The 57,671-nt window shown below is 44.5% G+C and carries 34 protein-coding genes (2 of these 34 running past the window's edge); 31 read left to right on the top strand and 3 right to left on the bottom strand.

What is annotated here, in order from left to right:
* Both AC1DO4_RS07415 and AC1DO4_RS07410 read left to right on the top strand, forming a co-directional pair.
* On the top strand, nt 1-38 hold the final stretch of the coding sequence (locus tag AC1DO4_RS07415; RefSeq protein WP_477414379.1) for an alpha-N-acetylglucosaminidase. Its footprint begins 2,173 nt before the window's first position; only the last 38 of its 2,211 coding nucleotides appear in the window; its start codon lies off the left edge, out of view; the stop codon is at nt 36-38.
* Between the two features lie 6 nt (nt 39-44).
* Nucleotides 45-1,220: an acyltransferase family protein gene (locus AC1DO4_RS07410; protein WP_477414377.1), complete on the top strand. Its 1,176-nt coding sequence runs from the start codon at nt 45-47 to the stop codon at nt 1,218-1,220.
* A 111-nt stretch (nt 1,221-1,331) separates the two neighbouring features.
* On the opposite strand, the gene AC1DO4_RS07405 is transcribed toward AC1DO4_RS07410, so the two are convergent.
* Both AC1DO4_RS07405 and AC1DO4_RS07400 read right to left on the bottom strand, forming a co-directional pair.
* On the bottom strand, nt 1,332-1,751 hold the full coding sequence (locus AC1DO4_RS07405; RefSeq protein ID WP_477414375.1) for a BLUF domain-containing protein: 420 nt from the start codon (nt 1,749-1,751) through the stop codon (nt 1,332-1,334).
* A 114-nt stretch (nt 1,752-1,865) separates the two neighbouring features.
* Nucleotides 1,866-2,897 (bottom strand): LacI family DNA-binding transcriptional regulator, encoded by a 1,032-nt coding sequence (locus AC1DO4_RS07400; RefSeq protein WP_477414373.1) that lies wholly within the window; start codon nt 2,895-2,897, stop codon nt 1,866-1,868.
* A 296-nt stretch (nt 2,898-3,193) separates the two neighbouring features.
* Here AC1DO4_RS07400 and AC1DO4_RS07395 point away from each other — a divergent pair, with 296 nt between their 5' ends.
* The 15 genes from AC1DO4_RS07395 (at nt 3,194) to AC1DO4_RS07325 (ending at nt 32,522) form a co-directional block, all read left to right on the top strand.
* Complete coding sequence (locus AC1DO4_RS07395) at nt 3,194-4,849, top strand: glycoside hydrolase family 28 protein (protein WP_477414371.1); 1,656 nt, start codon at nt 3,194-3,196, stop codon at nt 4,847-4,849.
* A gap of 161 nt (nt 4,850-5,010) precedes the next feature.
* Nucleotides 5,011-6,912, top strand: coding sequence for a glycoside hydrolase family 88 protein (locus AC1DO4_RS07390; RefSeq protein WP_477414369.1), 1,902 nt, complete (start codon nt 5,011-5,013; stop codon nt 6,910-6,912).
* 26 nt (nt 6,913-6,938) lie between these two features.
* Complete coding sequence (locus tag AC1DO4_RS07385; protein ID WP_477414367.1) at nt 6,939-8,408, top strand: tagaturonate reductase; 1,470 nt, start codon at nt 6,939-6,941, stop codon at nt 8,406-8,408.
* Between the two features lie 32 nt (nt 8,409-8,440).
* Entirely contained in the window at nt 8,441-10,093 is a 1,653-nt protein-coding gene (locus tag AC1DO4_RS07380; RefSeq protein ID WP_477414365.1) for a UxaA family hydrolase, read from the top strand.
* A gap of 154 nt (nt 10,094-10,247) precedes the next feature.
* A complete protein-coding gene (locus AC1DO4_RS07375) occupies nt 10,248-11,261 on the top strand; it encodes a zinc-binding alcohol dehydrogenase family protein (protein WP_477414363.1) in 1,014 nt (337 codons plus the stop codon).
* A 2-nt stretch (nt 11,262-11,263) separates the two neighbouring features.
* The gene (locus AC1DO4_RS07370) at nt 11,264-12,823 is read left to right on the top strand and encodes an MGH1-like glycoside hydrolase domain-containing protein (RefSeq protein ID WP_477414361.1); all 1,560 of its coding nucleotides are present in this window, start codon (nt 11,264-11,266) and stop codon (nt 12,821-12,823) included.
* Nucleotides 12,824-13,040: 217 nt separating this feature from the next.
* A complete protein-coding gene (locus tag AC1DO4_RS07365; RefSeq protein ID WP_477414359.1) occupies nt 13,041-15,806 on the top strand; it encodes an alpha-d-galacturonidase in 2,766 nt (921 codons plus the stop codon).
* An 8-nt stretch (nt 15,807-15,814) separates the two neighbouring features.
* Nucleotides 15,815-18,649, top strand: a complete 2,835-nt coding sequence (locus AC1DO4_RS07360) for a glycoside hydrolase family 95 protein (RefSeq protein ID WP_477414357.1) — start codon at nt 15,815-15,817, stop codon at nt 18,647-18,649.
* A 5-nt stretch (nt 18,650-18,654) separates the two neighbouring features.
* On the top strand, nt 18,655-22,236 hold the full coding sequence (locus AC1DO4_RS07355; protein WP_477414355.1) for a malectin domain-containing carbohydrate-binding protein: 3,582 nt from the start codon (nt 18,655-18,657) through the stop codon (nt 22,234-22,236).
* Nucleotides 22,237-22,260: 24 nt separating this feature from the next.
* Nucleotides 22,261-25,026 (top strand): family 78 glycoside hydrolase catalytic domain, encoded by a 2,766-nt coding sequence (locus AC1DO4_RS07350; protein WP_477414353.1) that lies wholly within the window; start codon nt 22,261-22,263, stop codon nt 25,024-25,026.
* A gap of 381 nt (nt 25,027-25,407) precedes the next feature.
* The gene (locus AC1DO4_RS07345; protein ID WP_477414351.1) at nt 25,408-26,526 is read left to right on the top strand and encodes a glycoside hydrolase family protein; all 1,119 of its coding nucleotides are present in this window, start codon (nt 25,408-25,410) and stop codon (nt 26,524-26,526) included.
* A gap of 110 nt (nt 26,527-26,636) precedes the next feature.
* The gene (gene galB / locus AC1DO4_RS07340; RefSeq protein ID WP_477414349.1) at nt 26,637-29,051 is read left to right on the top strand and encodes a beta-galactosidase GalB; all 2,415 of its coding nucleotides are present in this window, start codon (nt 26,637-26,639) and stop codon (nt 29,049-29,051) included.
* 238 nt (nt 29,052-29,289) lie between these two features.
* On the top strand, nt 29,290-29,670 hold the full coding sequence (locus tag AC1DO4_RS07335) for an endonuclease domain-containing protein (RefSeq protein ID WP_477414347.1): 381 nt from the start codon (nt 29,290-29,292) through the stop codon (nt 29,668-29,670).
* A gap of 333 nt (nt 29,671-30,003) precedes the next feature.
* Nucleotides 30,004-31,623, top strand: a complete 1,620-nt coding sequence (locus AC1DO4_RS07330; protein WP_477414345.1) for a sodium:solute symporter family protein — start codon at nt 30,004-30,006, stop codon at nt 31,621-31,623.
* Entirely contained in the window at nt 31,590-32,522 is a 933-nt protein-coding gene (locus tag AC1DO4_RS07325; protein WP_477414343.1) for a dihydrodipicolinate synthase family protein, read from the top strand. The genes AC1DO4_RS07330 and AC1DO4_RS07325 overlap by 34 nt, the downstream gene beginning before the upstream one ends.
* Here the strand turns inward: AC1DO4_RS07325 and AC1DO4_RS07320 are convergent.
* Nucleotides 32,519-33,406 carry an AraC family transcriptional regulator gene (locus AC1DO4_RS07320; RefSeq protein WP_477414341.1) on the bottom strand — a complete coding sequence of 296 codons (888 nt, stop codon included), beginning with the start codon at nt 33,404-33,406 and terminating at the stop codon, nt 32,519-32,521. The genes AC1DO4_RS07325 and AC1DO4_RS07320 overlap by 4 nt on opposite strands.
* A gap of 454 nt (nt 33,407-33,860) precedes the next feature.
* Here AC1DO4_RS07320 and AC1DO4_RS07315 point away from each other — a divergent pair, with 454 nt between their 5' ends.
* From AC1DO4_RS07315 to AC1DO4_RS07250, 14 genes are all read left to right on the top strand, one after another.
* A complete protein-coding gene (locus AC1DO4_RS07315) occupies nt 33,861-34,541 on the top strand; it encodes a DUF3826 domain-containing protein (RefSeq protein WP_477414339.1) in 681 nt (226 codons plus the stop codon).
* 93 nt (nt 34,542-34,634) lie between these two features.
* A complete protein-coding gene (locus tag AC1DO4_RS07310; protein ID WP_477414337.1) occupies nt 34,635-37,835 on the top strand; it encodes a SusC/RagA family TonB-linked outer membrane protein in 3,201 nt (1,066 codons plus the stop codon).
* A 12-nt stretch (nt 37,836-37,847) separates the two neighbouring features.
* Nucleotides 37,848-39,674, top strand: a complete 1,827-nt coding sequence (locus AC1DO4_RS07305) for a RagB/SusD family nutrient uptake outer membrane protein (protein ID WP_477414335.1) — start codon at nt 37,848-37,850, stop codon at nt 39,672-39,674.
* 63 nt (nt 39,675-39,737) lie between these two features.
* Nucleotides 39,738-41,399, top strand: coding sequence for a pectate lyase family protein (locus AC1DO4_RS07300; RefSeq protein WP_477414333.1), 1,662 nt, complete (start codon nt 39,738-39,740; stop codon nt 41,397-41,399).
* Between the two features lie 14 nt (nt 41,400-41,413).
* Nucleotides 41,414-44,563, top strand: coding sequence for a DUF6298 domain-containing protein (locus AC1DO4_RS07295; RefSeq protein ID WP_477414331.1), 3,150 nt, complete (start codon nt 41,414-41,416; stop codon nt 44,561-44,563).
* 2 nt (nt 44,564-44,565) lie between these two features.
* Nucleotides 44,566-45,951, top strand: a complete 1,386-nt coding sequence (locus AC1DO4_RS07290) for a glycoside hydrolase family 140 protein (RefSeq protein ID WP_477414328.1) — start codon at nt 44,566-44,568, stop codon at nt 45,949-45,951.
* A gap of 14 nt (nt 45,952-45,965) precedes the next feature.
* Nucleotides 45,966-46,910, top strand: a complete 945-nt coding sequence (locus AC1DO4_RS07285; RefSeq protein WP_477414326.1) for a glycoside hydrolase family 43 protein — start codon at nt 45,966-45,968, stop codon at nt 46,908-46,910.
* 1 nt (nt 46,911) lies between these two features.
* A complete protein-coding gene (locus AC1DO4_RS07280; protein WP_477414324.1) occupies nt 46,912-48,747 on the top strand; it encodes a sialidase family protein in 1,836 nt (611 codons plus the stop codon).
* 29 nt (nt 48,748-48,776) lie between these two features.
* The gene (locus AC1DO4_RS07275; RefSeq protein ID WP_477414322.1) at nt 48,777-50,207 is read left to right on the top strand and encodes a sialate O-acetylesterase; all 1,431 of its coding nucleotides are present in this window, start codon (nt 48,777-48,779) and stop codon (nt 50,205-50,207) included.
* A 5-nt stretch (nt 50,208-50,212) separates the two neighbouring features.
* Complete coding sequence (locus AC1DO4_RS07270; RefSeq protein ID WP_477414320.1) at nt 50,213-53,017, top strand: glycoside hydrolase family 2 protein; 2,805 nt, start codon at nt 50,213-50,215, stop codon at nt 53,015-53,017.
* The gene (locus AC1DO4_RS07265; RefSeq protein WP_477414318.1) at nt 53,014-55,758 is read left to right on the top strand and encodes an alpha-L-rhamnosidase; all 2,745 of its coding nucleotides are present in this window, start codon (nt 53,014-53,016) and stop codon (nt 55,756-55,758) included. The genes AC1DO4_RS07270 and AC1DO4_RS07265 overlap by 4 nt, the downstream gene beginning before the upstream one ends.
* A gap of 25 nt (nt 55,759-55,783) precedes the next feature.
* Nucleotides 55,784-56,497 (top strand): DUF3826 domain-containing protein, encoded by a 714-nt coding sequence (locus tag AC1DO4_RS07260; protein WP_477414316.1) that lies wholly within the window; start codon nt 55,784-55,786, stop codon nt 56,495-56,497.
* An 11-nt stretch (nt 56,498-56,508) separates the two neighbouring features.
* The gene (locus AC1DO4_RS07255; RefSeq protein ID WP_477414314.1) at nt 56,509-57,645 is read left to right on the top strand and encodes a sialidase family protein; all 1,137 of its coding nucleotides are present in this window, start codon (nt 56,509-56,511) and stop codon (nt 57,643-57,645) included.
* A 12-nt stretch (nt 57,646-57,657) separates the two neighbouring features.
* A protein-coding gene (locus AC1DO4_RS07250; RefSeq protein WP_477414312.1) for an acetylxylan esterase crosses the window boundary here: on the top strand, nt 57,658-57,671 show its beginning. 1,387 nt of this gene lie beyond the right edge of the window; only the first 14 of its 1,401 coding nucleotides appear in the window; the start codon lies at nt 57,658-57,660; its stop codon lies off the right edge, out of view.

Here is a 57,671-nt window from a genome sequence, read left to right as displayed (position 1 = left end):
AAAAGTATAGGAAAGTAATGGGCGAAGATTTAAAATAAGGTATAATGAATAAGGATGTTGAGCCCGGTAAAATAGTTGGCAAATCAAAACCCGTGCGATTGATGTCGCTTGATGCTCTACGTGGCTTTGATATGTTTTGGATAATGAGTGGTGAAGGCGTAATTCATACGCTGGCAAAAGCAACCGGCTGGCCTTTGTTGCTATGGATGTCGGGCCAGTTACACCATACAACATGGAATGGAATAACTTTTTACGACATGATCTTCCCTTTGTTTTTATTCATAGCGGGAATTTCTATGCCATATTCTATGAATAACAAAACCGCGCAATATGGGGTCACAGATGCATACCTGTTACCTTACAAGGCTAAAAAAGAGATCTACAAATCCATGATCAGGCGTACTTTGATCTTGATTTTTTTAGGCGTGGTGGTTAATGGCTTGTTCAAATTCAACGGGTTTGAAAACACGCGCTTTGCAAGTGTTTTAGGCAGAATAGGTTTGTCATGGTTCTTTGCAGGTCTCATCTATTTAAATTTTAACTGTAAAGGGCAGATTATTTGGTTTTGCGCCTTACTTATAGGTTATTGGGCAGCTATGACACTCATTCCTGTTCCCGGTTACGGAGCCGGCGTTTTGACTATGGATGGAAGCCTCGAATCGTATGTTGATCGTTTGTTGTTACCCGGCAGGCTTCATGATAAGGTTCACGACCCTGAAGGGATTTTATCAACCATTCCGGCTATTGGAACCGCGCTCATGGGTATATTAACCGGAACATTTTTAAAGTACGAATCATTAAACTGGCCGATGTGGAAAAAGGGGGTATGCCTTTTCTTCGCAGGTTTAATCTTTATCGCATTCGGTTTATTATGGGACCTGGTTTTTCCAATCAATAAAAGGCTTTGGACAAGTTCTTTCGTCTTGTTTGTAGGGGGCTGGAGCCTGGTTCTTTTTTCAATTTTCTATTTGATTATTGATGTAGCAGGTTATCGTAAATGGGCTTTTCCGTTTGTACTTATAGGATTAAACTCTATACTTATTTACCTCGCGTCAGAAGGCATAGTCGATTTTCAGCACAGCGCCAATTATTTTTTTGGCGGGTTAATTCATCATTTATCTCTTAACTGGCAGGCGTTTGCCCAGGCATTATCTATAGTGATTGTCCAAATGGCTTTACTCTACCTATTGTTCAGGTACAAGGTGTTTTTGAAAGTTTGATTTATCGGGAAACGTTCAATCATCTTTTTATCGCATTAATAAAAGGCGCCGACACACATGCTGTCGGAACAACTGAATTCTTTATTGAGAATATGAAGAAATTGGCGCTAATTAAAGAAACATTCTCTCAGTTCGAACAAACGTTTTTAATAGATTTATAGCTATATGGTTATTTTTGTTTAAGAGAGGGGCTTTTTTTGAAGGATTGTAATATCCATTAAATTGATTAAGGCTGACTGAATCAATTGATCTGAAGCCCATAGCCCAATCAGGGAAGTTTCTTTCTTTTAATTCACCACTTGCAATGTGAGTTATTCCTTTATGCCTTTGATCTTCGTTTATTTTATTAAAAGTCTTTTGTATATCATTTTCTTCTCCTTCTAATAATTGAATAAAATTTCCTTCACCATATAAAAGGAGGCCGGTTATATTATCTCGAATATTATTCACATTGCTAACCGTCAGGATGTCCTTTAATTCGCTTTCGTTAAACCAGTTAACCCCGGCGCTTAAGTATATTATGTAATGCATTTTTTTCTAATTTGGATGCCGCTTTATTTTACCCGGCATTAGGATATTGAAAACTACGCATTACTTGCTTATAAACTGCGTCTTTGCTATATTAAAAGGCCTTACGCTTTAACTTTAGTACAACTTTTGTGATGACGACCTGGCAATCAGTTCGGTATCAACCCGTTCAGTGATGAACTCTTCAACAGGCCATTTGCTTTCGATGGTTTTTATGAGCATTTCAGTAGCCATTTGCCCTATCTGAAACGCCGGTTGACGTACAACGGTTAATGGAGGATCAAATAACTCAACTACATCAGAGTTGGTGAAACCTGCCAGCGCGATATCTCCCGGTATTTTGATCCCCAGCTTTTTTAATATAGATACGCAGCTGATGGTAAGCCGGTCGGCGCCTATGAAAATAGCTTCGGGGCGGTCGTCCATAGCTAACAGGGCTTTTACGGCAAGTTCAATTTCATCATAAATCATCCCGCCATGCTCGCAATGTTTTAAATACCCCGGCTTAAATTCAAGGCTGTGTTTATCAAGCGCGGCTTTAAAGCCATCAAATCTTTCGTGGGTTATTGATAAGTTATTTGAGCTGGTGAGGTGGGCTATTTTTTTAAAGCCGGAATTTATTAACAGTTCGGTAGCATCAAATGATCCTTTAAAGTTGTTTGCAATTACCTTATGGGTATTAATATCGGCCGCAACCCTATCAAAAAATACAATAGGAAACCCTTTCTCGTGTAAATATTTGTATTGTGAGGTATCGGTTGTTTGGGCTGACAGGGAAACCAGTAATCCATCTACATGCCTTGAAAGCAAGTGCTGCACGTTAACCGTTTCCCGGTCAAACGATTCGTGCGTTTGTGTAATAATAACATGGTAACCAAGATTATAGGCAATTGACTCGATGCCATTGATGGCCTGCGAGAAATAATCATTGGCTACCTCGCACACCACAACACCTATTGAATGGCTTTTTTGGTCTTTAAGGCTTAACGCTATAGGGTTTGGGCGGTAATTTACCTTTTCTGCGTACTCCTGGACAAGCTTTTTAGTTTCGGCGCCAATTTCATAACTGCCTTTTAACGCCCTTGATACAGTAGATGTTGATACACCCAAAGCTTTTGCTATGTCCTTAATGGTATAAGATTCAAACATAATTTGGTTTCCTGATCCTGCAAATTACGGTAAGATCAAACGTTTTCAAATATTAAGAAATTATTTTACGGCTAAGTTATTGTAAAAACCGGGATTTTATCGTGTTTACCCGCAACTGTTAAACTCCGCAAACGTTACTGGGAACGATTGCGTGGTTTTAGTTGGTTAAATCCTTTTTTTTGTAGTTAAGAGCCGTTAATCTTGTTTAGGAATTTTAAATGAACGCTGTCAAATAGATGGCCCTGGATAAATTCGTCACCAATTATAAGGCGTTAAAAATCTTACCTATACAAAGCATGTCGTTAATAAAAGTATCATTTAGTATTGCAGCCCTGTTTGCAGCAGGTTTACTGACTGCATTTGCACAGGGACCGCCGTATTCGTGGCAACATTTGCCACATGTAAATATGCCGGTATTTAAAAAGGATACCATTAATATTTTAAAATACGGCGCAAAGCCCGATGGCATCACGCTAAACACAGCAAATATTAATAAAGCAATTGCGGCCTGCAGTGCAAAAGGAGGTGGGGTAGTACTTATTCCGCAGGGTTTATGGCTTACCGGCCCCCTGGTATTGCAAAGTAACGTAAACTTACATGTTAGCAGGGCTGCATTGCTACAGTTTACCGGCGATAAAAGCCAGTATAAATTAATTGAAGGTAATTATGAAGGGCACGCCGCTGTGCGTAACGAGTCGCCTATATCGGGTGCCAACCTGCAGAATATAGCCATTACGGGCGATGGTATTATCGACGGGCATGGCGAGGTTTGGCGTGCCATCGGCAAAGACAGGCTTACCGAAAACGAGTGGAAAAAGCTGGTGGCCAGCGGCGGTGTTGTAAGTGAAAACGGCAAATCATGGTATCCATCAAAAAGCTTTATGAATGGTGTTAAAACACCCGGTGCCGGCGTACTTGGACAGGGTAAAACAATTAAAGATAATGAATCGCTGAAGGATTTCTTCCGACCGAATATGCTGGTGCTTACTAATTGTAAAAATGTATTGCTGCAGGGGGTTACAGTTCAAAATTCACCGGCATGGGATATTCATACTTTGTTGTGCGAACACCTTACCGTGCAAAATGTACGTGTGAGAAATGCGTGGAACGCGCAGAACGGTGACGGGATTGATGTGGAATCATGTAAAAATGTGCTGATAGAAGGCAGCACATTTGACGCCGGCGACGATGGCATTTGTATCAAATCCGGCCGTGATGAAGAGGGCCGTAAGAGGGGCAAACCAACGGAAAATGTTATTGTAAGAAACAATGTTGTTTATCGCGCGCATGGCGGTTTTGTAATTGGCAGTGAAATGTCGGGCGGCGCCCGCAATATTTTCGTTTCCGATTGTACGTTTATTGGTACCGATATTGGCCTCAGGTTTAAAACCACCCGTGGCCGGGGTGGGGTGGTCGAAAATATTTTTATCAAAAATATCAGCATGAAAGATATACTTCATGAGGCTATACTTTTTGATATGTATTACGGTGGAAAATCACCCGGAGAATCAGATGAGGTTAACGACCAGGCAAATTTTCCGGTTACAGCCGCTACACCCGCGTTCCGCAATTTTTATGTGAACAATGTGGCCTGCAACGGTGCCGAAAAAGCCATTATGATACGGGGATTGCCCGAAATGAGCATTAAAGGCATCCATATTGAAAACAGCATATTCAAAACAAGCGATGGTATTGATATTATTGAAGCGCAAAACATCAGCCTTAAAAAAGTGCACATCGACAGTAAAAACACCAGCCCGCTTATTAATATTAAAAATGGCAGCAGCATAGTACTTAGCGGCATAACGTATAACCGGGCGCAATTACTGCTTAAAATAGCAGGCAAAAAATCGGCGCAGGTACAGTTGTTAAATACTGATGCCTCAAAGGCTAAAAATAAAGCTGAGTTTGGCCCTGGTGCTCAAAGTAGTTCACTTATAACAGCAAAATAATGAGGGAGTTATACCTGCTGATGTTGATGCCAGGCGTGGGCAAAGCGGCTTATACTATGGTCGCACCAGCTGAGTGCTGTTGATTTTAAAAAATATACTGAAAAAAATATCCTGGCCGGTAATGATAACTGGGATGTTTCAACCATAAAATAACCTTAAAAATGAAGAAGATATTTTTGTTGTTTACCATTATCCTGCAAGGGTTATTGCTTCGGGCACAGGAGCAGCCCTGGTCTCAGCGCATGGCTGCCACAGTTATGCATATCTGGAAAGATTCGTTGCCCGGCGGTAATTGGTCGTATGACCAGGGCATAGTTTTGCAGGGCATGCAAAGCGTTTGGCAGCAAAGTGCCAACGGCGAATATTTTAGCTATATACAACGCGCTGCCGATAGGTATATTACCGCTGATGGCACTATCCGCACGTATAAAGCGGATGATTTTACCCTCGATAATATTTTAATGGGCCGCAGCCTCATTATGCTTTACCGGGTTTTAAATAACCCAAAGTATTACAAGGCGGCCACTCTGTTGCGTAAACAGATAGACAAGCAACCCCGCGTACCCGAAGGCGGTTTCTGGCATAAAAAACGGTACCCAAACCAGATGTGGCTGGATGGCCTGTACATGGCCGAACCTTTTTATGCAGAATATGCTGCGGAGTTTCACCAGGAAAATGATTTTGATGATATAACCAGCCAGTTTATCCTGATGGAGAAAAATGCCCGCGATTCTAAAACGGGGCTGCTGTACCATGCCTGGGATCAAAGCAAAAAAGAACGCTGGGCTAATCCGCAAACGGGCTTATCTACATGTTTATGGGCCAGGGCCGACGGCTGGTATATTATGGGCCTGGTTGATGTGCTCGACCGGTTGCCGTTAAATCATCCAAAACGTGTGCAGTTGCTGGCTATTTTAAATCGTTTAGCTGTTGCGATAACTAATTACCAGGATAAACAAACAGGGGTATGGTACCAGGTGCTGGACAAAGGCGCTCAAAAGGGTAATTATTTAGAAGCATCCGCCTCCTGCATGTTTGTTTACGCTTTAGCCAAAAGTGTACGGGAAGGCTATTTGCCCGCAAAATACCTTCAACCTGCACAAAAAGCATATAAAGGTATTATAAAACAGTTTATTGAAACCGATGCAGCCGGGCAGGTTAATATAAAGGGAACTTGCGGCGCTGTTGGTGTGGGCGGGGAACCGTACCGTGATGGCAGCTATGATTATTATACCGGTGTAAAAACCGTCACCAATGAAACTAAGGGTGTTGGCGTTTTTATGCTGGCCAGTGTTGAAATGGAAAAGTTAAAAACCTTGGCTGCAGGCAAAGGCAAAATAGCTTTGCTGGATAGTTATTTTAATGACGAGCACCGGCAGGATATTAACGGCAAAACTGCACCGTTTCATTATAAATGGGAGGAGTGGGATAACAATGGCATTTCGTTTTTTGGGCAGGTGTTTAATAACTATGGTTTCCGTACACAAACTTTAAATGAGGAGCCCACTGCTGCAAACCTAAAAAATGCAGCTGTTTATATCATTGTTGATCCGGATATCCCCAAGGAAAACCCACAGGCAAAATATATACTTGAACCGCACATTAAAGCCATAAGCGATTGGGTTAAAAATGGCGGCGTTTTACTGGTACTAAATAATGATACGGGTAACGCCGAGTTTACCCATCTTAATAAGCTGATGGCAAAGTTTGGTATCAGTTTTAATAAAAACAGCATTAACCATGTAGCCGGTCGTGAGTTTGAGCAGGGTGCTATAAACATACCGGCCGATAATAAGGTATTTAAAACAGCCAAAAAGGTATACATTAAGGAGCTTAGCACATTAAACATAAGTGCCCCTGCGGTAGCTCAACTGATTAATAAAAATGATGTAATAGTTGCCACCGCTAAATATGGCAAAGGAGCCGTGTTTGCCGTAGGCGACCCCTGGTTTTACAACGAATATGTAGATGGCCGGAAGCTGCCTCCGCAATTTAAAAACATTAATGCCGCAAACGACCTGGTACGTTGGGTGGCCGATCAGATTTTATCAAAACGTAAATAATCATATATACCCCAATCAAACAAAACATGATCTTATCAAAGTATAACCTTAAAAGAATAAACGTTGCAGGAACCCAATTGCCCGGTGAACAACTATTTGAGCTGCCCGAAAAGGTATTGCAATTTGGCACAGGAGTGCTTTTAAGGGGCCTTCCCGATTATTTTATTGACAAAGCCAACCGTAGCGGAATTTTTAACGGCAGGGTAGTTGTTATAAAATCAACAGATACAGGTACGGTTGATGATTTTGATAAGCAGGATAATTTGTATACCATTTACTCAAAAGGGATTGTAAATGGTAAGGAGGTGAGCGAGCAGTTAATTTCTTCGGCAATAAGCAGGGTGCTTTCTGCCGCAAATGCCTGGGATGACATTTTGGAGGTTGCCAGAAACCCAAAGTTGAAAGTGATTATATCTAACACCACCGAAGTGGGTATTAAGTTGGTAAAGGAAGATGTGCGTAAACACCCGCCGGCTTCATTCCCCGGCAAATTATTAGCTGTTTTATATGAACGTTACATGGCCTTTAACGGCAGTGCGGATAGTGGCCTGGTAATTATCCCAACCGAACTTATTGTTGATAACGGTAAAAAACTGGAAGCCATTGTATTGGAGTTGGCTCATTTGAATAAACTGGAACCTGCCTTCATGGATTGGCTGGAAAATAGCAATAGTTTCTGTAATTCATTAGTGGACAGGATTGTACCTGGTCGCCCGGATGCTGCATCGAATGACGAATTGGATACCAGGAATGGCTATACGGATAACCTTTCAATTATGGCCGAAACCTATAGTTTATGGGCTATTGAGGGAGACGATAAAATAAAGGACGTATTATCATTTGCACAGGCGGATGAGGGTGTGGTAATAACACCTGATATTGAATTGTTCAGGGAATTAAAGTTAAGGTTGCTAAACGGTACACACACATTGTGCTGTGCTTTTGCTTATTTATCGGGATTTAAAACGGTTAAAGAGGCAATGGATGATGAGCAGTTTACAAAGTTTATTACGCAGCTGGTGTTTGAAGAGATCAGGCCTGCCATCCCGTATAAAATTGATGATGTTGTAGCTGCTGATTTTGCAAACAAGGTGCTGGATAGGTTTCGCAATCCGTATATCAGGCATGAGTGGTTAAGTATCTCGGTGCAATACGCTACTAAAATCAAAATGCGTGTTATTCCGTTATTATTAAACTATTATAAATTAAACAATACAGTACCTGCATGCATGGCAATGGGCTTTGCTGCCTTTATCCGTTTTATGCGCGTTAAAGCAGGGGATGAGGGGCAATATACCGGTACCATCAACAACGGGGAATATAAAGTTACAGATAGCCAGGCTGCATATTTTGCAAAGGTTTGGGAAAATCAGGATAGCGATGCTGTAATTCAAAACATATTAAAAAATAAAGACTTGTGGGATGCCGACCTGGACATTTTACCAGGTTTTACTGCAGCTGTGATTGCGCAATTTAACCAGGTGAATAAAGGATAAACAGATTGCTGCACTATTAAAAAATTAAAACGATGAAACAACGAATTATAAAAGTACATCCTGCCGATAATGTACTGGTAGCACTTGCCGATTTACAGCCAGGCGAAGAGGTTGAGTATAAGGGGAATAGTTATAAAGTACTTGAATTTATACCCGCCAAGCATAAGTTTGCAATTGCCGATATTCCCCAGGGTGGCGAGATCATTATGTACGGGGTTTTAGTAGGCAAAGCGCAAAGCCTTATCCCGGTTGGCGGTTTGTTATCTACCGGCAATGTAGTACATGCAGCCAACAGCTTTTTAACCGGCAGCAGCCATACCGACTGGCATAAACCCGATGTAAGTAAATGGCAAAGCCAGACATTTAACGGCTATCACCGGGAGGATGGTAGCGTGGGTACAGCCAATTATTGGCTGGTGGTTCCGATGGTGTTTTGCGAGAACCGCAATATTGAGGTGTTGCAGGAAGCGCTGGTAAAGCCTTTGGGCTACGGGCGTAAAAAAACTTATGAAATAAAAGCACAGCAACTGATAGGCATGATTAAGGCCGGCGGAGAGATCAATGAGGTGTTGTATACCGAAATTGACGGCGATACAGCCCAGGTAACCGGTAATAAAATATTTCCTAATGTTGATGGTATTAAGTTCTTATCGCATACCGGCGGCTGCGGAGGCACCCGGCAAGACTCAACTACCTTGTGCGGCTTACTGGCAGGTTATATTACCCATCCTAATGTTGCAGGCGCCACGGTATTAAGCCTGGGATGCCAGAATGCCGAGGTACGGATACTACAGGAAGAGATTAATAAGCGCTCACCCAATTTCAATAAGCCTTTATACATATTAGATCAGCAAAAAACCGGGAAGGAAGCCGACCTGATGGAACTGGCCATAAGGCAAACCCTGGCTGGCTTAATGCAGGCCAATACGTACGTTCGTAAACCGGCACCATTAAGTAAGCTTGTTATAGGGCTGGAATGCGGGGGCTCTGATGGTTTTTCGGGGATCTCGGCAAACCCCGCTATCGGTTACACGTCAGATCTGCTGGTGGCGCTTGGTGGTTCGGTTATCTTGTCCGAGTTTCCGGAGCTTTGCGGTGTTGAACAGAATCTGATTGATCGTTGTTTGGATAAAAATAAAGCCGAGCGTTTTGCCAGTCTGGTAAGTAGCTATAGCCAGCGTGCCGAAGAAGCAGGCTCTGGTTTTTATATGAATCCATCGCCGGGCAATATAAAAGATGGTTTAATAACCGATGCCATCAAATCTGCCGGAGCTGCAAAAAAAGGCGGTACATCACCGGTGGCAGATGTGCTTGATTATCCTGAAAAAGTTACCAAACCAGGTTTGAATTTGCTGTGTACACCCGGTAACGATGTGGAATCAACCACGGCCGAGGTTGGTTCGGGAGCTAATATAGTTTTGTTTACAACCGGCCTGGGTACGCCAACGGGCAACCCGATAGCGCCGGTTGTTAAGATCGCCACAAACACCACCTTGTTTAACCGGATGAGCGATATCATCGACATTAATACAGGTACCATAGTAGAAGGCGATGAAACAATTGAACAGGCAGGCGAAAGGATCCTGGACTACGTAATTAAAGTAGCAGGCGGCGAAATTGAAGTAAGCGCTGTAAGGCATGGCCAGGATGACTTTATCCCATGGAAAAGAGGCGTATCCTTATAGACATTTACAATTATTAACAATATTAAGAATCAAGAACCAAGAATCAAGACAGCCCAAAAGCGTCAAAACATAAAAGTTTTCCAAGCCTTTATCTTACTATTGCTTTCTCTTGATTCTTGACTCTAACATCTTGATTCTTATCTAAAATAACATAATGAAGGTACTTACCTGTATTACCCCCGGCGAGCTGGAGTATGGCACCGCTGATGTTCCGGCGCTTAAACCCGGCTATGCCATGCTCAAAATAAAACGTATTGGCATTTGCGGCACGGATCTGCACGCGTTTGAGGGTACACAGCCATTTTTTAGCTATCCCCGCATATTAGGGCATGAACTGGCAGCCGAGCTGCTTGATGCCGGCGATGCGGATGGGTTTGAAAAAGGAGAGGCTGTAACATTTATACCATATTTTAATTGCGGCTACTGCATTGCCTGCAGATCGGCTAAGCCCAATTGCTGTGTTAACATACAGGTTTGCGGGGTGCACACGGATGGGGGCATGGCCGAATACCTGCAGGTGCCCTCACATTTACTGGTGCACGGCGAGGGACTTAGTTTTGATGAACTGGCATTGGTCGAGCCATTGGCCATAGGCGCGCATGGCGTAAGGCGGGCGGGTGTACAGCCAGGAGAATTTGTGCTGGTTATTGGCGCGGGGCCAATTGGTTTGGGTATTATGGAGTTTGCACGCATAGCAGGGGGAGTGGTGATAGCAGCCGATGTGAACGAGCAGCGTTTGGCTTTTTGCAGGGATAACCTGAAGATTGCCCATACAATTAACGTAAAGGACGAAGATATCCTGGAGCGGTTGAAAGAAATTACCAACGGCGATATGCCTACCGTAGTAATTGATGCAACCGGTAATCAAAACGCTATAAATGGCGCTTTTCAATACATGGCACACGGCGCAAGGTATGTGCTGGTAGGTTTGCAACGGGGCGATATTGTTGTTAGTCACCCGGAGTTTCATAAACGCGAAGCCACCCTGATGAGCAGCCGCAATGCCACCCGTCAGGATTTTGAGCATGTGATCCTATCCATGAAAAACGGGTTGGTTAATCCCCAAACTTATATTACCCACAGGGTAACATTTGATGAAGTGAAAGACCAGTTTGAAAGCTGGCTAAACCCTGCTAATGGGGTAATTAAAGCTATGGTTGAAGTATAAATATGAACAGGAGAACTATCATATTTCGTTTTATAACAGCTGTGCTTGGTTTTGCGTCAGGTGGTGTTTACGCGCAGCAAAAGCCACTGTTAAGCTTTGATAAGCTAAAAACCTATGTAAGTTACTTTAATGCAATAGATACCGAGACGGTAAAGAACTATATAACCAATGATGGGGCTTATGATTGGATGGCCAAAAACATACCGCTGTTTGAATGCCCCGATTCGGCCATTCAAAAAATATATTATTACCGCTGGTGGACGTTCCGTAAACACCTGAAACAAACACCGGATGGTTTTATTTTTACAGAATTTATAACACCGGTAAGTTTTACGGGCGTTTACAACAGCTCGAGCAGTGCGCTTGGTCACCAGGTTTATGAGGGCCGCTGGCTGCATGATCCTCAGTATATAAACGACTATATCAAATTCTGGCTCTATGTTGATCCAAAGCAAAAGAAACCTCATTTGCACGCCTTCAGCAGTTGGATTGATGACGCTGTTTATAACTATTACCTGGTTAACCTCAATAAAAAGCTTATTGAACAGGTAATACCTGCCCTAAATGCCGATTACAGCCAGTGGGAAACCGAAAAGCAACTGCCCTCAAAACTGTTCTGGCAGTTTGATGTAAGGGATGCCATGGAAGAATCCATTAGCGGCTCACGAAAAGTAAAGAATAAAAGACCTACCATTAACAGTTATATGTATGGTAACGCTGTGGCACTATCAAAAATGGCATCACTGCTTGGCATCGATTCGTTGAAGAGTAAGTACAGCCAAAAAGCTATCGAACTGAAAAAACTGGTACAGGATAGTTTATGGAACGACTCTGCTTCGTTTTTTGAGGCACGCAGACCCGATGGAATCTTTGCCGGTGCCCGTGAGGAATTGGGATTTATCCCCTGGTATTTTAAGCTGCCCGATGATAAACCCGCTTTTGCCAAACAATGGGATCAATTAACTGATGATAAAGGTTTTAATGCACCATGGGGTATCACCACGGCCGAAAGACGCCATCCGCTGTTCCGCACACATGGTACGGGGCGTGGCTGTGAGTGGGATGGGGCAGTTTGGCCATTTGCTACTACCCAAACCCTAAAAGGACTGGCAAATTTACTTACCAATTATCAAAACAAAGGCAGCATGACCCCAGCTGTTTTCTATAACGAACTGCATAAATATGCCTTATCACACATAAAGCGGGGAGTACCGTATCTTGGTGAGTACCAGGACGAAAAAACCGGCTATTGGCTTAAAGGCGATAACCCGCGCAGCAGCTATTATAACCACTCTGGTTTTTGCGACCTGGTGATCAATGATCTGGTTGGCTTAAAGCCCCGTGCCGATAATATGCTGGAGATTTTTCCGCTTATCCCTAAAAATCAATGGAAATGGTTTGCATTGGATAATGTGCTTTACCATGGTCATTATATCAGTATCCTATGGGATAAAACCGGCACTAAATATCATAAAGGCAAAGGTTTTATAATTTATGCCGATGGCAAAATAATTATGCATAGCACACAGCTTAAGCGTGTATTGGTAAGGATGCCTGTTTAATTTGTAGCATACGTTCTCTCTTTTCTGGATTGCAAAAATTCCAATGATGGTAATATCGTACAGTAGCTGGGAAAAATATCAGATGAAACTACCATGCTATACTGATATTTTTGAATGTTATACAACCAATTAAGTTCAACCTTAATACCATCTTAACATAACCTGCTATACCAAGTCCGTCCCCCTGAAATGGCTTTGTAGCAAATGATGTAAAAACATGAAAATGAAAATAACCCATAGCTACGTTGCGCTTCTGATACTGATATTCAGCTGTTTTCATTCCTCATTAAAGGCCCAGGACCCCGGCAAAAAAATAACCATCGTGCTGCCCACAAAACATCACGAACGATTAGATTATGGCGCTCAAAAACTAAAGTCAGCCTTGCAACAGGCCGGTTACATAGTTACCACACAGCAAAATACTAAAGCGATGGCCGGTGACGCCATTTTTGTTGGTCTTTTACAGGATCCTGTTATTAAAAGAGCATTGATAAAGCAACATGCTGATATTCTGAAATTCCCCGGCAAAGAAGGATTTATAATTAATAGCACCAATAATACGACTATCATAGCCGGCGCGGATAATTCCGGTACTTTATATGGTTGCCTGGAGTTGGCCGGCAGAATAAAAAGCGCGCATGCTTTACCTGTTAAATTGGCAATAACCGATCAACCCGAAATGGTATTGCGCGGCGCTTGTGTTGGTGTTCAAAAACCCGCATTATTGCCCGGTCGCGGTACTTATGAATATCCTTATACGCCCGAGAATTTTCCCTGGTTTTATGATAAAGCACTTTGGCTGCGTTACCTGGATTCTTTGGCCGAAAACAGGATGAACTCTTTATACCTGTGGAATGGTCATCCCTTTGCCTCTTTGGTTAAAGTAAAGGAATATCCTTATGCTGTTGAGGTGGATGACGCCACCTTTAAAAAGAATGAGGAGATCTATCGTTTCCTGGCGAGCGAGGCCGATAAACGCGGCATCTGGCTGATCCAGGGCTTTTATAACATCATCGTATCTAAACCCTTTGCTGAAAAAAATAACCTCAAAACACAGGACAGGAACCGCCATATAGTACCCGTAATTGCCGATTATTCCCGTAAATCAATAGCGGCCTTCGTACAAAAATACCCCAATGTAGGTTTGTTAATCACGCTTGGCGAAGCGATGGAAGGGGTAGGGCAGGATGATATAGACTGGTTCACCAAAACCATTATTCCCGGCGTACAGGATGGCTTGAAAGCATTGGGTCGCACTGACGAACCGCCGATTGTATTGCGTGCGCATGATAGCGATGCGCCATCAGTGATGAAATACGCCAAACCATTATATAAAAACCTGTATACCATGGCTAAGTATAATGGCGAGGCGCTTACCACCTATGAGCCGCATGGCCCATGGGCCGATCTGCACCGTACGCTAAGCCGCATTGGCACCGTACAAATAGAGAATGTGCACATCATGGCCAACCTGGAGCCTTTCCGCTATGGTTCGCCGGATTTTATACAAAAATGCGTGCTGGCCATGCACAATGTTTACGGGGCAAATGGCTTGCACATATACCCACAGGCATCTTACTGGGACTGGCCTTATACAGCCGATAATACAGGTGGAGAGCGGTTATTACAACTGGATCGTGATTGGATTTGGTACAAGGCATGGGCACGCTATGCCTGGGATAGCCATCGTGGCATGGGAGACGAGGTGAATTATTGGGCTAAGCAACTGGCCGCCAAGTATGGCTGTAATGAAACCTATGGCAAGGATATTTTAGCAGCGTACGAGCAATCGGGCGAGATAGCCCCGGAACTGCTCAGGCGCTTTGGTATTACCGACGGCAACCGGCAAACTATGACATTAGGCATGTTGATGAGCCAACTGGTTAATCCCGAAAAATATGGTTTGTTCACATTACTTTATAACTCTGAAGGGCCGGTTGGCGAAATGATGAGTGAGTATGCCGAAAAGGAATGGAAACACCAGCGCCACATCGGCGAAACGCCTGTTAAAGTAATTGATAGTGTAATAGTGCAGGGCCGTAAAGCTGTTGAGGCTATTGATCGGGCATCGGCACAGATAAAAAAAGATAAAACTGAATTTAACAGGTTTAAAAATGACATTTATTGCTATAATGCTTTAGCAAACAGCTATGCTTATAAAGCAAAAGCAGCATTATGGGTGCTTCGGTACAAATATTCGGATAACATTGCCGATCTGGAAAAGGCATTACCTGAATTGCAAACCAGTCTGGATTATTTTAAGCAGCTGGTTAATCTTACCAAAGATACTTACCTGTATGCCAATAGCATGCAAACTAAGCAGCGTAAAATTCCCGTTGGCGGCAATGATGCCAAAATGAAAACCTGGGTGGAGCTGCTGCCTGTTTACCAAAAAGAACTGGATAACTTTAAACATAACATCGACTCGTTGAAATCGCCGCAGGTGGCGGCAAAAAAAGCCGATAAGATAAGCCTGAGCAACGCGCAGGCTGAAATTAAAACAAAGGGTACCACCTTTTACAAATTGAGTAACGGTGAGCAGGTATTTGCTGATACTGCTGTAGTAGTTAAAAATGCTGCCCCTGAGCTGGTAAACCTGCAGCCTTTAAAATTAATTAAGGCAGATCAGCTAAAAAACGGAACGGAATTAAGTTTTACCAACGCCAAACCTGTTAAGGTGCTGGTGGGCTTTTTTAATGAGAAAGACCCTAAATACCTGCCGGAACCCCAACTGGAAACAGATGCCAGTGCCAACGATTACGGCCAGGCAGATATAAAGATTGCCAATGCCATACAGGTAGAAGGTTTGCCACCGGTTAATGTGCATACCTATTCGTTTAAGGCGGGCACCAACACGCTTACGCTGGGTAAAGGCGCTTGTTTAATTTTAGGTATTGTTAATGATGATGCCAATATCCCGGTTTACGATGCCGGATTGAGCAATACCGGTAACATTAAAGATTTACGCTGGTTATTTAACTAAACAGTGCTATGAAAAACTCCAAACTGCCGGTCTTAAAATATTTATTTATTGCAATTACGCTTGTGCTTGCCAGTCATTTAGCCCGGGCCCAATCAGACCTTAAACTCTGGTACAGGCAGCCTGCACAAAAATGGACGGATGCCTTACCCATTGGCAACGGTCGTTTAGGTGCCATGATATTTGGTGGAGTGGAAGAAGACAGGATCCAGTTTAATGAACAAACGCTATGGACGGGCGGTCCGCGCGCCTATGAGCGGCAAGGCGCTGTAAAATACCTGCAACCTATTCGCCAGCTCTTGTTTGACGGCAAACAATCCGAAGCAGAAGCACTTGCCGAAAAACATTTTATGGGAATGAAGAGCAATGAAATTACGTATACTGCCGATTCTGCCCGCTGGGTTAAAATGATGCACTCTTTTTATCTTCCGCAGGATGAACTTTACCATGACGATTCCTGGAAAACAGTTACGCTGCCTACTCTGCAAGGTTGGGAAACAACACCTGGCTTTGAGGGTTTAAATGGTGCGGTTTGGTTCAGGACAGCTTTTGAAGTACCCGTTGAATGGAAAGGAAAAAATCTCGTGCTGAGTCTTGGTCGCATACGGGATGTTGATTTCACCTATGTGAATGGCGATCAGGTTGGAACAACTAATGGAACGGCCTATCGCAAATATATCATCCCGGCAAAAAATGTAATTATCGGGACTAATCAGTTAGCTATACAAGTAATCAATTTTAATGACAAAGGCGGATTTACCAGTGCTGCAAAAGAAATGATGATTTATCCGGAAGGAGCTAACGAAAATGTCGCGATATCCATAAAACTTGCCAAAAAGTGGAAATACTGGATTCAAGATGATAACCCGCCAGCTTACCCCCGTTATAATGCCGATTACCAGCCTTTTGGCGATTTGTACCTGCAATTCCCCAAGCAAACAATAAGTGAATACAAACGCGACCTTGATATCACAAATGCTACGGCGCATGTTGCCTATAAGGCTAATGGAATAAACTACACCCGCGAGTACCTGGCAAGCGCCCCCGGCCAGGTAATAACTATTCATTTAACTGCTGATAAGCCGGGCAGTATTACGGTAAAGGCCCTGATGAGAAGCCTGCATAAAAATTTTATTACCCGCAAGGTTGATGATCATACCCTGGCGTTATCATTAAAAGTACATGATGGGGTATTACGCGGGGTAAGTTACCTGCATCTGCAGACTGTTGGTGGCAAAGTGCTGGTAACGCCAAACAATATTAAAGTTACCGGTGCCAATGAAGCTACGTTTTATTTAACCGCCGCAACAAATTTCAAGAATTATCATGATGTATCCGGCAACCCGGAAGCCATCTGCAAAAAGCAAATAGCAGGCATCGTCCATAAAAGCTACCCGGTTATAAAGGCAGATCATATAAAAGATTACCAAAAAATCTTCAAAACATTCTCTATTGACCTTGGTAGAGGCATCACTGCTGATTTGCCTACAGATGAGCGGATCCTGAAGTTCAGGGATACGCCCGACCCATCGTTTATCACACTGTACACGCAATATGGAAGGTATTTGTTGATATCTTCATCGCGCCCGGGTAATGGTCCCGCTAATTTGCAGGGCCTATGGAACGATCTGCTTACCCCGCCATGGGGCAGTAAATTTACCACCAACATCAATTTACAGATGAACTATTGGCCTGCCGAGGTATTGAACCTTTCGGCCTGCAGCGAGCCATTTTTTAGAATAGTTGATGACCTGGCTAAAACAGGGAGGCAAACAGCAAAAGAACATTACGGCGCGCCGGGCTGGGTGCTGCACCATAATACCGACCTGTGGCGGGGCACTGCTCCGGTAAATGCTTCAAATCATGGTATTTGGGTAAGCGGCGGTGCATGGCTTTGCCACCAGTTATGGGAGCATTATTTGTATACTAAGGATAAAAGTTTTTTACAGAACCGCGCTTATCCCGAAATGAAGGGGGCGGCGGAGTTTTTTGTGCACTTTTTAGTGAAAGATCCTAAGACCGGTTACCTTATCAGCAGCCCCTCCAATTCGCCTGAACATGGCGGATTGGTAGCGGGGCCTGCTATGGATCACCAGATCATCCGCGATTTATTTAAAAATTGCATAGCAGCGTCAGTCCTTTTAGGAATTGATAAAGCTTTTGCCGATACGTTGAAAGCAAAATATGATCAGATAGCGCCTAACCAAATTGGCAAATATGGTCAGCTACAGGAATGGATGGAAGATAAGGACGATACTGCCGATACACATAGGCATGTATCGCATATGTGGGGCGTGTTCCCCGGTACAGATATCACCTGGAAAAAACCGGACCTGATGCATGCGGCCCAAAAATCTATGCTTTATAGGGGGGATGAAGGCACAGGCTGGAGTATTGCCTGGAAGGTAAATATATGGGCCAGGATGAAGCAGGGCGATCATGCATACCTGATGTTCACCAAACTGCTTTCGCCTACTGATGTGAGCTCTGGCAAAGAAAAAGGGGGCGTTTACCATAACCTGTTCGACGTGCATCCGCCTTTTCAGATTGATGGAAACTTTGGCGGAGCCGCTGGCTTATCAGAAATGTTGCTGCAAAGTCAGGGAGATGATATTGAACTGCTGCCAGCCCTGCCATCCGCTTTGGCGCAGGGAAGTATAAAAGGCATTTGCGCCCGTGGTGGTTTTGAATTGAACTTTAACTGGCAAAAAGGGCAGCTACAAAGGGTACAAGTGCTATCAAAAGTCGGCGGGATTTGTCGGTTGCGTTATCATGATAAAACCATCAGCATCAATACGCAAAAAGGCCGGTCGTACCAATTTAACGCTGATCTGAAACAACTATAGGAAGAATGCAGGTAAACAATGGTCATATTAAAAAACAGTTTCCCGGGTTTAATCACCATCCGGTTTTAACGCTTTTTATATGCCTGGTGTTTGCTTTTTTGATAACTCCGACATTTGCTCAAAATAACACCAGGCAGGAGATTTTATTAAACACCAATTGGCATACCATAGCCGATGATAATAACGTAAAGGCTTATCCGGGCTTTGAACAGGGCAGCTTTAAAGATCAAAACTGGAAAACTGTAAAAGTACCGCACAATTGGGATGGATATGAAGGCTACCGCCGTTTAAAACATGGAAACAGGCATGGGTATGCCTGGTACCGCAAAATATTCGCTCTGCCTGCAAAGCAGCAAAATAAGCGCTACTTTTTATGGTTCGAGGGTGTGGGTTCTTATGCTACTGTTTGGCTAAATGGCGTGCAGGTGGGTTATCACGCCGGTGGGCGTACTTCGTTTACATTGGATGTTACCGACGCGATAAAAACAGGGAGTAAAAACCTGCTATGTGTTCGGGCAGATCATCCGGCATTTATAAAAGACCTGCCCTGGGTTTGTGGCGGCTGCTCGGATGATCCGGGCTTTTCTGAAGGGTCGCAGCCTATGGGGATTTTCAGGCCGGTGCATTTGATTGTGACCGGTCCCACGCGTATTGAGCCTTTTGGCGTACATATCTGGAATGATACTACCGTATCAGAAAAATCAGCCACGCTTAATCTCGAAACAGAAGTAAAAAATTACAGTAAGCACTCGTCTTCCATCAGTGTTAGCAATAAACTGGTTGAAGCCACAGGAAAAGTAGTTGCAGAAGTTAACGCTTCAAAACAAGTTGAACCCGGCGAAACTGTTGTGGTACAGCAATTACTAAAAGCTATAGCCGGTGTACATTTTTGGTCTTTACAAAATCCGTATTTATATAATTTAATTACCCAGGTTTGGCAAAATGGCAAACTTGTGGATCAAACAACCACTTCCTATGGCATCCGCTGGATAAGCTGGCCAATTGGTCGTAATAATGACGATAACCGTTTTTATTTGAATGGCAAACCGGTGTTTATCAATGGAATTGCCGAGTATGAGCACCTGATGGGTAAGAGCCAGGCTTTTACCGGTGAGGAAATCAATGCAAGGGTGATGGAGGTAAAGGCTGCGGGTTTTAATGCGTTCAGGGATGCGCACCAACCGCATAATCTGGCATATCAAACATATTGGGATAGGCTGGGCATCCTTTGGTGGCCGCAATATTCGGCGCATATCTGGTTTGATACACAGGAATTCAGGGTTGCTTATAAGGCATTGCTGGTTGATTGGATCAAAGAGCGTCGTAACAGCCCCTCAGTTATTTTGTGGGGCTTGCAGAATGAAAGTAAGCTGCCGGCCGATTTTGCCCGTGAATGCAGCGAAATCATCCGCAAGCTTGACCCTACAGCATCATTGCAGCGCAAAATAACCACCTGTAACGGTGGCCAGGGCACCGATTGGGATGTGCCCCAAAACTGGACCGGCACTTATGGTGGCAACCCGTTAAGCTACGGCGAAGACCTCAAAAAACAGATCCTCGTGGGCGAATATGGTGCCTGGAGAAGCCTCGGTTTACATACAGAAGGGCCTTCTAACCAAAACGGTCCGCTTAGTGAGGACCGAATGACACAGCTGATGGAGACTAAAGTTCGTCTGGCCGATTCTGTACAAGACCAGGTTGCAGGGCATTTTCAATGGCTACTCTACTCGCATGAAAACCCTGGCCGCACACAAGGCGGCGAAGGCCAGCGGGAGTTGGACAGGGTAGGGCCGGTTAACTATAAAGGCTTATTTACACCCTGGGGGCAGCCAACCGACGCGTTTTATATGTACCGGGCCAATTATGCGCCAAAAGATAAAGAACCAATGGTTTACATTGTATCCCATACATGGCCCGACCGCTGGTTAACAGCGGGTAAAAAAGATAGCATTACAGTTTACTCCAATTGCGACGAGGTAGAATTATTTAATGCTATACAGCATATTTCGCTTGGTAAAAAGAAAAAACGCGGGGTAGGTACTCATTTTCAGTGGGATGGTGTGGATATAAAATATAACGTTTTGTACGCGGTTGGGTATGTAAATGGCAAATCCGTTGCGCATGACCAGGTGGTGCTCAATCATTTACCAGCTGCTCCGTATTTAAATTCGGATAGATCAGCAAATTCAGCGCTGCTCAAACCTGCGGTCGGTTACAATTACCTGTATAGGTTAAATTGCGGAGGCCCCGATTATAAAGACAGTTTTGGTAATTTATGGATGGCCGATAAGCATCAGGATAATAAAAACCAGCCGGGCTCATTATCATGGACGGACGATTATCCGAATATGCCTGCCTTTTTTGCCAGCCAGCAACGCACGTTTGATAATATTGGCAGAACAAATGATAGCCCATTGTTTCAAACATTTAGGTATGGGATGGACAAATTGCAGTTTAACTTCCCGGTGCCCGATGGCGATTACCGTATTGAGTTATATTTTACCGAACCATGGTATGGCACAGGCGGCGGGATGGCCTGTACCGGCTGGCGCTTATTTGATGTAGCTATTAACGGCAAAACAAAGATCAAAAACCTGGACATCTGGAAAGAAGCAGGTTATGCCTGCGCACTAAAGAAAACAATCACAGCTCACATCACAGGCGGTAAAATAAACATAAGCTTCCCAAATGTACCTGCTGGTGAAGCTCTTATATCTGCAATTGCTATCAGTACTTTAAATGGCAAGGTACATGCGGCACCAAACAACAGCGGCATAATAACACATTTAAAATCAGTCGGCGAATGGAAATTACAAAGTTGGATGGATGTGGGCCAAAAGCAGTATGTGAACGCCGGTATCAGCTTCAGTAACCTGCCGCCTGTACTTTTTGGGGCTGACTGGATTTGTACTGATCTTTCTGATAATAAGCAGTTTGCATCGTTTGATATAACTGCTGATGCGGATGTATTTGTGGCGATGGATATTGCCCCGGCACAAAGGCCAGCATGGTTAAATGATTATGAAGTTACCGGTTTGTACATAGAAAATGATGCCAATGGCGGGTATAAGCTCCCGGTTTACCGCAAAAGATTTAAAAAGGATGGCATGGTGCAATTAGGTGCTAATAAAGGAAAATACATGTACACCGTAGCTGTTTTGCCGGTAACTACACTTGAACCCGCAACCGATCTTCGTAAAACCATAAGTTATAAGGCTGATGTCGCTGATATACAGGGTGATGGCATAGCCAGGGATACTTTGGCCGGTAAAAAAGTAATCCGGTTTGAAAAGGATGCAGGGGGGAGCACGTCATTTACCATTACCCCAGGTGTGGCTGATTTGTATGCTTTGCGCATAAAGTATTACAACTCAACCGATACGGCCTTTACTGCAAAAATGAACTTGCTTGCCGCCGATGGAACAGTGATGAAAGAAGAAGATTTAAGCTTTAAACCGGTAGCCAAAAACAAGTCGGGAATGGTGGTTACCACAACGGGGACGAGTATTAACGCGGGTAATTATAAACTGGTAATTGTGGGTGAAAAATGTGCAGGTTTATGTATATCGGGGATAGAAATGCAGTAGAAAAATTGAGAAAAATATAGAAAAATGCTAAAAAAGATCATTTTGTTTTTGCTGCTGGTATTACCATTGGGATTATTTGCCCAGGAACTAAAAGTGGCAGGTCTGCAATGTGATTACAAACAAAATCCACAAGGGGTTGAGTCGGTATCACCTGGGCTGAGCTGGCGGTTGAAAAGTGGCAAGGCCAACACCATGCAAACGGCTTACCGGGTATTGGTGTCCGATGATCCGCAGAAGCTGGACGATAATAAGGGTAACATCTGGGATTCAAAAAAAGTGACCTCGGCGGCATCTTTGCAGGTGGCCTACAAGGGCAGCCAACTCCAACCGGCCAAAACTTATTATTGGAAAGTAATGGTTTGGGATAACCACCAGCAGCAATCGGCCTGGAGTGGTATTGCCCACTGGCAAATGGGATTGCTTAACAAAACCGACTGGGCAGGTGCCAACTGGATAGCCTATGATAAACTATCCGATACCTCAGTTATTGTTCCCTTTTATCACGGTAAAGGGCCAAAAAAGTTAGGGATGGCCAATGATGTGCTGCCATTGCTGCGTAAAACATTCCATGTGGGCAATAGGCTTAAAAGAGCTACACTTTACATCTGCGGGCTGGGTCATTTCGACCTGAGTTTGAACGGTAGAAAAGTTGGCAATCATTTCCTTGACCCCGGCTGGACAAAATATGACAAACAAGCCCTATACGTACCATTTGATATTACCGGTCAGCTAAAAGCCGGTAAAAACACCATCGGGGTAATGTTGGGTAACGGGTTTTATTATATCCCCCGCGATAAACGCTACCGTAAGCTTACCGGTGCATTTGGTTACCCCAAAATGATCTGCCGTTTGGTTATGGAATACCAGGATGGGAAGATAGATAATCTTGTAAGCGACACCACATGGAAAACAGCCCCCGGTCCGGTAACCTTCAGCAGTATTTATGGCGGCGAGGACTATAATGCCAACCTGGAGCAAACCGGATGGAATACCAATAGTTTTAATGGTGATGCCTGGCGTAATGCTGTACAGGTTGATGGCCCGCCGATGCTAAACGCCCAGGCGGCCGACCCGCTGAAGATAATGCAGGAGTTTATCCCCCAAAACAAAACCCAATTAAACACAGGAGCCTGGATCTATGACTTTGGACAAAACTTTTCGGGCATCCCGCAAATCACGGTTAGGGGAAAAAAAGGAGATACGGTAAAGATAATTCCGGCCGAGTTGGTTAATGCTGATGGCAGTGCCAATCAAAAAGGATCGGGCGGGCCGCATTATTATAATTACATTTTAAAAGGGGATGGTGCAGAAACCTGGCAGCCGCGGTTTACCTATTACGGTTTCAGGTATTTACAGGTGGTAGGCGCGGGTCCGCAAAATGAGGCTAATGCCAAACAGCAGCCGGTTGTCATAGCTATAAAAGGCCTGCATACGCGCAACGCCGCTGCTACGGTTGGCGATTTTTCCTGTTCAAATGAGCTGTTTAATAAAACCTTTAAGCTGATAGACTGGGCCATGAAAAGCAATATGGCCAGCGTGTTTACCGATTGCCCGCACCGCGAAAAACTGGGCTGGCTGGAAGAAGCTCATTTGGTGGGCAGTTCCCTACATTATAACTATGATATAGTTGGGCTGGCGCGTAAATGCATCAACGATATGCGGATCTCGCAAACCGAAGATGGTTTGGTTCCGGAGATAGCTCCTGAATATGTAAAGTTTGATGAGCCGTTCCGCGACTCGCCCGAATGGGGCAGCAATGCAGTTATCCTACCCTGGTATGTGTATCAATGGTACGGCGATAAAAATGTGCTGGTCCAAAATTACGATATGATAAAACGCTACCTAACTTACCTGGGTAAAAAAGCAGATGATCATATTTTAACCCAGGGCTTAGGCGATTGGTATGACCTGGGGCCAAAACCACCTGGCGTATCGCAGTTAACCCCAAAGGGCATCACGGCCACGGCCTTATATTATTATGACCTGGATATCGCGGTAAAAATTGCCACTTTACTGGGGAAAAGCGAAGACGCTGCAGCTGACAATAAATTAGCCGCACAGGTAAAGCAATCTTACAATAAAAAATTCTTTAATGCCGAAACTAAGCAATATGGTACCGGCAGCCAGGCGGCAAATGCCATTTCTGTTTATACCGGGTTGGTTGAGCCGCAATACAAAACCGCTGTGGTGAACAATATTGTAAAGGATATCCGCAGCAGGGGTAACAGCCTTACCGCCGGTGATATTGGTTACCGCTACCTGCTGAGGGTACTGGATGATGAAGGTCGGTCTGATGTGATATTTGATATGAATAGTCGTGCTGATGTGCCGGGTTATGGGTATCAGTTAGCGCATGGAGCAACGGCGCTCACGGAATCATGGGCGGCGTTGCCATCAGTATCAAACAACCATTTTATGCTGGGCCATTTAACGGAGTGGTTTTACAGCGGACTTGCAGGCATTCGCCCGGCAGATGATGCCATCGCCTTTAATAAAATAGAGATAAGGCCCGAAGTTGTAGGCGATGTAACCTGGGCAAAGGCAAACTACCAGTCGCCTTACGGCACCATTTCAAGCAGCTGGAAAAAGGAAGCAGATAAGTTTGAGCTGAGTGTAAGCATTCCGGCTAATACAACGGCCACTATTTATTTGCCGGTAAATAAAACGGCTATGATCACATCGGGAGGGCAAAACATCAGGAACAGAAAAGACATGGAATTTATAGGATACAAAAACGGTAAGGCTTTGGTTAAGGTGGGGTCGGGTGGTTATTTGTTTGTGGTTAGGTAAAAAAGGTTGTTATGCTCAGTTGCTGAAATTTGGGGAAAGGAATGACGTATACAGCATAGCGGCGACGACTCACTCCGACGAGGCTACGCCCGTCTGCCCCTCTCTCCGACTGCGTCGCATAGAGGGGCAAAAAACAAAAATTGGAGTTACCCTCTTTGCGGCGCAGCCGGAGAGAGGGTGGCCCAGCGCAGCGTCGGCCGGGTGAGTCGTTGCCAGCATACAGAGCCAATTGCTTGGTTTATACCAACCACATCATTATAAGGAACGACGCAATCCCAAACTGTACAGATCGGGGTTTGCATAGCTGCTCTGTAAGTCGGGGATTGCTTCGTACCTCGCAATGACGACTTGTTTTTAGGCAGCTTTTAAGAATTATAAAATATGAATCATACATTGAAACGCTTGGTATTATTTATTTGCCTGTTACCGGCTATAAAACTATCGGCACAAACCAACGCGGTGCCCAATAAGGTAATGCAGGATATTTATCAGCAGGTAAAAACTCCTTATAAATATGGCCTGGTGATGGCGCCCGATAGCAATTCAAAAAAAATGGATTGCCCCAGTGTTTTCAGGAAAGGAAACAACTGGTACATGACTTACCTTGTATTCAATGGCCGTGGTTACGAAACCTGGCTGGCTGATAGCAAAGACCTGCTGCATTGGAAAACCCGCGGCCGCATCCTGTCATTCTCAGATACCACGCAGTGGGACAGTAACCAAAAGGCAGGTTATATTGCTTTGCAGGATTACAAATGGGGCGGCAGTTATCAGCTGCAAAAATACCAGGATAAATACTGGATGTCGTATTTCGGCGGGCAAAGCCGCGGGTACGAGAAAGGGCTGCTATCAATCAGCATAGCCAATACCGGCAAGGATCCGTCAACACCACATGAATGGCAGCGGTTAGATCATCCCGTACTATCAAGCATCGATAAAGATGTAAGCTGGTGGGATAACCATACCCAATATAAAGAAACCGTGATATGGGATAAGACAAAGCTTACTGGTCACCCATTTGTGATGTATTACAATGCCAACGGCGATAGCCTAAACAAAAAACGCGGCGCCGAGCGCATTGGTATGGCTGTATCTGATGATATGCTGCACTGGCAGCGTTTTGGCAAAGATCCTGTGCTGAACCATGGCGACGGCATTACCGGCGACCCGTATATTCAAAAAATGGGCGATGTGTATGTGATGTTTTATTTCGGCGCCTTTTGGAAAACCGGGACAACGGGTGTATTTAACCGCTTTGCCTGTTCGTACGACCTGGTTCACTGGACTGATTGGACAGGCGATAAGCTGATTGAATCATCCGAACCTTATGATAATATGTTTGCCCACAAATCATTTGTGATAAAATATAAGGGTGTGGTATACCACTACTATTGCGCGGTAAACAAAGCCGATCAGCGTGGTATAGCTGTAGCCACATCAAAAGATCTGGGCAAAAGCGAATTGAATTTTGTTGCACCACCGGTTAAAAAGAAGAAGTAGGAAGCCCCACCCAACCCTCCCCTGAAGGAGAGGGCTTTGAAAAACAAAACATAAAATATACAAATCAAAAAGTCTCCCCCTTCAGGGGGAGATTTAGAGGGGGTTTAATTATGCGTTACCATTATTTTTTGCTCATTACTTTATTGATCTGTGCTGCTGCGGCTAAGGGCCAAAGCACGCGTAAAACAGAAAATTTTAATACCGGCTGGAAGTTTTTTTTTGGCGATGAGCCGCGGGCCCAAAACAACACCTTTGATAATGCACAATGGCGCAGCCTGGATCTGCCTCACGACTGGAGCATAGAGGGTCGTTTTGATCAGAAAAATCCTACTACACAGGCCGAGGGCGGTTTACCAGCAGGCATTGGCTGGTACCGTAAAGGTTTTACCCTGCCTTTATCTGCCCAAAACAAAAACATATTTATTGATTTTGATGGTGTTTACCACAACAGCGAAGTTTGGGTAAACGGGCATTACCTGGGTAAACGTCCAAATGGATATATCTCTTTTAGGTATGATATTACGCCGTACCTTAACTTTGGCAACAAAAAAAATGTGATCACGGTACGTGTGGATAATTCCGATCAGCCTAATTCCCGATGGTATACAGGCTCGGGAATTTACCGTAACGTGTGGCTGGTTACTACAGCTAAAACTTACCTTACAAACTGGGGGACTTTTATAACAACACCTAAAGTAAATGATAAAGCCGCCGAAGTGGCTCTGGAGATTGGGGTACATCAGCCATCGGCAAACAACAAATTAAGCCTGCAAACTACCATTTACAATGCCGAAGGTAAAGTTGTTGTTTCCCAAACATCCCATGTAAAAAATACCGGAGACACTTCGATTGCTGTTCATCAAACTTTGGCAGTAAGCAAACCGAAGCTTTGGTCGGTAACAAGGCCGTACCTGTATAAAGTAGTAATAAAAGTGTTGCAAAACGGTAAAGTGCTTGATGATCAGTCAATTTACACGGGTATTCGTTATTTTAACTTCGATGCCGATAAAGGTTTTACTTTAAACGGCGAGCCGATGAAAATAAAAGGCGTTTGCCTGCACCATGACCAGGGTGCACTGGGTACGGCTGTAAATGTAAGGGCTATGGAGCGCCAGCTGCAAATACTGAAAGCCATGGGGTGTAACGCCATTCGCACATCACACAACGCGCCTGCACCTGGATTTCTTGATCTGTGCGACAGGATGGGGTTTTTGGTGATGGATGAAGCTTTTGATATGTGGCGAAAAAAGAAAAGCAAGTATGATTATCACCAGGATTGGGATAAATGGCATGTGAAAGACCTGCAGGACCAGGTGTTGCGTGACCGTAACCACCCGTCGATTTTTGCCTGGAGCATTGGTAACGAGATACGGGAACAATTTGACAGTACCGGAATAAGCATCAGTCGCAAATTGGTAGGCATAGTGAAGCAACTGGATACAACCAGGCAGGTTACATCGGCCCTGAGCGCGGCTGATCCGAAAAAGAATTTCATCTATCAATCCGGCGCACTCGATTTGGTAGGCTTAAATTATCACCAGGAAGTGTACGCCAATTTTCAAAAGAATTATCCCGGCCAAAAGTTTATTGGGACCGAAAACATGTCGGCACTGGCTACCCGCGGGCATTATGATATGCCATCGGATAGCATACGGCGCTGGCCAAAGGATGGCAAAACACCTTTGAAAGATGGCAATCCCGATTTTACGGTATCGGCTTATGACAATGTATCGGCCTATTGGGGTTCAACACATGAAGAAACCTGGAAGATCATCAAAAAATACGATTTCCTTTCGGGATTATTTGTGTGGACAGGATTTGATTATATTGGTGAACCTACCCCGTACTTGTGGCCTGCACGCAGCTCATACTTTGGCATAGTCGACCTGGCCGGTTTCCCCAAGGATGTTTATTATATGTACCAAAGCGAATGGACAACTAAGCCAGTGTTGCACCTGTTGCCCCACTGGAACTGGAAGCCTGGTCAAACTATTGATGTTTGGGCCTATTATAATAATGCCGATGAAGTGGAGGCTTATTTAAACGGCAAATCATTAGGCATCCGCAGGAAAACAGGCGATGACCTGCATGTAATGTGGCGGGTTAAATATGTGCCAGGCATCCTGAAAGCTGTTTCGCGCAAAAATGGCAAGGTCATTATGAGCACCCAGATTGTTACGGCAGGCGAGCCATATCGCGTCCAACTTAAAGCCGACAGGAGCCATATTAAAGCTGATGGTAAAGACCTTTCATATATTACCGTTACCATACTTGATAAAAATAATATCCCGGTGCCGGATGCCAATCACCTTATCAAATTTAAAGTAAGTGGAGAGGGGATCTTAAAAGCGGTTGATAATGGCTCGCAAACAGACCTTGATCCTTTTGTTTCCAATCAGCACCGGGTATTCAATGGACTGGGGCTGGCTATTATTCAATCGAAATCAAATGCTGGTAAAATTAACCTTACTGTTACCGGGGATGGTTTGCAGGTGGCGCAGCTTACAATACAAAGTGATCGTTAAAACCGGCAGGGTACCATGGACAAACCAGTTCCGATGACAAGTTGGGGTTTACACAAACATTCGGTTGAACGCTGGCTACGACTCACCCGGCCGACGCTTCGCTGGGCCACCCTCTCTCCGGCTGCGCCGCAAAGAGGGTGAGAAAATAAAAATATTTTTTTGCCCCCTCTATGCGCGAAGCGGAGAGAGGGGTGACGGGCGCAGCCTCGTCGGGGTGAGTCAACTCAATGCATAATTTTTGAAAATATTTGTATTTTTATCCATGTCATCCATCATAGAGCTTTGCAGGCTACTTCGACAGCAGGAAACGCCTGCCGAAAAAGTTTTATGGCAGCATCTTAGGAATAGACAACTAAACAACAAAAAGTTTTTGAGGCAATTTCCGATTTGTGTTCAGCCGACCATTAAAGGTAATATTTACTATATTCCTGATTTTTATTGCGCCGAACGGAAACTTGTAATAGAAGCCGATGGTCCCATCCACCTGTTAAAAAAAGAATACGACCAAAATCGCGATGAAGTAATGCAAGCCCTGGGATTGACTATTTTGAGATTTAAAAACGACGAAATTATATATAACACCGAGGCGGCGTTGAATAAAATCATTGCGTATCTATAGTGTTTTTTGAACGCTGGTTAAGACTCACCCCGGCTACGCTGCGCTGGCCGACCCTCTCTCCGGCTGGGCCGCAAAGAGGGTTGAGAAGATAAAAATAATTTTTTAGCCCCTCTATGCTACGCAATCGGAGAGGGCAGACGTCCGTTAGCTAACGGATCGTCGGGGTGAGTCTTCGCCGCCATACAGTAAACATCATTCCCTGCTTGCACCCGAATGCTAATATCATACAATAGCCTGAAAAAATGTTATAGTAAATGATACTACCACAATGGTACATTTGTTTATACAGTTTTAAACCACAATATAAATCTTACTAGAAATTTTGTTTAACGCATGAAAGTGTTACCCCTGCTCGATTTTACCATTATAGGTATTTACCTGATAGGGATGATACTGGTGGGCTTTTATTTTTCGCGAAAGAATAAAAATGCCAGGCAGTTTACCATGGCATCGGGTTTAATACCGGGCTGGGCTATTGGTCTGTCTATTTACGCCACCTTTTTAAGCAGCAATACTTTTTTGGGTGTACCCGGCAAAGCCTATGGCGGTAACTGGAACGCTTTTGTATTTAGCCTGAGCATGCCGCTTGCTGCATGGATTGCGGTTAAATATTTTGTACCATTTTATCGTAACACAGGCGAGGTATCGGCCTATACGCATCTCGAAAAGCGTTTTGGTCCCTGGGCGCGCACCTATGCTGTTATTTGTTTTTTACTTACGCAACTGGCCCGCATGGGCTCGGTATTTTTTGGCATCGCGTTAAGCCTGCAGGCGCTTACCGGCGTATCAATGAAAATGATTATGCTGATAATGGGTGTCTCCATTATCATATACACGGTTTCGGGTGGCATAAAAGCAGTAATATGGACAGAAGTAGTGCAGGGTATCATTAAAACACTGGGCGCTGTGCTGATCATTTACCTGTTGGTAACCAATATCTCCGGCGGGTTTACAAAGATAGTGGATATCGGCCTGGCCAATCACAAATTTGATCTGGGCAGTTTTTCGCCCGACCTTACCCAGCCAACATTTTGGGTGATATTGTTTTACGGATTTTTTATCAACCTTAACAATTTTGGGATGGACCAGAACTATATACAGCGTTACCATGCAGCAAAATCAACCAGGCAGGCTGCAAAGTCGGTTTGGCTGTGTGTGGCGATATATGTACCTGCATCGTTCCTGTTTTTTGTAATAGGTTCCTGTTTATATGCTTACTATAGTCAGCACCCCGATCTTATTTTGAGCATTAAACACCAGGCGGCCATTGAACGCCTGCCTGCCACGGCTTCTGCAAGCCAGGTAAGTAGTGTGATGGCCAAATTAACGCCTGCAGATTATGGCGATAAAATTATGCCGCACTTTATGGTAACCAAAATCCCTGCCGGGCTGGTTGGGGTTATCGTGGCAGCTATACTCTCGGCAGCCATGAGCACCATCAGCTCGGGCATGAATGCATCGGCTACCGTTTTTACGATTGATATCTATAAGCGATATTTTAAAACACAGCTAAATGATAAGCAAACGCTTAATATTTTACATATCGGTACCGTTGTTTTCGGGCTGGCAGGTATGGGAGCAGGTATAGCTATGATAGGTGTTAAAAGTATCCTGGATGTGTGGTGGCAACTATCGGGCATATTCGCGGCTGGTATGCTGGGCTTATTCCTGTTGGGCATCGTCAGCCGGCAAACGCGTAACCATGAAGCAATCATAGCAACAATTATTGGGATGCTGGTAATTATGTGGCTTACTTTCCCTGCAATTATCCCAGATCAGTATGCATCGCTTCGCAGTACTTTAAATACCAACCTCATCATTGTAGTGGGTACACTCACTATTTTCCTCACCGGTATATTTTTAACAAAAACAGGGTGGTTTACAGCGAAAAATAAATTAAACACAACACAAACATCAAAATGGAACAGGCTAAAAAAGGTTTTATCCCAGTAATGTTAACTCCCTTTAAAAACAATGGAGCTATTGATTATGATGTACTTACCCAGCTTACAGAAATGTATTTGCAGGCAGGGGCCACCGGGGTATTTGCCAATTGCTTATCCAGCGAAATGTTTGAACTTAAGGATGAGGAGCGGCTGCAGATTATAAAACATGTTATAAAAATTGTCAATGGCGCGGTACCCGTTGTAGCCACCGGTACGTTTGGCGGTCCGGTTGCCCAACAAGCCGATTTTGTAAAAAAGGTGCACGATACAGGTACTTCGGCTGTAATTGTAATTACCAGCTTACTGGCAGATGCCGATGAGTCGGATGCGGTATTTAATTACCAGTTATTTAAGTTGTTAGATCAAACCGCTAACATCCCCTTAGGTTTTTATGAATGCCCGGTACCTTACAAAAGGTTATTATCGCCCCGGCAACTTGCCGATTTTGTAGCTACCGGCCGGGTGATCTACCATAAAGATACCTGCCTAAATATTGATGAGGTGCAGCAAAAATTAGAGGCCGGTAAAATTAACCCCGGTTTTGGTTTGTACGATGCTTATATGGGGCATGCGGTTGCGTCTTTAAAAACCGGCTCGGCAGGATTGTCCTGCATCCAGGGTAATTTTTTTCCTGAGCTTATTGTATGGTTGTGCAATAATTATGCTGATGAATCCCTGCAGTATGAAGTGGATGCCGTACAACAGTTTTTGATTGAAAACATGGATGTGATGCACAATGTATATCCCGTTGTGGCCAAATACTGCTTAACCAAACGGGGATTAAAAATTTCGACCAAAACAAGGCGCGATGTTGGCTATTTTTCACCGGCCATCCGCAGCCAGATTGAGGATCTGTACAGCAGTTACACCCACCTGCAAAATGAGGTTGGCATAAAAATTTATTAACTGGCGGCTTTTTGCCCTTTAATGTATCTCCTTTTGTACTCAAGCGGGGTCATGTTGGTTACCCTTTTAAAATGACGGTAAAAGTTTGATATGTTATTATAACCACACTCAAAGCACAGCACTTCGGTAGGCAGCTTATCCTCAATTAAAAAACGGCAGGCATGGCTGATCCTGATCTCGGTTAAAAAATCAAAATAGGTTTTTTTGGTCATCAGCTTAAAATACCTGCAAAACGAGGTAACACTAAGGTTGCCAATGGCTGCTATCTTTTCAAGACTTATTTCGGTTTTATAATTAGCCAGGGTATAGGAGCAAACCTTATTAAGGCGAATGGTATCCGATTCGTTCGACTGATGAAACTCGTTATGCGATAATATGATCGGCTCAAAGTCGTCGTTTTCTGTCAGTATTTTTAAAATAGACAGCAGCACAATAATCCTGTCGAGATTGGTTGCATTTACCGCCTGCCACATCAGGTTAGCCAATCGTGTTTTTGCCTCACCCTTAATAACCATCCCGCTTTTGGCCTTTTCAAAAAGTTTCGGCAACATATAAGCTTCGGGTAAGTTCAGCAGGTATTTGCCCAGGCAATCCGGCAAAAAATGAATAACTATCACTTCCACATTCAGGCCCGAATCCGGCAAAAAGTATTCATCCTTGCAGCGCCAGCAGTGCGGCAGCGCTTCGCCAAGTAAAGTAATTTCGCCGGGCGAAAAATTGCTGATATTATCACCAATAAAGCGCACACCTTCGCCCTTAATTACGTAGTGAAGCTCCAGTTCGGGATGATAATGCCATATGCCCCTAAAGGTTGGTAAAATATCGTGCCTGATGCTAAAAGAGTTCTGTGGTTTTACAGCAACCTTAAGGAAATGAGGCTTCATTTTTAAAAAATCAATAAACTGTTAATAAAATTAGCAGTTTAAACACTGCTTGCTAATTGGCTTACAATTTTTAAAATTATAAATATTTAAGCAAACATTGATTATAAAAAGGTAACATTCTTTTGACAGAACCAGGATGTACCGGAAAAGCGGTGTTATGATAGGATCGTACAATAAATTGATAAATACAGGTAGAAATGGCACTACCTATTATTTGATATTTGTTAAAGCATCCTGTAATACCAGGTGCCGTTACCAATTATATAAACCAACATAGTTAAATATCAATATTGTTTTTTAAGTTAAAGTATTGATGATTATTATGTGTCAGTTTAATTGTGATATGTGCAAATAAATTGTGATAAAAACTACAATATAAAGTTAATTTATTGATTTACAAGTTGTTGTAATTTTATTAAAATATATAAATATAACTTACCTTAAAGTTAAGATTATGAGAATAAAGAAATGTTTAATACTKCTGGCGCTCCTTTCTGCAGGGTGTATAAGCACATTTGCCCAGGCGCCTTCGGCAAATACCAATAAGGATAATTATACGCAGGTAATCATACAGCGCTCCGGTAAAATTGTTGATGTGTTAAATATTACCGATTCTGTAAAATATAAAAAGGTTCGTGATATTATCGCCGATCAGTATCATACGCTTAATGATATATATAATACGCGCAACGCCCAAAGCAAGCAAATAAAGGAAAAAGCCGGTGATGATAAAGCGGCGGCTAAAGCTAAAATAGCCGATGTGGACAGTAATGTTACCAAACTACTAAAAGCACAGCATACACAGTATATTTCGAAATTAGGCAGGGAACTAAACCCCGACCAGGTTGATAAAGTTAAGGATGGCATGACCTACAGGGTATACCCTATAACTTACACCGCTTATCTGGACGAATTGCTTACGCTCACCACTCCGCAAAAGGATAAAATTAAAGACTGGCTGTTAGAGGCCCGCGAAAACGCGATGGATGCCGAATCGTCGGAAAAAAAGCATGCCTGGTTTGGAAAATTTAAAGGCCGCATCAATAACTACCTGTCGGCACAAGGCTATGATATGAAAAAAGCAGGCGAGGAATGGCAGCAAAGAATTAAGGAAAGGGCAGCAGCCAAACAATAATTTAAATGAAGCACCGGGCCGGTAACGTGAGAAGTATTACCCGGGAAGTAAACTATACCAATTAATTAAATCATGAAACTAAATTAAACCTTTATGAGAAGAGTTTTTTACTTATTTTTTGCACTGCTCCTGATTAGCAGTACGCTAAAGGCCCAGAACCGGACCATAACGGGCCTGGTGACCGACGAAAATGGTTTGCCCCTGCCTGGCGCTACCATTACGGTAAAGGGAAGCACCACAGGCAGTGTAACTGGTACCGATGGCAAGTATTCCATTAAGGCCACAAATTTGCAAACGGTTGTGATCGGTGCAAAATTTATTGGCTACAACTACCAGGAAAAAGCCTTAAGGGAGGGCGAAATGAATGCCGATTTTAAACTGGTTCCATCGCAAAGCAGCCTCGACGAAGTGGTTGTAGTAGGCTATGGTACACAAAAGAAAACTCATCTTACGGGTGCAATTGCAACCGTGGAAATGAAAAACATACAGGATATACCAACAACCAACCTCGCTGCAGCCTTGCGGGGGCAGCTGCCCAACGTTTCTGTAAGCGGCGGAACTGCCAGGCCAGGCGAAAACGCTACAATACAGATTCGTAATCCTGTGTTTTTTGCAAAAGATGGCAAAACCGATCCTTTATTTATCATCGATGATAATCATAGAACGCTTAATGATTTTAACCTGCTTGATGCAAGCGAGGTTGAAAGCATTTCGATATTAAAGGATGCCGCCGCAGCAATATATGGGATTTTGGGTTCAAACGGTGTTGTTATTGTTAAAACGAAACGTGGCCAGGTGGGCGCCCCTAAGGTAACCTACAGCGGATCATACGGTATATCTGATGCAGTTGAACTGCCGCATATGATGACCGGTTTACAACAGGCAACCTATCTTAATGATTATGAGCAAACCAAAAACAATTATACCTTATCGCCTACAGGTGTTATAGGAACCGGTACAACAAAAGATGCCGCTTACTACAGCCCGGATGAATTAGATTATTTTGCCAATAACAGTTCGGATCATTTAAGGGAAGCCTGGCAATCATCATACATTATGCGCCATGCTTTAACAGTTAGCGGAGGTAATGATAAGGCAACTTATTTTGCAGGCGGCACTTACACTCAGCAAAATTCAAACTTTAAAGGGGCCAGCACCAACAAGTTTACATTCAGGGCCAGCGCTGATGCTAAAGTTGCAAGTGGCTTAAAAGTGGGTTTATCAATTAGCGGCGACACCTATTACAGCAAAAGGTATTATTTTAAACAGGGGTCAGAAAGCCTGGACAACGATTTTAAATCCTTGCTATCAATTCCGCAGTTTCAGCCGATGTATTACAACGGCTTACCGGTGCTGCAGGCATCAAATACAGGATCGTTTCAGGGTGCGAATTTTTTTGAGATACAAAAGTTAAATAACTACACATCTCAAAACACAACCATGTTAAATGTTTTGGCCAATGCCGAATATGAAATTCCTTTTATAAAAGGCCTGAAAGCTAACGTAAGCTACAATCGCAATATCAACAACGATTTTAGCAAACAATACGGTACCAGGTATAACATGTACTCATTCACCAACCTGGGCGAAAATAAGCATATAGTAGGTGGCGATGTTCAAAGTGTAATTTCGGCCAAAAATGGTGATATCGTACGTTTTACCCCAGGTATTACCAATGTGTACCAGGTAAATGGTAATTTAACTTACGCTGCCCGCTTTGGCAAACATGATTTATCGGCCATTGCTTTATTTGAGCAAAAGCACGATTCGGGCGAAAGCCTGCAGGCCTATCGTGAAGGTACCCTGGTAGGCGGTTTTGATAATATGCAGTTTGCAACCGGCGCTCAAAGTACCGATCAGGCAAATGGCAGGGTACTGCAGTTTGGCCGCCTGGCTTATGCCGGCCGTGTAAATTACGCCTACGCTGATAAATACCTGGTTGAACTTTCCATCCGTGCCGATGCTAACAACAACTTTGCGCCCGGCCATCAATGGGGATATTTTCCATCCGGTTCATTAGGCTGGGTAATGTCAGAGGAAGGATTCTTTAAAAATAATATCAGGTTTGTTAATTTCTTTAAAATAAGGGGATCTGTTGGTTTATTAGGTAACGATAGTTCAAAACCTTTCCTGTACCAGGAGAATTATAGATTAGAAACAGGCAAAGGTGCCGTATTTGGCGGAAATAACGACAGAGGCTTAACCTATGCGCCCAATATTGTAATTGCCAATGCCAATACAACCTGGGATAGCAACCTAAGCACCAATTTTGGTATTGATGCGCAGTTTTTAGAAAACCGCTTATCGTTAACTGCTGATGGATATTATTCGCACAGGTATAACATGTTATCGGGTTTAACATCGTCAGTTTCGGTACTGATTGGTGCTGCGCCGCCTACAGAAAACTTTGCATCGGTTAACACATTTGGTTATGAAATTTCATTGAGCTGGAAAGACAGGATAGGAAAAGATTTTAGTTACAGCTTTAGCCCGTTTTTATCATGGTTTGATGATAAAAACCTGAGAGTTGACCAGCCGCTTGGCAATGTGGGTACTTACCTTGATGCAACCGGGCGTCCGAGTGATAAAGGTGTATTTGGTTACCATTACCAGGGTATGATCAGGACACAGGAACAGGCTGATGCTGTAAAAGCACAGATGGCTGCTGCAGCTGGTATTTCGCCGGATGCTGTACGGATCAACGGCCTGGTGCCGGCGCCGGGAATGTTGTACTATCAGGATGTACGCGGCCCTAAAGATGCCACTGGCCAGTACACAGCTCCTAATGGTAAAATAGGCGAAGAAGACCAGGATTACCTTACCAACAAGTCAAGCAACCACTACGGCCTGGGGCTGAATTTTGGTGGTGGTTATAAAGGCATAAGTCTTAATGTAACTATGGGTATGTCGTTTGGCGGGCAAAGCCTGGTTGAAGGCGATGCAAGAGCCTTATCAAAAGCTACTGATAACCGGCCGGAGTTTTGGTCGGACCACTGGACTCCTACCAATACAAATGCAGCGTATCCTGCGCCTTATTACGCAGATTCATATACTTTAACATCTTCATTTTGGTTTAGGAGTTCGTACACATTTAAAATAACTAATATAAACCTGTCATACACGTTCCCTTCATCACTTACAAAAAAGATGGGCATAGGAAGCATAAAAGCATTCGCGGTGGCAACCAATCCGTTTAATTTTAATAACCCCTTCACCTATAGGGATAACGCCACTTCATACAATGTCTACCCCACGCTCAAAACGGTATCTTTTGGTTTAAATGTTGGTTTTTAATTATTAAAGCAAATGAAAATTCATAAAATATTATTACCGGTGATATGTTTAGCAACGGTAATTACAAGCTGCAAAAAAGTACTTAACAATGTTGACCAGGGCAATGCTGTGGCAAACCAGATCTTCAATGATTCAACTTTGGCGGTATTAAACCTTAATTACATATACAATTCAAACCTGCCCGATTGGGCTGGTGTTACCGGCGGTGCAATAAGCAACCCAAATTCGTTATCAGAGGAATCTTATTCGGATACCAAATTTTTCAGGGGAACATTAACTGCCGAAGATGTTGGAGATATTGCAACATCTGTTAACATAACCAATAATTATGGTAAGATCCGTTTTATCAACACCTTTATCAGGGATGTAAACGCAGGAACGCTGCCACTTGGCACTAAAAACAGGTTGGTTGCACAGGCTTTATTTTTACGCGCTTTCCGTTATTTCGACCTGGTACGTTTATATGGCGGTGTGCCATTGGTATTAACCCCATTGCAGGCTGTTGGCCAGGAAGCAAAAGATGCTGCCTTACTGCCGCGTAATAAAACATCAGAGTGTATTAAACAAATCAGCGCCGACCTGGATAGCTGCATTAAATATTTACCTGCAAAGTGGAACGGCTCAGATTGGGGGCGCATAACAGCGGGTGCAGCTGCAGCTTTCAAGGCCCGCGTATTATTAACATGGGCAAGCCCGCAGTTTGTAACCGCCGGAGCCAGCGATCAAAACAACCCGGCGAGCAAGCCCGAAAGATGGGAGGCCGCTTATACTGCAAATACGCAGGCTATAACATTACTGCAGGCGGGTGGTTTTGGCTTAAACTCATCGTATGAAAATATGTGGTTTACCGAAGTTAACAACCCGGAGGCGGTTATGGTTACAGGGTATAACAACTTCACTACAGACACCAAAAAAAGCAATGGCTACGATAATTCTACAAGACCATCATATTTAGGTACCGGCGGCGGCAGTAACCAGCCCACCTGGGAAATGGTAAAAGCATACCCTATGAAAGATGGTAAGCTGCCTGCTGAATCAAAATACACTTACAGCGATCAAACTTATTACCAAAACCGTGATCCCCGCTTTGATAAAACTATAGCCTACAACGGATGTACATGGTATATCATCAATAATTTGAATTACAGGTTATGGACATATTATTACAATCCCAGTCTTAACAAGCCAACTACTTTTAGTGCAGTGGAACCAAAGGCATCATCAACCGGTTTTTATTGCCGTAAAGCTATTGACCCGGCAACGCTGCAAAGTAACGTGCAGTATGAAGGTACCGACTGGATGGAGATCCGCTACGCAGAAGTATTGTTAAACCAAGCCGAATGCGCAGCTGCTACCAACAGGATTTCAGAAGCTTATGACCTTTTAGTGCAAATACGCAAAAGGGCCGGAGTAGAGGCCGGAGCAGATAACTTGTATGGCTTAAAAACAGGTATGGGCCAGGTTGAAATGATTAATGCCATTATGTTTGAGCGCCAGATAGAATTTGCATTTGAAGGTAAGCGTTTCTGGGATCTGCGCAGGAGGAAGCTGTTTGCCAATACCTTAAATGGCAAAACACGAACCGGGATTCAATGGAACGTTAATTCGGCAACTGCACCTACAAGTCTTAGTGTTTCGCCGTTTGTGGGCAGGGATGGTTTAACCGCCGATCAGGCATATCAATACTTTACCCTTAACACCAAAACGCTTGATAATGGCTACACCATTGCCTGGAAAGATGAATACTATTTCTTTGGTATTCCAACTTCATCAATTACCAATAATCCTAAACTGCAGCAAAATGTTGGATGGGGCGGGACATTCGACCCATTATTATAATTAAATATAAAGTGATAGCATTGCGGTCACCGTATAAACTAAAAGAATAATATCTACTTACCTATGAAAAAGCACACAGCTATATTTATAATAGCAGCAGCATTGGGATTTGTTAAACCGGCTTTTGCACAATATCCGGAGGTACCCCAAAAAGTAAAAGACGAGAGTGAAGCATTGATGAAAGAGGCTACCCGCCGTTCAGATTCTGCATGGCAGGTTGCGCTTCCTATAATTAAGGCAGATCAAAGGCGCGGTAAAGTATATGTGCCCTGGGCAGGCAGGCCATCAGATCTGCCGCAGGCAAAGCTGGCGGCTTTCCCCGGCGCCGAGGGCGGTGGAAAATTTACTTTTGGTGGCCGTGGTGGTAAGGTATATGTAGTAACAAGCCTTGCTGATAGTGGTCCGGGTACCTTACGTGATGCCTGCGAAAAAGGCGGCGCACGCATAGTAGTATTTAATGTTGCAGGTATTATCCGTATAAAAACGCCCATTATAGTGAGAGCGCCATACATCACCATTGAAGGGCAAACTGCACCGGGCGACGGTGTTTGTATTGCCGGCGAATCATTCTGGGTAAATACGCATGATGTAATTATCCGTTATATGCGTTTCCGTCGTGGCGAAACAAATGTTGGCCGCAGGGACGATGCCCTGGGCGGTAACCCGGTTGGGAATATCATTGTTGATCACGTATCGGCAAGCTGGGGTTTAGATGAAAATTTTTCGATGTACAGGCACATGTTTGATCCGGGCGACGGTTCAAAGGAAGAGAAGCTTGGAACAGTTAATATCACTATCCAAAACTGTATCTATTCCGAATCGCTTGATTATTGGAACCATGCTTTCGGCAGCACCACAGGCGGCGAAAACAGTTTGCTGATTCGTAACCTTTGGGCCGATAATACTGGTCGTAACCCATCGGTAGGCTGGAATGGTGTTTACAATTTTGTAAATAACGTGGTATTTAACTGGCACCACCGCTCAATGGATGGCGGCGATTATACAACAAACTATAATGTGATCAATAATTATTTCAAACCTGGTCCGGTAACACCAAAAAATGAGCCTGTAGGTCACAGGATCCTGAAACCTGAATCTGGCCGGAGTAAATTGAAAGAAAAGTTTTTTGGACGTGTATATGCCGTTGGTAATATTATGGAAGGATACCCCGAAATTACCAAAGACCCGTGGAAAGGCGGTATCCAGGTTGAAGGAGCCGGAGGCAAAGAATTGCCTGATGCGGGCGAGTATACCGATTACATGCGCTCAAACACGCCTTTCCCTATGCCGCCTTTAACCATTATGTCGGCTACGGATGCTTACAAATTTGTTATTGCCAATGCAGGTGCAACGCTGCCAAAACGCGACGCGGTTGATGCACGTATTACAGAGCAGGCGCGTACCGGAAAAATTGTTTATAAGGAAATGCAAACCGATACTGCATACCAGTTTAAGGTTCGTAAATTACCTAAAGACTCATATAAACTGGGTATCATCACGGCACCATGGCAGGTAGGCGGATATCCTGACTATAAAGGTACACCTTTCAAAGATTCGGATAATGATGGCTTGCCAAATGATTGGGAAACAAAACATGGCTTAAATCCTAAAGATGGTAATGATTCGGCCCTGCCTGCTAAAAATGGCGGTGGCTATACCAATATCGAAGTATATTTAAATACCGTAGCGATGAAAGGCGAAAAGAAGTTAGCTACATTGAAATAATTATAACAGTACTAATGTCAGGATTTGGGTTCAATAGGTTTATTTATATGTTGGTGGGGAGCATGCTTTTGCATGCTCCTTTGTTTGCTCAAAAAAAGAAGCAGGATAAACCACAGTCGCCTGTTGCTGCTGATAAAAACGGGAAGCTGATTTATGCCGTTGCCGCCAATGGCGACCGCATTCCTGATTACTCTTATTGCGGGTATATGGCGTCAGAACAGGTAATTCCTGTTGCTCCGGCACGGGTTGTAGTTCCGTTAAAGCCAGGAGATGCCACTTTGAGGATCCAGGCCGCGGTGGATTATGTGGCGGGATTGCCTGCCGGTAAGGATGGTATTCGCGGCGCTGTATTGCTTAATAAGGGGATATACGAGCTTAATGGCAGCCTTAAAATAAATGCCTCGGGTGTTATATTGCGCGGAAGTGGCATGGGGTCAAACGGAACCATATTATTGGCCGCCGGAACAGACCGGGAGACTTTTATCCATGTTTCGGGTAAAAACGACAGGCAAACCGAAAAAGAGATTAAAATTACAGATGCTTATGTGCCTGTGAATGCTAATACATTACACATTGCTGCGGGCGCTGATATAAAAACCGGTGATATGGTTAGGGTGCACAGGCCAAGCACCCAGGCCTGGATCAATACCATCAAAACAGATCATTTTGGCGGCGGCCTTACCGCATTAGCCTGGAAACCCGGCGAACGCGATATTTACTGGGATCGAAAGATAATTGCCGTTGATGGCAACACTATTACTCTTGACGCACCGCTTACCACGGCTTTAGATACAGCCTATGGCGGCGGCCTTATAGCAACCTATAAATGGCCGGGCAGAATAGCACAGGTGGGCATCGAAAATTTAAAACTGCGGTCGGCTCATGAAGCATCAAACCCAAAGGACGAAGCGCACCGCTGGATGGCCATCACTATGGAAAATGTTACCGATGCCTGGGTGCGCCAGGTTACCTTTGAGCATTTTGCAGGTTCGGCGGTATTTGTTGCACCGACAGGCAACCGTATTACCGTTGAAGATTGCAGATCACTTGCCCCGGTATCAGAAATAGGAGGGCAACGCCGTAATACCTTTTTAACCATGGGCGGGCAAACCTTGTTCCAGCGTTTATATTCAGAACAGGGGTATCATGATTTCGCAACGGGATATTGCGCCCCCGGTCCAAATGCCTTTGTACAATGTATGTCAATTCAGCCTTACAGTTTTAGCGGGTCAATTGATAGCTGGGCATCAGGTATTTTGTTTGATGTAGTAAATATTGACGCGCAGGCACTAAGTTATATGAACCGTGGACAGGATGGGCAGGGAGCGGGATGGAATTCAGCCAACAGCATGTTCTGGAACTGTACCGCTGCCCGTGTGGATTGTTACCAGCCGCCAACAGCGCAAAATTGGGCTTTTGGCACCTGGGCGCAATTTGCCGGCGACGGCTATTGGGAAGAATCCAATAGCACTATTAATCCGCGCAGCTTTTATTATGCGCAGTTGGCAAACCGATTAAATAAAGATGTAAGTAAACAAGCGGATATTCTATATTCTGCTACAGAGCCGTCAAGCAGCCCGACTGTTGAGCAGGCTGCCGCGCTAATGGCTGCTGCCAGGAAACCGGCAATAACCATAAGCGACTGGATAAACCAGGTCCCCCAAAGAAACCTGATAAACACTTCATCCGCAGGTGTAAAAACAATCGACCAAATAGGATATAAGGCAACCGGCACTATTGCTGCAGCTCCAAAAATGAGTGTTGAAAATGGGTGGCTGGTACGCGGCAATACTGTGCTTGCCGGCAAACATGCGCAAACTCCCTGGTGGAGCGGCACTGTTCACCGTGATTATACCGAAAAAGAGGCCAAGCCCGCCATCACCCGCTGGGTACCCGGCCAAACCGGAACCGGGCTTACTGATGACCTGGATGAAGTGAGCAACAGGATGCTTAAAGATAACATTGTAGCCTTTGAGCACAATTACGGTTTATGGTATGATCGCCGCCGGGATGATCATGAACGCATCCGCCGGATGGATGGCGACGTTTGGGCGCCATTTTATGAACTGCCTTTTGCCCGCAACGGTAAAGAGTTAGCCTACGATGGTTTAAGCAAATATGATCTCACTAAATACAACACCTGGTACTGGAGCCGTTTAAAACAGTTTGCCGACCTGGCCGATGAGAAGGGCCTGGTACTGGTACACCAAAATTATTTTCAGCATAATATTATCGAGGCAGGCGCGCACTATACCGATTTTCCGTGGCGTACCGCCAACAATATCAACGGTAGTGGCTTTCCCGAACCGGTACCTTATGCAGGAGATAAGCGCCAGTTTATGGCCGAACAGTTTTATGATGAAACTAACCCTGTGAGGCGTAAACTTCACCAGGCTTATATTAATAAATGCATGGATAATTTTGCGGGCAATAACGGTGTAATTCAATTTATGGGGGAAGAATTCACCGGCCCGCTTCATTTCATGCAATTTTGGGTAGAAACCATTAAACAATGGGAAGCTACTCATAAAAAGAAAGAAATTATTGGCCTTAGCGCCACAAAGGATGTACAGGACGCTATCCTGGCCGATCCTTCAAAAGCATCGGTTATCAACGTAATCGACATTCGTTACTGGTATTACCAGGCCAATGGTGCTGCATATGAACCTATCGGCGGCCAAAGCCTTGCGCCACGCCAGCAGGCACGTATTTTAAAACCCAAAGCAACATCTTTTGAGCAGGTTTACCGTGCGGTGCATGAATACCGCACCAAATACCCCGGTAAGGCTGTGCTGTTTTCTGCCGATGGCTATGACCGTTTCGGCTGGGCCGTATTTATAGCCGGTGGCTCATTGCCGGTATTACCTGCCGGTACAGATAAACAATTTTTAACTGCGGCAAGCAGCATGAAGCCTGTTGAATTGCCCGGTTCGCCAAAAGATCAATGGGCATTAAGCTCGGCCAAAGGGTACATTGTTTACAATAGTACTGATAAGGCCGTCCGTTTGGATCTGCCTGCCAATACCAGTTATAAAGCGCAATGGATAGATCCTCAAACCGGCCAAATTTTGCAAGGCGACCAACAGGTAAAAGGAGGTAATGGTACCGAAATAAAGAACCCGAACGCGGGGACTGCCATTTTATGGCTGATGAGTAAAAAATAATTATGTTAAAAAAGGTTGTTTTAATAGGTATCCTCTCTTGTTTGCTTTTCTCGTTCAAAAGCAATGAAACGGCTATGCCGGTTTTAAAAATAGCTGCAAACCAACGGTACTTTACAGCAGGCGGCAAACCTTTTTTTTGGTTGGGCGATACCGGCTGGCTCCTGTTTTCGAAGATGAACAGGGAAGAGGCCGAACAATACCTGGATACCCGGAGCAGGCAAGGTTTTAACGTGATACAGGTTATGGTGGTGCATAGCATCAAAGAAACAAACGCCTATGGCGACTCGGCCTTAAGTAATAAAAATATCGCCCAACCTAAAGTAACTCCCGGGAATACCTTCGGCAAAGCGCAGGAATACGATTATTGGGATCATATTGACTGGATAATCAGTAAAGCTGCCGAAAAAGGACTTTACATTGCCTTGGTGCCGGTATGGGGATCGGTAGTTAAAGAAGATCATATCGGCGCAGCTAAAGCCAAAATTTATGCTGAATTTTTAGCCAAAAGATACCGCGACCGTTCAAACATCATCTGGATGAACGGTGGGGATATAGCCGGTACCGACTCACTGAAAACATGGAACGCCATTGGTAATACGCTGCACGACCTTGATACAGCACACCTCATTACGTACCACCCGCGCGGGCGTACACAATCATCAACCTGGTTTCATGAGCAGCCCTGGTTAAGTTTTAATTGCTTCCAGTCGGGGCATCGTACCTATGCCCAGGATACCTCAAAAAAAGACTTAAAGTATGGCGAGGATAACTGGAAATATGTGCAGGTTGACTATGCCAAAACGCCCATAAAACCTACGCTTGATGCCGAACCGTCCTATGAGAAAATTCCCTATGGATTGCATAATCTCAAACTGCCAAGGTGGACGGATGCCGACGTAAGGCGATATGGTTACTGGTCGGTATTTGCCGGTAGCTGCGGTTATACCTACGGCCACAACGATGTAATGCAGATGCACAAGCCAACAGATAAAAACAGCGCCTATGGCTCAAAAGGATATTGGTACAACTCTATAAATGATCCCGGCGCCAGGCAAATGATCTACCTTAAAAAACTAATGCTATCGCGGCCATATTTTGACCGGGTGCCCGATCAGACACTTATTGCAGGGCCGCAGGGTGAAAAATATAACAGGCTTATAGCTACCCGTGGTAAAAACTATGCATTTATTTATACCTACACCGGCAGAGAAATTAATGTGAATACCGGGCAACTAACGGGATCAAAGATAAAAGCATCCTGGTTTAACCCGCGTAACGGACAAGTTACAGCAATAGGCACGTTTACCAAAGCAAAAACGCTTAAATTCAATCCTCCTGGCCAAAAAACAAATGGCAATGATTGTGTACTGATCATTGACGCTATATAAACCTGAGATAAAACATGAACCGATTAGTTAAATACGTAGCGTTGTTATTTGTCTTTGTTATGATGATATCATGCAAGGCAGGTAAAATCGTATACATTTTCACCTCGTTTCATGAACCTGCCAATGAAGGGCTCCGGTTTTTATACAGCTACGATGCCTGGCACTGGACAGACCTTAACCATGTATTTTTAAAACCGGATGCCGGCCAGGCGAAAATCATGCGCGACCCATCCATTACCCAGGGGCCGGATGGTGTTTACCACCTGGTATGGACAACCGGCTGGAAGGATGATAAGGGTATTGGCTATGCCAGCTCAACAGATCTGGTGCATTGGTCGGCACAACAGCACATTAATGTGATGGAATACGAACCGACCGCTGTTAATGCCTGGGCGCCCGAATTGTTTTATGATGATGAAGCCGATCGGTTTATTATCGTATGGGCATCAACAGTGCCCAACCGTTTCCCTAAAGGGCAGGAGGACGAGAACAATAACCACCGCCTGTATTATACCACAACCAGGGATTTTAAAGCGTTTACGCCAACCAAACTATTCCTCGATCCGGGCTTTAGTGTAATTGATGCCGAAATTGTAAAGCGGGCCAAAAATGATTATATCCTGGTAATGAAGGATAATACCCGGCCCAACCGCAATATCCTGGTTGCATTTAGTAACAACCCATTGGGGCCATACAGCAGCTATACCAAACGTTTTACCGAAACGTACAGCGAAGGCCCATCTTTAACTAAAGCGGATAACAACTGGCTTGTTTACTATGACTCATACCGGTTAAAAAGATATGGCGCTATGCGCACTACTGATTTTAAAACTTTTACTGATGTATCAGATAGTGTGAAGGTGCCCGAAGGGCATAAACACGGCACCATTTTTAAAGTGACCAAAAAACAACTGGATTTACTGCTAAAGGAAGCACAGTTGAAAAACGACAGAAGCTAACATGAATAAAATCATCAATATATTATTATTTATATTAATTGCTTATACCGCGCAAGCGCAGGATACGGTACGCTACACCGGCAATACCGTGGTTAATGTTGATTACCATCATGGGCAGTTAACTCCGGTAGTGGGGGTGCATAGTACGCAAATTTTGAGGGCCAACCGGGAACATCCCGAGCTGGCTGATGGTTTTGGCTTTACCTATAACCATGCGCCCATGCTGGCTTACTGGAACAAAACTTTTTATGTTGAGTATTTAAGTGATAAGGTAGGAGAGAGCGCCCCCCCCGGCCAAACATTGGTGATCACATCTGCCGACGGGCAAAACTGGTCGAAACCAACCCTTGTTTTTCCTCCCTATAAAATACCCGATGGTACTACAAAAGAGGGGCATCCTGGTGTGGCAAATAACCTGTATTCGGTAATGCACCAGCGTATGGGCTTTTATACCGCCAAATCAAAACGCTTGCTGGTGCTGGGCTTTTATGGTATTTGTTTGGATGGGCACGATGACCCTAATGATGGGCAGGGGATTGGGCGTGTGGTGCGCGAGGTTTTGTCAAACGGAAAATATGGGCCTATCTACTTTATTCATTACAACCCTAAATGGAACGAGAAAAACACAAGCTATCCCTTTTATAAAACCAGTAAAGATAAAGGCTTTGTACAGGCCTGTGATGAGCTGATGGCTAACCCCTTAATGATGATGCAGTGGGTAGAAGAAACTGATAAAAAAGATGCTTTAATACCGTTGCATAAAGATTATAAGGCTTTCAATTTTTATCACCTGCCCGATGGTCGGGTAGTAGGCTTATGGAAATACGCCCTGACAGCCATCAGCACCGATAATGGTAAAACCTGGCCTGCAAATGCCACGCGTGCGCCACGCTTTGTAAACAGCAATGCCAAAATATGGGGGCAACGCACATCCGATGGTAAATATGCAACTGTCTATAACCCTTCCGAATTCAGGTGGCCGCTGGCTGTTTCGGTTAGTGATGATGGGCTCAACTATAAAAATCTGTTGCTGGTTAACGGCGAAATTTCGGCCATGCGGTATGGCGGCGCCTATAAATCATACGGGCCGCAATATGTGCGCGGGATAGAAGAAGGTAACGGTACGCCGCCCGATGGAAAGCTGTGGGTAACCTATAGTATGAATAAGGAGGATATCTGGGTATCATCAATACCTGTACCCCTCACCGAAATAGCCGGTGCACATGCCAATGAAGTATTTAATGAGATACCTTCCGGTAAAGAGCTGAACCTGTGGAATACTTATAGCCCTCAATGGGCCCCTGTGACTATTGAAAAGGCCCCGGATGGCGAAAAAAGTCTTACCCTGAAGGATAGCGACCCTTTTGATTATGCCAAAGCGGAACGCGTGGTGCCTGTATCTAAAAACTTATTAGCTGATTTTACCATCATCCCCGGGCAAAATAATACCGGCATGTTGGATATCGAGTTCCAGGATGAAAAGGGCAGTGCTGCTATCAGGCTCACGCTTGATTCGGCGGGACAGTTTAGGACCAAGGCGGGATACCGTGATAAAAACATTATGAAATATGAAGCAGGCAAACCTTATCATATCATCCTGAAATTAAACACCAATACCCGTTTTTATACCATGAATGTAAACGGCAAGGATGTACTTACCGCCTTGTTTTTTGCCCCGGTATTAAGCATTAACCGTGTTGTTTTCCGCACAGGCGAGGTACGGCGTTTCCCTGATACAGACACACCAACGGATCAAAACTACGACCTGCCAAAAGCAGGCGAATTTGCTAAATCCGCGGTTTATTATATCAAATCATTTAAAACAGGCAATTATTAGGAATGGGTGGCAGAGCGATATTTTGCTGTTTGATTATCAGCTTATTCTGTTTTACAGGCAGCATAGCCCAGGTTGTTTTGCCTAAAATATTAGGTAACGGCATGGTATTGCAGCGCAATCAGCTGGTTCCAATCTGGGGTACCGCCAAAGCAGGCGAAAAGGTAACAGTTAAGTTTAACGGTCAAACCAAAACAACTAATGCAGATGCTGCCGGTAAATGGATGGTGACGCTTAAACCGATGCCTGCTTCGGCAAATCCGTCCACGTTAATCATCGCCGGTACTAATACTATAAAGCTTACAGGTATCCTGGTGGGTGAGGTGTGGCTGTGTTCGGGCCAGTCGAATATGCAATACGAAATGCGCAAGAACAGCAAGGTTAAAAAGCCCGATACCAGTACGGCAAATTCACCGGTTGATGAACTGGAAAGAGCCCACAATCCGCATATCAGGATCTTCTTGGTCACCCAAAAAAATCTTCAAAAGCCCGATTCCACTCATTCAGGCTGGAGTATCGCGGAGGATTCAGCTTTACGTGCTTTTTCGGCGGTGGGGTATTTCTTCGCCAAAAACCTTAATCATGATCTGAAAGTGCCTGTTGGTATCATTTCATCGGCAGTAAGCGGCAGCCGTATTGAGCCATGGGCGCCACAGGAAGCTTTTGATGCTATCCCATATTTTAAAACCAATAACATTAAAATTGAGGGTGATCCCGGTAAGTTTTATTCCAAAATGATTGCGCCGCTGGCGCCGTTTGCACTTAAAGGTTTTTTATGGTACCAGGGAGAAAGCAACTGCTATCTGGGTGAAACCATTAGTTACACCTATAAAATGGAGGCGCTCATCAATAACTGGCGTAAAAGCTGGAACAACAAAAGCCTGCCATTTTATTATGTGCAGATAGCACCCTTTTATTATTCGCAAAGCAAAGGAGCGGTACCTTATACTGAGTTTACCGAACCTGAATTAAGAGAAGCCCAAACCATGGCTTTACAGATTCCCCATACAGGAATGATCATCACTACCGATTTGAACGATGATCTTAAAAACATTCACCCGCCATTTAAATGGGAAGTAGGCCGCAGACTGGAATTACAGGCATTAGCCAATACTTACGGACAGAAAAAGCTTGTTTTCTGCGGGCCGATGTATAAAAGCATGAAAATCACCGGTAATAAGATCATCCTGAGTTTTAAACATGCAGGTGATGGATTGGTTAGTCATGACGGAAAACCGCTTAGCTGTTTCACTATATGCGGCCAGGATGGAAAATTTGTACCGGCCATTGCTGCAATAAAAGGTAATACCGTTGAGGTTTCTGCGGATGGCGTAGCTTCTCCTGTGGCTGCACGGTTTGCCTGGTCGGAATCGGCCCAGCCCAATTTTTATAATAAGAACGGATTACCTGCCGCGCCGTTCCGAACGGATAATCCCCAGAAATTTACACCTACTACAAACTGATTGCCATGAGATCTGCCTGTTTTAAAATATATACCTATGCCTTGTTACTGCTAAGCGGGATAACTGCCCGTGCGCAGGAAACACAAAAGGTATATTTATCGGGCACGGGAAGCGACAACACCGTTAACTGGCAGTTTTTTTGTACCGACGGCCGCAATTCGGGCAAATGGACAACCATCCCCGTTCCATCTAACTGGGAATTACAGGGCTTTGGCAAATACAATTACGGGCTCGCAAAGGATAGCCTGAAGGGAAAGGAACAGGGCTTATACAAATTTGAGTTTACAGTTCCGGCTGCCTGGCAGGGTAAAAGCATCAACATAGTTTTTGATGGCTCCATGACCGATACTGAAGTGAAACTCAATGGCAGATCTGCCGGAGCAATCCACCAGGGATCGTTCTATCGTTTTAAATATGATATCAGCAGCTTGCTTAATTATGGTAAACCCAACCTGTTGGAAGTAACCGTTTCCAAGCAATCGGCCAATGCTTCCGTAAATGCGGCTGAAAGAAAAGGCGATTTTTGGGTATTCGGTGGGATTTTTAGGCCGGTGTTCCTGGAGGCTTTTCCCAAAGCTCACATTAAGCATTATGCCATTGACGCCAAAGCCGATGGTAAGCTAACAGCAGCGATTAAATTATCATCAGTTAAAGCGGGAACAATAACCGGGCAGGTATATAACCTTAAGGGGCAAGAAGTTGGTGGGGTTTTCAAAACGAATGTAAATGCCGGCGATACCCTGGTGAATCTCACCACCAGGGTCGCATCACCCCTGTTATGGTCGCCAGAGTTTCCAAACCTGTATAATGTGGTGTTTACCCTAAACCAGGCCGGTGAAGCGGTACATAACGTAAAACAGCGCTTTGGTTTCCGCACGGTGGAGCTAAGGCTGCACGATGGTATTTATGTGAACAATGTAAAGATCAAATTTAAGGGCGTTAACCGCCATTCTTTCTGGCCTACAACCGGCAGGGCCATGAACAAAAAGCAAAGCATTGATGATATCATGCTCATGAAGGATATGAACATGAATGCCGTGCGCATGTCGCATTACCCGCCCGATGATCATTTTTTGGATGCCTGCGATTCGCTTGGTCTTTTTGTTTTGGATGAGCTTACCGGCTGGCATGGTCATTATGATACGGAAGTGGGTTCTAAGCTGGCGAAGGAAATGATAGCGAAGGATGTAAACCATCCATCAATAGTTATTTGGGATAATGGCAACGAGGGGGGCTTTAATTTTGACCTCGATCATTTTTTTGACGACCTGGATATTCAGAAGCGGCCGCTCATCCACCCCTGGGCTGTGTTTAGGGGCACAAATACGCAGCATTATATCAACTATGATTATGGTACCGGCACCAATTTACACGGGCACGATGTGGCTTTCCCAACCGAGTTTTTGCATGGCCTTTATGATGGAGGTGCTGGCGCCGGTTTAGATGATTTTTGGGAATTGATGTACCATACGCCGCTTTCGGCCGGTGGCTTTATCTGGGATTTTGCAGATGAAGATGTGATGCGCACCGATAAAAATAATGAGCTTGACTCCGATGGTGATCACGCTGCGGATGGCATTGTGGGGCCATATCACGAAAAAGAAGGTAGCTATTACGCCATCAAAGAGATCTGGTGCCCTGTGCACCTGGAGCCGCGGGAAATTACCCCTGCATTTAACGGTAACCTGAGACTGGAGAACCGGTATCTGTATACCAATTTAAAGCAGTGTACATTTAGCTATAAGCTGGTTAAGTTTAACGACCCATGGCAGCACCCCAAGCCGCAGGCCGCCTCACAAACCGGACCGATAACTTCACCCAATGTAGTGCCGGGTCAATACGGTAATTTACAATTTGATTTACCTAAAAACTGGCAGGATTACGAGGTATTATACATAACTGCCGTTGACCCGCACAAAAAAGAATTGTTTACCTGGAGTTTCCCCATTAAAATGCCTCATGACTTTGTAGGACGCCTTACATACAAGCCTGAAACCCATAAAATAACCGTCACCGAAACCGATTCGGCTTACAAAGTGGCCAATGGTAATGGCATTCAACTGGAGTTTAACCGTAACTCGGGTGTATTGAAAAAGGTAAGTAACAGCGAGGGCGAGATCCCATTTAATAACGGCCCCGTATTGGCAGAAGGCGCTGAAAAAACAGGGTTTAAAAAGCTAAGCTACCATTACCAGGGCGATACCGTAATAGTTGAAGCCGCTTTTGAACCTAAAGCCAATATGGCAAAACTAAAATGGACCATGTACCCGTCGGGTTGGGTAAAGCTGGATGTAAAATACTGGCCTATTGGCGAAGAAGGTAACCTGTTGGGCGTAAGCTTTTCCTATCCCGAAAAGGATGTTAAGGGTGTACAATACATGGGCAGCGGCCCTTACCGTGTTTGGAAAAACCGGCTGAAAGGTACCTCAATGGGTGTTTGGGAAAAACATTATAACAATACCATAACCGGTGAGCCCAAAATTGAGTATCCCGAATTTAAGGGATATTATGCCAACCTGTATTGGATGAAGCTAAACGCCAATACCGGCCCAATCACTATTGTTTGTGATAACCGCGATGTATTTATGCGCCTGTTTACACCGGCTAATCCCAAAAAAGTGTACAGCACGGCGCCTGCGTTCCCATCGGGAGATATATCCTTTATGCATGGCATCAGTCCAATTGGCACCAAGTCTCAAAAGCCCGATAAATTAGGTGCACAGGGCTTCCCCAACAAATACTTTGACTATTACAAGGATATAGATATGGCTTTGCCGTTAACGTTATACTTTGATTTTTCGGGCAAATGAGTAAACGCACACATATAGCCCTGCTGATATTTATACTCACATCGTATAAGTGCCTGGCAGGTATTGCCACGCAAAACCTGCGCTGCGAGATGCTGCACAATCCGCTGGGTATTGAAACTATCCATCCAAGGTTAAGCTGGCAGATAACAGGAGAGGGCCGTAATATTAATCAAACAGCTTACCGGGTATTGGTTGCATCAACCCCCGCAAAACTGGCCGCCAACGTGGGCGATCTTTGGGATTCGCATCGCGTAAATTCGGGCGAATCCATCATGGTTAATTATGCTGGTAATACATTAATTAGTCGTACCACCTGTTACTGGAAAGTTAAAATATGGACCAATAAAGGCGAAAGCCAATGGAGCCAATCCGCCATGTGGAGCGAAGGTTTGCTAAATACTACCGACTGGAAAGCCCGCTGGATAGGCCATGACGGCGGCTTCGCCTGGGACAGTGTTTCTAAATTCTCCCGCTTGTCGGCACGTTATTACCATAAACAGTTTGATGTAAAGCCTGCTGTAAAAAAAGCTACCATATATATCATTGGTTTAGGTCATTATGAACTTTATATAAATGGTAACATCATAGGTGACCAGGTGCTTGCCGGGCCACCTACCGATTATACCCAGTCTGTTAAATACAATACTTTTGATGTTACCAATGCAATAAAAACAGGTGCAAACGCTGTTGCAACGGTACTGGGCAACGGCAGGTTTTTTACCATGCGCCCCAAATACAAACCAAAAAAAATTAAGGAATTTGGTTTCCCCAAAATGCTGCTACAGTTAGAGGTAGAGTATACCGATGGTACCCGGCAATTAACTGTGAGCGATAACAGCTGGAAGTTTACAGCTGATGGTCCAATCCGCACCAATAACGAATACGATGGCGAAGAATACGATGCCACCAAAGAGATGCCCGGATGGAACAACACCGGCTTTGACGACAGTAAATGGCTAAAGGCCGAACCGGTTGAAGCGCCTGGAGGCAGGGTAGAGGCCCAGGTGAATGAACCCATTAAAGTTATGGATACTGTTAAGCCTGTCACTATAAATCAACTCAAATCCGGTGCCTGGATCATGGATATGGGGCAGAATTTTGCGGGCTGGGTAAAAATGCATGTAAAAGGCAAACGTGGCGATAAAGTAACCCTGCGCTATGCCGAAACCCTACAGCCCAATGGCGAACTGTATGTAGCCAACCTGCGCGATGCCAAAGTAACGGATGTTTACACCCTGAAAGGCGGCGAAGATGAAAGCTGGCGCCCGGCATTTGTATACCATGGGTTCAGGTATGTGGAGATCAGCGGTTACCCCGGCAAGCCCGCATTGGCCGATTTTGAGGGAGAGGTAGTTTATGATGCCATGGCTACAACCGGGCATTTTGAAACATCCAATCCGCTCATCAACCAGATCTATCATAACGCTTACTGGGGTATATTAAGCAATTACAAAGGCATGCCGGTTGATTGCCCGCAACGTAACGAGCGGATGCCCTGGCTTGGCGACCGTGCGGTTGGCTCTCTTGGCGAAAGTTTTGTATTTGCCAATGGTAACCTGTATGCCAAATGGCTGGATGATATTGCCCAATCGCAAAAGCCGGATGGCGCTATACCCGATGTTGCCCCGGCCTATTGGAATTATTACAGCGATAATATGACCTGGCCCGGTACATACATTCTGGTGGCCGATATGCTTTACCGCCAGTTTGCCGATAAGGCGCCCATTGAAAAGCATTATGCCTCCATGAAAAAATGGATGGATTATATGCGCCTAAAATACATGAAGGATTATATAGTGACCAAAGATAAATATGGTGACTGGTGTGTGCCACCCGAATCGCCGGAACTGATCCACTCTAAAGATTCTTCCCGAAATACCGATGGGCAGCTCATCGCGACAGCATATTATTATCACCTGTCGGGATTGATGCAAAAGTTTGCCAAACTGCTCCATAAACCTGCCGATGCACAGGCCTTTGCTGCCTTGAAACTGAGGGTAGGCAATGCTTTCAACCAAAAATATCTTGATAAAAAAAGCCTTCGATATGCTAACAATACCGTCACCGCCAATTTGCTGCCCTTATATTTTGGCATCGCCCCTGCGGCGAATGGCAAAGCGGTCTTTAAAAATATAGTTGATAAAATCCAAAACGATGCAAACGGCCACATCAGCACCGGGGTTATAGGTACACAATGGCTTATGCGCTGCCTTACCGAATACGGACGGCCTGACCTGGCTTATCGTATCGCTTCCAACGATGATTACCCGAGTTGGGGCTATATGGTAAAACATGGCGCCACCACCATATGGGAGCTATGGAACGGCGATACCGCCAACCCGGCCATGAATTCGCATAACCATATTATGCTGCTTGGCGATCTGATTGCATGGTTTTACCAGGATCTTGCAGGGATTAAAACTGTTAACGCGGGTTTTAAGGAAATGGTGATGATACCTCCGGTAATAGGTCAATTGAATAGTGTAAATGCTTCATATGAAACACTATATGGTTTGGTTAAAAGTAGCTGGACAAATAATAAAGGTCATTTCACCTGGCATATAACGGTACCGCCAAACAGTAAAGCTTTAGTGTACATACCGGCAGGCACCGGCAAGGCTGTAACCGAATCGGGGCAGGCAGCGGATGCCATAAAAGATATTACACTGGTAAAAATGGAAGGCGGCCGGGCTATTTTCCGGATAGGATCCGGCAGCTACAATTTTGAAGTTAAAAGTTAAATCTACCTATCTAATGAGTAAAAACATGAAAATATTAAACATGGTGGGTATGGCATTCGCCGTATTGCTCATCACATCAACCCTAAGTAAGGCACAGGATCAAACAGCAGTAAAGCAGGTGCTATCGCCAGAAGCACAGGCTAAAGCTGATGCGGAGATTGATAAAAAGGCAAATGAATGGGTAAGCTCCCTCACCTTGAATGATACCGCGAAAGCTTCACGGGTAAAAACCGTAGTGACTGCGCACCTGAAAGCTATCCGGGATTGGAACAATAGCCACTCGTACGAATCTGTGCCTGCCGGGATTGATCCGGCTACCGGCAAACCATTGAGCACTATGGACAGGCAGATTATCATCAATTCATCCCTGCCAAAATCGGTCCATGAAAACCTGATGACCGGTCTGCGCAAAGATCTTAATGAAGAGCAGGTAGAAGCGATATTGGATAAATATACCATTGGCAAGGTGGCTTTTACACTGGCAGGTTACAAAGCCATCGTTACCGATCTGACGCCGGTTGAAGAAGCAACCATACTGGCCAATTTAAAGCAGGCCCGCGAGCAGGCGGTGGATTTTAAAAACATCAAGCAGATCTCGGCCATTTTTGAGATCTACAAAACCAAAAACGAGCAGTATCTCAACAATAACGGCCGTAGCTGGCACCAGTTATTTAAAGCTTATGTAGATACTGTTAAAGCTAAAAAAGCTGCTGATGCGGCAAAGAAGACTGCTCAATAAATATAATTGTTATGTACAAGAAAATCTTAGTGATCATATTAGCCGCCTGTGCAATAGCCGGCGAAACATTTGCCCAAACAAACCCCTGGCGCAAAGGCATTGTAATAGATGAATTTATTTACGATAAAGCGCCTTATCCCGAATGTCATGCAGCCACCATTGCCGAAACACCCAAAGGTTTGGTGGCGTCCTGGTTTGGCGGTACAAAAGAGCGTAACCCCGATGTATGCATCTGGGTAAGCAGATTGGTTAACGGCAAATGGACCGAGGGCATCAATGTGGCCAACGGCATACAGAACGATACATTACGCTACGCCTGCTGGAATCCTGTGCTTTACCAGGTTCCGGGCGATAAGCTGTTGTTGTTTTACAAAATTGGCCCAAGCCCTGCAAAATGGAAGGGGTATATGAAAACCTCCGACGATGGAGGGATTAGCTGGTCGGCTCAAACTGCTTTGCCGGATGGCTTTTTAGGCCCGATTAAAAATAAGCCGGTTTTGCTGAAGGACGGCACATTACTAAGCCCGGTAAGTACCGAGGGTAAAGCCTGGCTGGTGCATTTTGAAGCAAGCCATGATTTTGGTAAAACCTGGACAATGATAGGCCCTATTAGTGATGGTAAAGAGCTGAAAGCTATCCAGCCCAGTGTCCTGATTCATAAAGATGGCAGGCTGCAGGTACTTTGCCGTAGCCAGAACCGGGCGATACTAACAGCCTGGTCAAAAGATAAGGGGCAAACCTGGTCGCCGCTCGAAAAAACAACTTTGCCCAACAATAACTCAGGTACCGATGCGGTGACGTTAAAGGACGGCAGGCAGCTTTTGGTTTATAATCATGTGTTACCGCCGGGAACACTGGCAAAAGGCGCCCGTACGCCTTTAAACGTGGCTGTATCGAAAGATGGGGTTAACTGGTATGCCGCAGCCATACTGGAAGATTCACCAATCAGCCAGTATTCATATCCGTCGGTGATCCAGTCGGCGGATGGACTGGTGCATGTGGTTTATACCTGGCGCAGGCAAAAAATAAAACATGTAGTGATTGATCCCCAAAAAATGGATCTGAAAGAAATAAAAGATGGTGTGTGGCCTAAGGTTGATGGGTATACAGCACCAGTGGCAGCAACAGGTGATGCTAAAGATCTTTAAAGGAGAAACGTGATGAAAAAATTAAC

The sequence above is a fragment of the Mucilaginibacter sp. P5_A6 genome, from assembly GCF_056400585.1.
This window is presented reverse-complemented; position numbering and strand designations above follow the sequence as displayed.

What these genes read in the sequence shown, in the direction of transcription:
- AC1DO4_RS07265 (WP_477414318.1), top strand. Translation starts at nt 53,014, where the DNA reads ATGAGTAAACGCACACATATAGCCCTGCTGATATTTATACTCACATCG.
- AC1DO4_RS07380 (WP_477414365.1), top strand. Translation starts at nt 8,441, where the DNA reads ATGAAACAACGAATTATAAAAGTACATCCTGCCGATAATGTACTGGTA.
- AC1DO4_RS07260 (WP_477414316.1), top strand. Translation starts at nt 55,784, where the DNA reads ATGAAAATATTAAACATGGTGGGTATGGCATTCGCCGTATTGCTCATC.
- AC1DO4_RS07295 (WP_477414331.1), top strand. Translation starts at nt 41,414, where the DNA reads ATGTCAGGATTTGGGTTCAATAGGTTTATTTATATGTTGGTGGGGAGC.
- AC1DO4_RS07395 (WP_477414371.1), top strand. Translation starts at nt 3,194, where the DNA reads ATGTCGTTAATAAAAGTATCATTTAGTATTGCAGCCCTGTTTGCAGCA.
- AC1DO4_RS07305 (WP_477414335.1), top strand. Translation starts at nt 37,848, where the DNA reads ATGAAAATTCATAAAATATTATTACCGGTGATATGTTTAGCAACGGTA.
- AC1DO4_RS07360 (WP_477414357.1), top strand. Translation starts at nt 15,815, where the DNA reads ATGAAAAACTCCAAACTGCCGGTCTTAAAATATTTATTTATTGCAATT.
- AC1DO4_RS07330 (WP_477414345.1), top strand. Translation starts at nt 30,004, where the DNA reads ATGAAAGTGTTACCCCTGCTCGATTTTACCATTATAGGTATTTACCTG.
- AC1DO4_RS07355 (WP_477414355.1), top strand. Translation starts at nt 18,655, where the DNA reads ATGCAGGTAAACAATGGTCATATTAAAAAACAGTTTCCCGGGTTTAAT.
- AC1DO4_RS07290 (WP_477414328.1), top strand. Translation starts at nt 44,566, where the DNA reads ATGTTAAAAAAGGTTGTTTTAATAGGTATCCTCTCTTGTTTGCTTTTC.
- AC1DO4_RS07280 (WP_477414324.1), top strand. Translation starts at nt 46,912, where the DNA reads ATGAATAAAATCATCAATATATTATTATTTATATTAATTGCTTATACC.
- AC1DO4_RS07385 (WP_477414367.1), top strand. Translation starts at nt 6,939, where the DNA reads ATGATCTTATCAAAGTATAACCTTAAAAGAATAAACGTTGCAGGAACC.
- galB (WP_477414349.1), top strand. Translation starts at nt 26,637, where the DNA reads ATGCGTTACCATTATTTTTTGCTCATTACTTTATTGATCTGTGCTGCT.
- AC1DO4_RS07370 (WP_477414361.1), top strand. Translation starts at nt 11,264, where the DNA reads ATGAACAGGAGAACTATCATATTTCGTTTTATAACAGCTGTGCTTGGT.
- AC1DO4_RS07255 (WP_477414314.1), top strand. Translation starts at nt 56,509, where the DNA reads ATGTACAAGAAAATCTTAGTGATCATATTAGCCGCCTGTGCAATAGCC.
- AC1DO4_RS07300 (WP_477414333.1), top strand. Translation starts at nt 39,738, where the DNA reads ATGAAAAAGCACACAGCTATATTTATAATAGCAGCAGCATTGGGATTT.
- AC1DO4_RS07270 (WP_477414320.1), top strand. Translation starts at nt 50,213, where the DNA reads ATGAGATCTGCCTGTTTTAAAATATATACCTATGCCTTGTTACTGCTA.
- AC1DO4_RS07345 (WP_477414351.1), top strand. Translation starts at nt 25,408, where the DNA reads ATGAATCATACATTGAAACGCTTGGTATTATTTATTTGCCTGTTACCG.
- AC1DO4_RS07410 (WP_477414377.1), top strand. Translation starts at nt 45, where the DNA reads ATGAATAAGGATGTTGAGCCCGGTAAAATAGTTGGCAAATCAAAACCC.
- AC1DO4_RS07375 (WP_477414363.1), top strand. Translation starts at nt 10,248, where the DNA reads ATGAAGGTACTTACCTGTATTACCCCCGGCGAGCTGGAGTATGGCACC.
- AC1DO4_RS07325 (WP_477414343.1), top strand. Translation starts at nt 31,590, where the DNA reads ATGGAACAGGCTAAAAAAGGTTTTATCCCAGTAATGTTAACTCCCTTT.
- AC1DO4_RS07405 (WP_477414375.1), bottom strand. Translation starts at nt 1,751, where the DNA reads ATGCATTACATAATATACTTAAGCGCCGGGGTTAACTGGTTTAACGAA.
- AC1DO4_RS07400 (WP_477414373.1), bottom strand. Translation starts at nt 2,897, where the DNA reads ATGTTTGAATCTTATACCATTAAGGACATAGCAAAAGCTTTGGGTGTA.
- AC1DO4_RS07365 (WP_477414359.1), top strand. Translation starts at nt 13,041, where the DNA reads ATGAAAATGAAAATAACCCATAGCTACGTTGCGCTTCTGATACTGATA.
- AC1DO4_RS07390 (WP_477414369.1), top strand. Translation starts at nt 5,011, where the DNA reads ATGAAGAAGATATTTTTGTTGTTTACCATTATCCTGCAAGGGTTATTG.
- AC1DO4_RS07310 (WP_477414337.1), top strand. Translation starts at nt 34,635, where the DNA reads ATGAGAAGAGTTTTTTACTTATTTTTTGCACTGCTCCTGATTAGCAGT.
- AC1DO4_RS07350 (WP_477414353.1), top strand. Translation starts at nt 22,261, where the DNA reads ATGCTAAAAAAGATCATTTTGTTTTTGCTGCTGGTATTACCATTGGGA.
- AC1DO4_RS07285 (WP_477414326.1), top strand. Translation starts at nt 45,966, where the DNA reads ATGAACCGATTAGTTAAATACGTAGCGTTGTTATTTGTCTTTGTTATG.
- AC1DO4_RS07320 (WP_477414341.1), bottom strand. Translation starts at nt 33,406, where the DNA reads ATGAAGCCTCATTTCCTTAAGGTTGCTGTAAAACCACAGAACTCTTTT.